The organism is Spirillospora sp. CA-108201 (assembly GCF_050936235.1).
Lineage (GTDB): Bacteria > Actinomycetota > Actinomycetes > Streptosporangiales > Streptosporangiaceae > Spirillospora.
Genome location: NZ_JBNJNE010000001.1, coordinates 8765567 through 8820126 on the forward strand (window position 1 = coordinate 8765567; position 54560 = coordinate 8820126).

56 protein-coding genes, 1 tRNA gene and 1 pseudogene (1 of these 58 cut by a window edge) are annotated in these 54560 nt (G+C 72.7%); 38 read left to right on the forward strand and 20 right to left on the reverse strand.

Features of this window, described 5'->3' with window-relative positions; translation table 11 throughout:
• Positions 1–1014 carry the 5' portion of an SUKH-4 family immunity protein gene (locus ACQEU6_RS41910; RefSeq protein WP_499339317.1) on the reverse strand. It extends 21 nt beyond the left edge of the window, so 1014 of the gene's 1035 nt are visible here — the first part of the coding sequence; its start codon is at positions 1012–1014; its stop codon lies beyond the left edge, outside the window.
• Positions 1015–1197: 183 nt separating this feature from the next.
• Between ACQEU6_RS41910 and ACQEU6_RS41915 the strand changes: the two genes are divergently transcribed.
• The 4 genes from ACQEU6_RS41915 (at position 1198) to ACQEU6_RS41930 (ending at position 6746) form a co-directional block, all read left to right on the forward strand.
• On the forward strand, positions 1198–2148 hold the full coding sequence (locus ACQEU6_RS41915) for an alpha/beta fold hydrolase (protein ID WP_499339318.1): 951 nt from the start codon (positions 1198–1200) through the stop codon (positions 2146–2148).
• A gap of 90 nt (positions 2149–2238) precedes the next feature.
• A complete protein-coding gene (locus tag ACQEU6_RS41920) occupies positions 2239–4188 on the forward strand; it encodes a WD40 repeat domain-containing serine/threonine protein kinase (protein ID WP_499339319.1) in 1950 nt (649 codons plus the stop codon).
• Positions 4188–5999: a WD40 repeat domain-containing serine/threonine protein kinase gene (locus tag ACQEU6_RS41925; protein WP_499339320.1), complete on the forward strand. Its 1812-nt coding sequence runs from the start codon at positions 4188–4190 to the stop codon at positions 5997–5999. Before ACQEU6_RS41920 ends, ACQEU6_RS41925 begins: the two co-directional genes overlap by 1 nt.
• A 39-nt stretch (positions 6000–6038) precedes the next feature.
• Complete coding sequence (locus ACQEU6_RS41930; protein ID WP_499339321.1) at positions 6039–6746, forward strand: helix-turn-helix transcriptional regulator; 708 nt, start codon at positions 6039–6041, stop codon at positions 6744–6746.
• 80 nt (positions 6747–6826) lie between these two features.
• On the opposite strand, the gene ACQEU6_RS41935 is transcribed toward ACQEU6_RS41930, so the two are convergent.
• The gene (locus ACQEU6_RS41935) at positions 6827–7096 is read right to left on the reverse strand and encodes a hypothetical protein (RefSeq protein WP_499339323.1); all 270 of its coding nucleotides are present in this window, start codon (positions 7094–7096) and stop codon (positions 6827–6829) included.
• A gap of 22 nt (positions 7097–7118) precedes the next feature.
• Positions 7119–7877 (reverse strand): L,D-transpeptidase, encoded by a 759-nt coding sequence (locus tag ACQEU6_RS41940; protein ID WP_499339324.1) that lies wholly within the window; start codon positions 7875–7877, stop codon positions 7119–7121.
• A gap of 93 nt (positions 7878–7970) precedes the next feature.
• On the opposite strand from ACQEU6_RS41940, the gene ACQEU6_RS41945 reads away from it, so the two are divergent.
• The 5 genes from ACQEU6_RS41945 (at position 7971) to ACQEU6_RS41965 (ending at position 13730) form a co-directional block, all read left to right on the forward strand.
• The gene (locus ACQEU6_RS41945; RefSeq protein ID WP_499339325.1) at positions 7971–8660 is read left to right on the forward strand and encodes a response regulator transcription factor; all 690 of its coding nucleotides are present in this window, start codon (positions 7971–7973) and stop codon (positions 8658–8660) included.
• A gap of 381 nt (positions 8661–9041) precedes the next feature.
• Positions 9042–10670, forward strand: coding sequence for a sensor histidine kinase (locus tag ACQEU6_RS41950; RefSeq protein ID WP_499339326.1), 1629 nt, complete (start codon positions 9042–9044; stop codon positions 10668–10670).
• A gap of 127 nt (positions 10671–10797) precedes the next feature.
• The gene (locus ACQEU6_RS41955) at positions 10798–11355 is read left to right on the forward strand and encodes an RNA polymerase sigma factor (protein ID WP_499339328.1); all 558 of its coding nucleotides are present in this window, start codon (positions 10798–10800) and stop codon (positions 11353–11355) included.
• Positions 11352–12488 (forward strand): hypothetical protein, encoded by a 1137-nt coding sequence (locus ACQEU6_RS41960; protein WP_499339329.1) that lies wholly within the window; start codon positions 11352–11354, stop codon positions 12486–12488. Before ACQEU6_RS41955 ends, ACQEU6_RS41960 begins: the two co-directional genes overlap by 4 nt.
• A gap of 189 nt (positions 12489–12677) precedes the next feature.
• On the forward strand, positions 12678–13730 hold the full coding sequence (locus ACQEU6_RS41965) for a DMT family transporter (RefSeq protein WP_499339330.1): 1053 nt from the start codon (positions 12678–12680) through the stop codon (positions 13728–13730).
• Positions 13731–13878: 148 nt separating this feature from the next.
• On the opposite strand, the gene ACQEU6_RS41970 is transcribed toward ACQEU6_RS41965, so the two are convergent.
• Together ACQEU6_RS41970 and ACQEU6_RS41975 are read right to left on the reverse strand one after the other, a co-directional pair.
• Positions 13879–16179, reverse strand: a complete 2301-nt coding sequence (locus ACQEU6_RS41970) for an ABC transporter permease (protein ID WP_499339332.1) — start codon at positions 16177–16179, stop codon at positions 13879–13881.
• Complete coding sequence (locus tag ACQEU6_RS41975) at positions 16176–16850, reverse strand: ABC transporter ATP-binding protein (RefSeq protein WP_499339334.1); 675 nt, start codon at positions 16848–16850, stop codon at positions 16176–16178. The genes ACQEU6_RS41970 and ACQEU6_RS41975 overlap by 4 nt, the downstream gene beginning before the upstream one ends.
• Before the next feature lie 138 nt (positions 16851–16988).
• On the opposite strand from ACQEU6_RS41975, the gene ACQEU6_RS41980 reads away from it, so the two are divergent.
• Complete coding sequence (locus ACQEU6_RS41980; RefSeq protein WP_499339336.1) at positions 16989–17765, forward strand: sensor histidine kinase; 777 nt, start codon at positions 16989–16991, stop codon at positions 17763–17765.
• Complete coding sequence (locus ACQEU6_RS41985; RefSeq protein WP_499339337.1) at positions 17762–18409, forward strand: response regulator; 648 nt, start codon at positions 17762–17764, stop codon at positions 18407–18409. The genes ACQEU6_RS41980 and ACQEU6_RS41985 overlap by 4 nt, the downstream gene beginning before the upstream one ends.
• 664 nt (positions 18410–19073) lie before the next feature.
• Here ACQEU6_RS41985 and ACQEU6_RS41990 read toward each other — a convergent pair.
• Both ACQEU6_RS41990 and ACQEU6_RS41995 read right to left on the reverse strand, forming a co-directional pair.
• Positions 19074–19217 (reverse strand): hypothetical protein, encoded by a 144-nt coding sequence (locus tag ACQEU6_RS41990; protein ID WP_499339339.1) that lies wholly within the window; start codon positions 19215–19217, stop codon positions 19074–19076.
• Positions 19218–19798: 581 nt separating this feature from the next.
• Positions 19799–20410: a TetR family transcriptional regulator gene (locus ACQEU6_RS41995; protein ID WP_499339340.1), complete on the reverse strand. Its 612-nt coding sequence runs from the start codon at positions 20408–20410 to the stop codon at positions 19799–19801.
• Between the two features lie 92 nt (positions 20411–20502).
• Between ACQEU6_RS41995 and ACQEU6_RS42000 the strand changes: the two genes are divergently transcribed.
• Positions 20503–21435, forward strand: a complete 933-nt coding sequence (locus ACQEU6_RS42000) for a zinc-binding dehydrogenase (RefSeq protein ID WP_499339342.1) — start codon at positions 20503–20505, stop codon at positions 21433–21435.
• A gap of 304 nt (positions 21436–21739) precedes the next feature.
• Here the strand turns inward: ACQEU6_RS42000 and ACQEU6_RS42005 are convergent, their stop codons facing one another.
• On the reverse strand, positions 21740–21943 hold the full coding sequence (locus ACQEU6_RS42005) for a DUF397 domain-containing protein (RefSeq protein WP_499339344.1): 204 nt from the start codon (positions 21941–21943) through the stop codon (positions 21740–21742).
• Complete coding sequence (locus ACQEU6_RS42010; protein ID WP_499339345.1) at positions 21940–22794, reverse strand: helix-turn-helix domain-containing protein; 855 nt, start codon at positions 22792–22794, stop codon at positions 21940–21942. The genes ACQEU6_RS42005 and ACQEU6_RS42010 overlap by 4 nt, the downstream gene beginning before the upstream one ends.
• A gap of 234 nt (positions 22795–23028) precedes the next feature.
• Here ACQEU6_RS42010 and ACQEU6_RS42015 point away from each other — a divergent pair, with 234 nt between their 5' ends.
• Positions 23029–23505, forward strand: coding sequence for an ATP-binding protein (locus tag ACQEU6_RS42015; RefSeq protein WP_499339346.1), 477 nt, complete (start codon positions 23029–23031; stop codon positions 23503–23505).
• A complete protein-coding gene (locus ACQEU6_RS42020; RefSeq protein WP_499339347.1) occupies positions 23502–23876 on the forward strand; it encodes a VOC family protein in 375 nt (124 codons plus the stop codon). Before ACQEU6_RS42015 ends, ACQEU6_RS42020 begins: the two co-directional genes overlap by 4 nt.
• A 91-nt stretch (positions 23877–23967) precedes the next feature.
• Here ACQEU6_RS42020 and aceE read toward each other — a convergent pair whose 3' ends face one another.
• Complete coding sequence (gene aceE, locus ACQEU6_RS42025) at positions 23968–26757, reverse strand: pyruvate dehydrogenase (acetyl-transferring), homodimeric type (protein WP_499339348.1); 2790 nt, start codon at positions 26755–26757, stop codon at positions 23968–23970.
• 319 nt (positions 26758–27076) lie between these two features.
• Between aceE and ACQEU6_RS42030 the strand changes: the two genes are divergently transcribed.
• From ACQEU6_RS42030 to ACQEU6_RS42055, 6 genes are all read left to right on the forward strand, one after another.
• Positions 27077–27274, forward strand: a complete 198-nt coding sequence (locus tag ACQEU6_RS42030; RefSeq protein ID WP_499339349.1) for a DUF1918 domain-containing protein — start codon at positions 27077–27079, stop codon at positions 27272–27274.
• A 109-nt stretch (positions 27275–27383) separates the two neighbouring features.
• A complete protein-coding gene (locus ACQEU6_RS42035) occupies positions 27384–27791 on the forward strand; it encodes a YjbQ family protein (protein ID WP_499339351.1) in 408 nt (135 codons plus the stop codon).
• 283 nt (positions 27792–28074) lie between these two features.
• On the forward strand, positions 28075–28503 hold the full coding sequence (locus ACQEU6_RS42040; RefSeq protein WP_499339352.1) for a DUF3052 domain-containing protein: 429 nt from the start codon (positions 28075–28077) through the stop codon (positions 28501–28503).
• A gap of 19 nt (positions 28504–28522) precedes the next feature.
• On the forward strand, positions 28523–28990 hold the full coding sequence (locus ACQEU6_RS42045) for a peroxiredoxin (protein ID WP_499339354.1): 468 nt from the start codon (positions 28523–28525) through the stop codon (positions 28988–28990).
• An 81-nt stretch (positions 28991–29071) separates the two neighbouring features.
• A complete protein-coding gene (locus ACQEU6_RS42050) occupies positions 29072–29422 on the forward strand; it encodes a hypothetical protein (RefSeq protein WP_499339356.1) in 351 nt (116 codons plus the stop codon).
• Positions 29423–29541: 119 nt separating this feature from the next.
• On the forward strand, positions 29542–30600 hold the full coding sequence (locus tag ACQEU6_RS42055; RefSeq protein WP_499339358.1) for a potassium channel family protein: 1059 nt from the start codon (positions 29542–29544) through the stop codon (positions 30598–30600).
• Positions 30601–30881: 281 nt separating this feature from the next.
• Here ACQEU6_RS42055 and ACQEU6_RS42060 read toward each other — a convergent pair whose 3' ends face one another.
• Complete coding sequence (locus tag ACQEU6_RS42060; RefSeq protein ID WP_499340522.1) at positions 30882–31832, reverse strand: phosphoribulokinase; 951 nt, start codon at positions 31830–31832, stop codon at positions 30882–30884.
• A gap of 179 nt (positions 31833–32011) precedes the next feature.
• Between ACQEU6_RS42060 and ACQEU6_RS42065 the strand changes: the two genes are divergently transcribed.
• From ACQEU6_RS42065 to ACQEU6_RS42090, 6 genes and pseudogenes are all read left to right on the forward strand, one after another.
• A complete protein-coding gene (locus ACQEU6_RS42065) occupies positions 32012–32668 on the forward strand; it encodes a response regulator (protein WP_179847252.1) in 657 nt (218 codons plus the stop codon).
• A complete protein-coding gene (locus ACQEU6_RS42070) occupies positions 32665–33810 on the forward strand; it encodes a sensor histidine kinase (protein WP_499339360.1) in 1146 nt (381 codons plus the stop codon). Before ACQEU6_RS42065 ends, ACQEU6_RS42070 begins: the two co-directional genes overlap by 4 nt.
• A gap of 141 nt (positions 33811–33951) precedes the next feature.
• Positions 33952–34230, forward strand: a pseudogene (locus tag ACQEU6_RS42075) (carbohydrate ABC transporter permease); the annotation flags it as partial.
• Between the two features lie 223 nt (positions 34231–34453).
• A complete protein-coding gene (locus ACQEU6_RS42080; protein ID WP_499339361.1) occupies positions 34454–34666 on the forward strand; it encodes a family 4 glycosyl hydrolase in 213 nt (70 codons plus the stop codon).
• Between the two features lie 159 nt (positions 34667–34825).
• Positions 34826–35530, forward strand: a complete 705-nt coding sequence (locus tag ACQEU6_RS42085; RefSeq protein WP_499339363.1) for a fumarylacetoacetate hydrolase family protein — start codon at positions 34826–34828, stop codon at positions 35528–35530.
• Complete coding sequence (locus ACQEU6_RS42090) at positions 35518–36894, forward strand: FAD-binding oxidoreductase (RefSeq protein WP_499339364.1); 1377 nt, start codon at positions 35518–35520, stop codon at positions 36892–36894. Before ACQEU6_RS42085 ends, ACQEU6_RS42090 begins: the two co-directional genes overlap by 13 nt.
• Before the next feature lie 6 nt (positions 36895–36900).
• Here the strand turns inward: ACQEU6_RS42090 and ACQEU6_RS42095 are convergent, their stop codons facing one another.
• A complete protein-coding gene (locus tag ACQEU6_RS42095; RefSeq protein ID WP_499339365.1) occupies positions 36901–38079 on the reverse strand; it encodes a saccharopine dehydrogenase family protein in 1179 nt (392 codons plus the stop codon).
• 215 nt (positions 38080–38294) lie between these two features.
• Between ACQEU6_RS42095 and ACQEU6_RS42100 the strand changes: the two genes are divergently transcribed.
• The gene (locus ACQEU6_RS42100; RefSeq protein ID WP_499339366.1) at positions 38295–38471 is read left to right on the forward strand and encodes a hypothetical protein; all 177 of its coding nucleotides are present in this window, start codon (positions 38295–38297) and stop codon (positions 38469–38471) included.
• Here the strand turns inward: ACQEU6_RS42100 and ACQEU6_RS42105 are convergent.
• Positions 38428–39354: a LysR substrate-binding domain-containing protein gene (locus ACQEU6_RS42105; protein ID WP_499339367.1), complete on the reverse strand. Its 927-nt coding sequence runs from the start codon at positions 39352–39354 to the stop codon at positions 38428–38430. The genes ACQEU6_RS42100 and ACQEU6_RS42105 overlap by 44 nt on opposite strands.
• A gap of 211 nt (positions 39355–39565) precedes the next feature.
• Between ACQEU6_RS42105 and ACQEU6_RS42110 the strand changes: the two genes are divergently transcribed.
• The 8 genes from ACQEU6_RS42110 to ACQEU6_RS42145 all read left to right on the forward strand — a co-directional run bounded on the left by ACQEU6_RS42110 (position 39566) and on the right by ACQEU6_RS42145 (position 45520).
• A complete protein-coding gene (locus tag ACQEU6_RS42110) occupies positions 39566–40999 on the forward strand; it encodes a form I ribulose bisphosphate carboxylase large subunit (RefSeq protein WP_499339369.1) in 1434 nt (477 codons plus the stop codon).
• A 1-nt stretch (position 41000) separates the two neighbouring features.
• Positions 41001–41429, forward strand: coding sequence for a ribulose bisphosphate carboxylase small subunit (locus tag ACQEU6_RS42115; RefSeq protein WP_499339371.1), 429 nt, complete (start codon positions 41001–41003; stop codon positions 41427–41429).
• Entirely contained in the window at positions 41426–42409 is a 984-nt protein-coding gene (cbbX, locus tag ACQEU6_RS42120) for a CbbX protein (protein WP_499339372.1), read from the forward strand. The genes ACQEU6_RS42115 and cbbX overlap by 4 nt, the downstream gene beginning before the upstream one ends.
• A gap of 116 nt (positions 42410–42525) precedes the next feature.
• Positions 42526–43434 carry a proteasome assembly chaperone family protein gene (locus tag ACQEU6_RS42125; protein ID WP_499339374.1) on the forward strand — a complete coding sequence of 303 codons (909 nt, stop codon included), beginning with the start codon at positions 42526–42528 and terminating at the stop codon, positions 43432–43434.
• 64 nt (positions 43435–43498) lie between these two features.
• Positions 43499–43918, forward strand: a complete 420-nt coding sequence (locus ACQEU6_RS42130; protein WP_499339375.1) for a CBS domain-containing protein — start codon at positions 43499–43501, stop codon at positions 43916–43918.
• Positions 43915–44550, forward strand: a complete 636-nt coding sequence (locus ACQEU6_RS42135; protein WP_499339376.1) for a dienelactone hydrolase family protein — start codon at positions 43915–43917, stop codon at positions 44548–44550. The genes ACQEU6_RS42130 and ACQEU6_RS42135 overlap by 4 nt, the downstream gene beginning before the upstream one ends.
• 98 nt (positions 44551–44648) lie before the next feature.
• Complete coding sequence (locus tag ACQEU6_RS42140; protein ID WP_499339377.1) at positions 44649–45335, forward strand: nuclear transport factor 2 family protein; 687 nt, start codon at positions 44649–44651, stop codon at positions 45333–45335.
• A 110-nt stretch (positions 45336–45445) separates the two neighbouring features.
• Positions 45446–45520 (forward strand) — tRNA-Val (locus ACQEU6_RS42145).
• A gap of 342 nt (positions 45521–45862) precedes the next feature.
• Here the strand turns inward: ACQEU6_RS42145 and ACQEU6_RS42150 are convergent.
• Positions 45863–46825, reverse strand: a complete 963-nt coding sequence (locus ACQEU6_RS42150) for a lipase family alpha/beta hydrolase (RefSeq protein ID WP_499339378.1) — start codon at positions 46823–46825, stop codon at positions 45863–45865.
• A 455-nt stretch (positions 46826–47280) separates the two neighbouring features.
• Here ACQEU6_RS42150 and ACQEU6_RS42155 point away from each other — a divergent pair, with 455 nt between their 5' ends.
• Positions 47281–47457: a hypothetical protein gene (locus ACQEU6_RS42155; protein WP_499339380.1), complete on the forward strand. Its 177-nt coding sequence runs from the start codon at positions 47281–47283 to the stop codon at positions 47455–47457.
• A gap of 211 nt (positions 47458–47668) precedes the next feature.
• On the opposite strand, the gene ACQEU6_RS42160 is transcribed toward ACQEU6_RS42155, so the two are convergent.
• Entirely contained in the window at positions 47669–48055 is a 387-nt protein-coding gene (locus ACQEU6_RS42160; protein ID WP_499339382.1) for a VOC family protein, read from the reverse strand.
• 45 nt (positions 48056–48100) lie between these two features.
• Entirely contained in the window at positions 48101–48523 is a 423-nt protein-coding gene (locus tag ACQEU6_RS42165; protein WP_499339383.1) for a hypothetical protein, read from the reverse strand.
• Between the two features lie 180 nt (positions 48524–48703).
• Here ACQEU6_RS42165 and ACQEU6_RS42170 point away from each other — a divergent pair, with 180 nt between their 5' ends.
• Complete coding sequence (locus ACQEU6_RS42170; RefSeq protein WP_499339385.1) at positions 48704–49105, forward strand: hypothetical protein; 402 nt, start codon at positions 48704–48706, stop codon at positions 49103–49105.
• Positions 49106–49473: 368 nt separating this feature from the next.
• Here the strand turns inward: ACQEU6_RS42170 and ACQEU6_RS42175 are convergent, their stop codons facing one another.
• The 3 genes from ACQEU6_RS42175 to ACQEU6_RS42185 all read right to left on the reverse strand — a co-directional run bounded on the left by ACQEU6_RS42175 (position 49474) and on the right by ACQEU6_RS42185 (position 52350).
• Positions 49474–50058 carry a DUF1877 family protein gene (locus ACQEU6_RS42175; RefSeq protein ID WP_499339386.1) on the reverse strand — a complete coding sequence of 195 codons (585 nt, stop codon included), beginning with the start codon at positions 50056–50058 and terminating at the stop codon, positions 49474–49476.
• Positions 50059–50169: 111 nt separating this feature from the next.
• Entirely contained in the window at positions 50170–50889 is a 720-nt protein-coding gene (locus ACQEU6_RS42180; protein WP_499339387.1) for a DUF899 domain-containing protein, read from the reverse strand.
• Between the two features lie 81 nt (positions 50890–50970).
• Positions 50971–52350, reverse strand: coding sequence for an alpha/beta hydrolase family protein (locus ACQEU6_RS42185; RefSeq protein WP_499339388.1), 1380 nt, complete (start codon positions 52348–52350; stop codon positions 50971–50973).
• 76 nt (positions 52351–52426) lie between these two features.
• On the opposite strand from ACQEU6_RS42185, the gene ACQEU6_RS42190 reads away from it, so the two are divergent.
• A complete protein-coding gene (locus ACQEU6_RS42190) occupies positions 52427–53377 on the forward strand; it encodes an ArsR/SmtB family transcription factor (protein WP_499339389.1) in 951 nt (316 codons plus the stop codon).
• A 48-nt stretch (positions 53378–53425) separates the two neighbouring features.
• Here ACQEU6_RS42190 and ACQEU6_RS42195 read toward each other — a convergent pair whose 3' ends face one another.
• Complete coding sequence (locus ACQEU6_RS42195; protein WP_499339391.1) at positions 53426–54478, reverse strand: right-handed parallel beta-helix repeat-containing protein; 1053 nt, start codon at positions 54476–54478, stop codon at positions 53426–53428.
• Between the last annotated feature and the right edge of the window lie 82 nt (positions 54479–54560).

Sequence of the window (54560 nt, forward strand, 5' to 3'; positions counted from 1 at the left end):
CTGCTCGACGACGAGGGGCCACCAGCGGTCCTCCCCGTGGAAGGCGTCCGGGTCGACGGAGGCGAGCTGCGCCTGGATCCGCTCGACGATTTCCCCGGCCCCGTGAGCGTCCCTGCCCCGCATGCGCCGCCGTCCGTGCGACAGCAGCGTCAGCGAGCGTGCGAACTCCCCCGGGCCGCTGTTGACGAACCGTTTCGTCCCCAGGACGGGGTCCACCGCCCACACCCCGCCCAGCACGTGCGGGGGTCCGGAGATCAGCAGGCCGATCATGCAGTGGCCGTCCCCGCCGATGCTCACGAGCGAGGCGAGCTCGTGCAGTGCGCCTTCGGAGAGCGGGCTGCGGCGGATGCCGAGCTGCTCCGGCATGGGCCGGGCCGTCCACGCCTGGAAGATGTGCGGGAGCTGCGCGGGGAGCCCGGCCGCCTCCAGCACGGCCGCCTGTGCGGGTGGCACCCCGATCCGCTGCAGGTCGCCGGCCTGGTAGCGGCGTACCTGCGCGGGGCCGAACGCCGATGCCAGCACCTGCGCGAGCTGCGCGGGATCCAGCGGCGGCGCCGGCGGCGCGCCGGCGGGCGGCGGGACAGGCGACGCCCCGGGCGGCGCGGGCTGGCCCATCATCCGGGCCAGCGCCGCCGCCTGCTCCGCGTTGGCCGCGACCGCGGCGGCCCGTTCTCGTGCGGTGGCGCCGTAGGGCCGCCCGAACGAGATCTCGGCGTGCGGGAAGGCGAAGTCGCGCAGGAGCGGGTCGCAGTAGCACCCGGGAAGGCGGCACGGCTCGATCTCGGAGAAGGCCGACGTCACGTTCTCCGCGGGGATCCCGAGCCGCTGGAGCTCCTCCCACGCCTGCCAGAAGGGACTCGGGAGCCCGGGCCCGGAGATCTTGGAGAGATAGACCTCCTCGCCCTGCGCGTCCCGGTAGTCGAGGGTGAGGGTGTTGCCCGCGCCCACCGCCGGAAGGTGCCCGGGCGTCGGGCCCGCCTGTGCCTGCCCGCCCGTGTGGCTGCCGTCGTACATCCGTGCTCCGCTCCTCGCCGGTGTGCGGGGTCGTCCGCGTGTTCGACCCGGCTGAGCAGTGTCGCAGGTGCGGGCGCAGGTGCTGGACCGTTCCAGTCGATTTCGCGTTTTTTGTGATCAAGAATGCCGTCCGGTGCGGGATAGCGTTGGACGGACCGGCCCGCGCCACCCGAAGGGCTCCAGATGACCGAGATCAGGCACCGCTTCGTCCGGTCGGACAGCGGGCTGCGCATGCACGTCGCCGAGGCGGGAGAAGGCCCCCTCGTGCTCCTCCTGCACGGCTTCCCCGAATGCTGGTACTCCTGGCGGCACCAGCTCACCGCGCTGGCCGAGGCCGGGTTCCACGCCGTCGCGCCCGACCAGCGCGGCTACGCCCGCACGGGCGGCCCCGCCGAGACCGGCCGGTACACGATCCTGCACCTGGCCGCGGACGCGGTCGGGCTCATCGGCCCGCTCGGCGCGGACCGCGCCGCCGTCGTCGGCCACGACTGGGGCGCCCCCGTCGCGTGGGCCGTCGCCCAGATGCGCCCCGACAAGGTGCGCGGCGTGGTCGGCATGTCGGTGCCGCACCGCCCGCGCGGCAGCAGGCCGCCGGTGGAGTCCATGCGCCGCCTGTTCGGCGACGGCTTCTACATGGTGCACTTCCAGCAGCCGGACGTCCCGGAGGCCGAACTCGACCGCGACCGGGCCGCCACGTTCCGCCGCATGCTGTACGGGGTGTCGGGCGACGGCCCGTGCCCGCCGCTGGTCGCCCCGGAGGGCGGCGGCTTCCTCGACGGCCTCCCGGACCCCGAGGAGCTGCCCGGCTGGCTCACCGCCGAGGACATCGCCGCCTACGTCGAGGAGTACGCGGAGAGCGGCTTCACCGGCCCGGTCAACTGGTACCGCAACCTCGACCGCAACTGGGAGCTCACCGCCGCCTGGCACCGCGCCCCCATCGGCCCGCCCGCCCTCTACATCGCGGGCGACCGCGATCTCGTGGCGGTCGGAGCCCGCGACGCCGTCGCCTCCATGGGCGACTTCGTCCCGAACCTGCGCGACACCCTCTGGCTGTCCGGATGCGGCCACTGGACGCAGCAGGAACGTCCCGCCGAGGTCAACGACGCCGTGATCGGCTTCCTCCGCGCCCTCTAGGCGCGCGAGGACCGTCATCCCCGAGGGGCGACCGCGGGGAACGGCAGTATCGATCCCGACATCACGGCCGAGTGGACCCGGGAGTCCCGTTTGGAAGCGCTGCGCGACGGCGATCCCCGCCGGATCGGCCCGTACCGGTTGGAGGGCCGGCTGGGCGCCGGGGGCATGGGCGAGGTGTTCCTCGGCGTGTCGGCGGGCGGCCGGCGGGTCGCGGTGAAGGTCGTGCGCGCCGAGCATCTCGACCGTCCGGAGTTCCGGGTGCGGTTCGCCCGCGAGGTGGAGGCGGCGCGGAAGGTGGGCGGGTTCTACACCGCGCAGGTGGTGGACGCCGATCCGGAGGCGGACGAGCCGTGGATGGCGACCGCCTACATCCCCGGCCCGTCCCTGCGGGATGTCGCCCCGCTGCCCTCCGCCGAGGTGGACCGGCTCGGCGCGGCGCTGGCCGAGGGACTGGCGGCGATTCACGCGTGCGGGCTGGTGCACCGCGACCTCAAGCCCGGCAACGTCATCATGTCGCCGGACGGCCCGCGCATCATCGACTTCGGCATCGCCCGCGCCGTCGGCGCCGGATCGCTCACCGCGGACGGCGCGGTCCTCGGAACCTACGCCTACATGGCGCCCGAGCAGGTGCGGGGCGAGCCGTCCGGGCCGACCACCGACGTGTTCGCGCTGGGCTGCGTGCTCGTCTTCGCCGCGCGGGGGCGCAGCCCGTTCGACGCCGCGACGATCCCCGCCATCGTGCACCGCGTCCTCAACGAGCGGCCCGACCTGGACGGGCTGGCGGAGCCGCTGCGCCCGCTCGTGACGGCCTGCCTGGCCAAGGACCCGGCCGGACGGCCGGCCACCGGCCGGATCCTCGCCCACCTCGCCGACCCGGACGCCGCACCGGTGGCCGCCCCTGCCGCACGCCCGGCGGTCCCGGACGCCGACCCGACGGCGGAGCGCGGCACGACGCCGTTCACCCGCGTGGCGGACACCGTCCGCCCCGCGGCCGGGATCCGGCGCCGGACGGTGCTCGTCGGCGCGGCGGGGGCGACGGCGGCTGCCGTGGGCGTGCCGGCCTTCCTGCTCGCCCGGGGCGGAGGGCGGCCTCGGGGGTCGGCGTCCGTGCCGGCCGGCGACGCGATGCTGCCGCCCGCCGCAACGCTCGCCAAGGAAGGGCGACCGGTGGAGGACGTGGTGTTCAGTCCGGACGGCCGGATCCTGGCCTCCGGCGGGACGCTGGGCGAGACCGTGTACCTGTGGGACCACGCCGCAGGCCACGTCCTTCACGAGTTGCGCGCTCCCGCCGGCGTGGCCGCCATGGCGTTCAGCCCGGACGGAGGACTGCTGGCCACCGGCCACACGAACGCCACCGTCCGCCTGTGGGACGTCGAGTCGGCGGACACGCGACCGCCCCGGCCGCTGCGGACGCTCCGCGCCGGGGGAGGCGGCGTCAACGCTCTCGCGTTCAGCCCGGACGGCCGGACCCTCGCCGGGCCGGACCGGCTCTGGGACACCGCGACCGGAGGCGTTCTGGCCGACGTCTCCGGCGCCGGCGGCGTGAACGCCGTGGTCTTCAGCCGGGACGGCCGCCGGGTCATCGCCGGGATGGACGGTTTCCAGGGCCGCGACGAGCCGGGTTCGGTGCGGGTGTGGGACGTCCGCACCCGCAGCCCGATCGCCCACGTCGCCGACCAGGGGAGGAAGACGAGTTCGCTGGCCCTCACCCCGGACGGCCGAACCCTGGTCACCGCCGGGGGCGGCGCCACGATCCGGTTGTGGGACGCCGCCCGGCTCCGCATCACCGGTGCCCTCGCCTCCGGCGATGGCGGAGACGTCACCGAGGCGGCCGTCGGCACGGACGGCGCGGTGCTGGCCGCCGTCGGCACCGACCTCACCGTCCGGCTGTGGGACCTGGCGGCCCGCCGGGTGGCCGCCACGCTGGCCGGGACCGGCGGACCGATCAGGGGACTCGCGCTCTCCCCGGACGGCCGGACGGTGGCGGGCGGCAGCGAGCGCCGCGGGCAGACCGCCGTGAACCTGTGGAGGCTGCGCTGATGGGCCCGCTGCGCGACGGCGATCCCCGCCGGATCGGCCCGTACCGGTTGGAGGGGCGGCTGGGCGCCGGGGGCATGGGCGAGGTGTTCCTCGGTGTGTCGGCGGGCGGCCGGCGGGTCGCGGTGAAGGTCGTGCGCGCCGAGCATCTCGACCGTCCGGAGTTCCGGGTGCGGTTCGCCCGCGAGGTGGAGGCGGCGCGGAAGGTGGGAGGGTTCTACACCGCCCAGGTGGTGGACGCCGATCCGGAGGCGGACGAACCGTGGATGGCGACCGCCTACATCCCCGGCCCGTCCCTGCGCGAGGCCGCGCCCCTGGACGTGACCGGGGTCCGCGCGCTCGGCGCGGCGCTGGCGGAGGGGCTTGCGGCGATTCACGCGTGCGGGCTGGTGCACCGCGACCTCAAGCCCGGCAACGTCATCATGTCGCCGGACGGCCCCCGCATCATCGACTTCGGCATCGCCCGCAGGGCCGACGCCACCGCGCTGACGTCCACCGGCGCGGTCGTCGGCACGTACGCGTTCATGTCGCCCGAGCAGGTCCGCGCGGACACGGCGGGCCCCGCGTCGGACGTGTTCTCCCTCGGCTGCGTCCTGGCCTTCGCCGCGACCGGGCGCGGGCCGTTCGACGCCGCCGACGTGCCGGGGATCGTCCACCGGATCGTCAGCGCCGAGCCGGACCTGACCGGGGTGCCCGCCGAGCTGCTGCCCGCGATCGCGGCGTGCCTGGCCAAGGAACCGGCGCGGCGGCCGTCGCCCGGCGAGGCGGCCCGGCTGCTCGCGTCGCCGCCCGCCGGGACGGGACGCCGCGCCGTCCTGGCCGGCGGAGCGGCGGTGGGCGCCGCGGCCGTCTTCGGTGTGCCCGCGCTGCTGTGGCGGTGGTCCGGCGACGCCGCGGGAGAGGGCGCCACGCCGCTGAGGAGCCCCCGGCCGGTCGTGCTCGCCGGCGGACCGGTCGCGACGTTCCGGCTCGCGTTCACCCCCGACTCGGCGACGCTGGTGTGCGCGGGAGAAGGGCAGACCTGGCGGTGGAGCGTCGCGACAGGCCGGGGGACCCCGCACGAGCTGGGCGACGAGGGCGCCGACCAGCTCACGGCCCTGAGCGGCGACGGCCGCCTGCTGGCGACGTTGCGCGGGACGGGCCCGATCCAGCTCTGGGACGCGGCCACCGCCGCCCGCCTCCGGACGATCATGCCCGAGGGCAGGACGTTCACCAAGGCGTTCAGCGCCGACGGCCGGAGGCTGGCCACCGTCGGCGCCAACGGCATCGAACTCTGGGACACCGCGACCGGGCTCCGCACCGGCGTGTTCGCGCCACGGAGCGATGGCACCCTTCTGCTGGAGTTCGACGCGACCGGCGAACGGATCGCCGTCGTCGGGAGCCGCGGCCGCGTCCAGATCCACGACCTGCGGGCGCGCCGGGACATCGTGAACGCCGTGCGCGAGCCCGTCAACGTGGTGTTCGCGTTCGCCCCGGACGGGCGGACCGCCGCGACCGACGCCGTGGACGCGACGGGCCGCGCCGCGTGGACGGTCCGGATCCTGGACCTGCGAGCCGGGACGCGGCGCCGGGATCTGCGAGGCCACGAGGGGGCCGTGCAGGCACTGGCGTTCAGCCCTGACGGCCGCGTCCTCGCCGGCGCGGCCGCGGACGGGACGATCCGGCTGTGGGACACCCGCACCGGCGATCGCTTCGCGACGCTGGAGTGGGAGAAGTCGGACGGGACGGCCCTGGCGTTCAGCCCGGACGGCCGCCTGCTGGCCGCCGGAGCGGGAAGCTACAACGGAAAGGTGCGCCTCTGGCGCTTCTCGTAGCGCCCCAGAACTGTCGGAGCCGGCGCGTACGGTCGGCGCGTGAACCGCACCGACCGCTTGTACGCCCTCGTGGAGGAGCTGCGCGCGTGCGCGCCGCGCCGGGTCAGCGCGCGGGAGCTGGCCGCGCGGTACGAGGTGAGCGTCCGCACGATCGAGCGCGACATCGGCGCCCTCCAGCAGGCCGGGGTGCCGATCTTCGCGGACGTGGGCCGGGCCGGCGGCTACACCCTCGACAAGAGCCGCACGCTGCCGCCGCTGAACTTCACCCCCGCCGAGGCCGTCGCCCTCGCGATCACCCTGTCCCGGGCCGGCGGCTCCCCGTACTCCCGGGCCGCCCGTACCGCCCTCCACAAGATCGTCGCCGCGATGTCGGCCGCCGACAGCGCCTCGGCCCGCGAACTGGCCCAGCGCGTCCGCTTCCTGACCCCCGCCGAGGGCGACGACCCGGCCTCCGTCCCGGCCGTGCTGGAGGAGGCCATCCGGACCCGCCGGGTGGTCCGCCTCACCTACGTCGACCGGACGGGCGCCGAGACCGAGCGCGACGTGGAGCCCGTCACGTTCACGGCCTCCGGCCACGGCTGGTACCTGACCGCCTGGTGCCGCATGCGTGACGGCTCCCGCGTCTTCCGCACCGACCGCGTCCGCCGCGCCGCCCTCCTGGAGGAGACCGCCCCCGACCGCCCGGTGGAGGCCATGCACGACGACATCCCGTCCGACTACACCGTCCGCCCGCTGGAGTTCATCTGAGGCCCCCGGCACGGGGCCGTCGCGCCGCCTCTACGGCGGCAGGCCCGCACGCCGGGAGACGTGCGGGCCTGCGGTCGGAGTCAGCCGGTGTAGTTCGGCATCTTGGGGATGGCCTTGCCGGGGGGCTGGGGCGTCGGCGCCGCGGTGGGCGTCTGCGGGTCGCCGGGGCGGGCGGTCGGGGTCGGCTCCACGGGACGGGTGGTCGGGTTGCCGGGCGGGGAGCTCGGGGTGGGGGTGGCCGCCGGGCTGGTCGGCTTGGGGGTGGCGGTGGTGGCCTCGGCGGCGGCCATGCCGGTACCGGCCAGGCCGACGCCCAGCGCGACGGCCGCGATGAGGGACTTCAGGCGCATCGATGTTCCCTTCGGTGGTGTTTCATTTCTTGACGACGACAGGCGTGCCGATCGCCAGGTTCTTGGCCATCCAGGTGATGTCGTCGTTGCCGACCCGCACGCAGCCGTGGCTGGCCTTGCCGCCCAGCGCCGACGCCTTGTTCGTGCCGTGCACGGCGAGCTGCCCGGGGCCGCCGGCGAACGTCCTCAGCGTCGGCGAGAAACCGCTCAGCCCGAAGGCGTACGCGCCGTAGTCGCCGTCGGGGTTCGGCGGTCTGACCAGCTCGGTGAAGTAGAAGCGGCCGGCCGGGGTCGGGGTGCCGCCCTCACCGGTGGCGACCTTGCCGGTGCGCAGCACCGTGTCGCCGTCGTAGACGGTGAAGGTGAACGCCTTCGGGTCGATCTCCACGCGGTGGGGCGTCGACGACAGTTCGACGTCGGACGCCTTGACCCACCCGGTGCTGCCGTTCGGACGGATCGGCAGCAGCACCCTGAGCCAGTCGCCGTCCTTGGCGTCGACGAGGAAGACCCGGGTGGCGCCCATCTCGTTGGGGCTGGACAGCGTCTTCCAGGCCGCCCCGTCACCCTTCCGCCTGTGCACGGCGATCTGGCGGCCGCGCACGGTCGCTATCTCGGCACCGCCCTGCCGCCCGGACCGCTGCGGCTCGGCGGCGGCCGCCGGCCGGTCCGCGCCGGGCGTGCCGTCCCCTGATCTGCCGTCGTCCGACGAGCCGCAGCCGGCCAGCACGGCGATCATGCCGGCGGCGAGCAGGGCGCCGGTGTGGATCTTGACTTGGCGCATGCCGCGAGATGCTGGCCGAGGAGTGTGAAGAACCTGTGAGGCCGATGTGATGATCCCGTGGTGCCGGGGACGGCTTGGCTACGCTCAGGGGCCATGTGCGCGAATGTCCTGGTCGCGGAGGACGACACCAAACAGGCGGAGTTGCTGCGCCGCTACCTCCTGCGCGAGGGGCACTCCGTGGTCGTCGTCCACGACGGGCGGGCCGCGATCGACGAGGCCCGCGCGCGACGCCCCGACCTCGTCCTGCTGGACGTGATGATGCCGGGGATCGACGGCCTCGACGTGTGCCGCGGGCTGCGCGCCGAGTCCGACGTCCCGGTGCTCATGCTCACGGCCCGCTCGACGGAGGACGACCTGCTGCGCGGCCTCGACCTCGGCGCCGACGACTACGTCACCAAGCCGTACAGCCCGCGCGAGCTGATGGCCCGGGTGCGCACGCTGCTGCGGCGGACCGGGCGGGGGAGCGGCGAGCTGGTGTACCGGGTCGGCGGCATCACGGTGGACCCCGAACGGCACACGGTCCTCGCGGACGGGCGCGAGGTCGACTGCACGCCCGCGGAGTTCCGCATCCTGGAGGCGCTGGCCGCGCGGCCGGACCGGGTCCTCACCCGGGCGCAGCTCCTGGAGCACCTGCACGGCTTCGACCGCTTCATCACCGAGCGCACGGTCGACGTGCACGTGAAGAACCTGCGCAAGAAGATCGAGCCGCGACCGGGGCGGCCGGTCCGGCTGTGCACCGTGTACGGCGTCGGGTACAAGCTGGTCGGCGACCGTGCGCCATAGCCTGCTCGTACGCCTGGTCGCCAGCTCGGTGCTGATCGCGGCGTGCTCGATCACGGCGACCGCGTGGCTGGCGGCGCGCAGCACGTCCGGCGAGATCCGGGATCGGCAGGGCCGGACGTTCGCCCGCGACGCCAGGATCAACGACGCGCTGCTCGGCTACGCGGCGAGCCACCCGCGCTGGGACGGCGTCGGGGGGACCGTGCGCGGGCTGGCCCGGCAGAGCGGCCAGCGGGTCGCGCTGGCGACCGAGGGCGGCACCCGGATCGCGGACTCGGCGGCCGGCCGGCCGCCGCTGCCGGCGCGCCCTCGGCCGTCGTCGACCCGCTCGCCGTCGACGTCTCGCTGGGGCCCGGTGCGGCCACCGACCGGATCGACGCGCGCGTGGCCGGGCCGTTCCGGCTGCCGGATCCCGAACGGGCACGGCTGCGCCGGGACGTCGACGCGCAGGCGGCGTGCCTGCGCCGCGAGGGCCAGCGCGCCACGGTCGTCGTCGGCCCCGGCGGCCGCCCGTACCTTCGCCGCGAGGGCGGTCCGACCAGCCCGGCACCGGCCACGAGCCCTCCGGGCGCCCCCGTCGGCGCGCCTTCCGGAGGCGGCGCCTCCCCGGCGCGAGCGGCGCTCGCACGAGCGGCCGGCGGCGGAGCGGTCCGCCTCGCCGCCGTCGCCACGACGCCGTCGGCCGCGGTCACCCCGACGCCGACGCCTTCCTCGCCGACCGAGCCGGCGGCGACGCCGCGGCAGCCGGGGAACGGGCCGGGCGTGCAGCCCGGTCGGCCCGGCGTGCCGACCGGCGCGCCCGGCACGAGGCCGGCGGCCACTCCCACCCCGACGCCGGAGCCCGCGGCGCGGCCCGCGCCGTGCTCGCCCGACGCGCCCGGACCGACCGCCACCGAGAGGCGCGCGCTCACCCAGCTCGCCGCCCTGGTCCGGCAGTGCCGCGGAGGCCGGGTCGACGTGTGGCTGGACGAGACCGGCACGCCGGCCGCTCCGGCGTCGGCCGCCGAGTGCCTGGCCACCGCGCGCCGCACCCAGCTGAAGCCGTACGTCGCGCCGGCCGCGCTGCTCTACATCGGCTCGTCGCAGGACCGGGCGCCGGCCATCGACCCGTACGGCATCGCGGGGGTCACCGCGGTGATCCTCGTCCTGGCGGTCGGGGTCAGCGTCCTCGTCGCCACCCGGCTGGCGCGGCCGGTGCGGGCGGTCACCGCGGCGGCCCGGCTGATGCGCGCCGGCGACGGCTCGGCGCGGGTCACGGTGCGCGCCAAGGGCGAGGTCGGCGAGCTGGGCGACGCGTTCAACGAGATGTCCGAGCACCTGGACCGCATGGAGCGGCAGCGCAAGGCGATGGTCAGCGACGTGTCGCACGAGCTGCGCACGCCGCTGAGCAACATCCGAGGCTGGCTGGAGGCCGCCCAGGACGGTGTGGCCGACCTGGGCCCGGTGCTGACCGCCTCGCTGGTCGAGGAGGCCACGCTGCTGCAGCACATCGTCGACGACCTCCAGCAGCTCGCGCTCGCCGACGTCGGCAAGCTGCGGCTGCACCCCGAGGCGCTCGACGTGGCCGACCTGGTCGAGCAGATCGCGACCGTCTACCGGGCCGCGGCCGAGGCCGCCGAGCTGACGCTGACCGCCGAGGTGACCGGACGGCCGCACCTGGACGCCGATCCGGTGCGGCTGCGGCAGGCGGTCGGCAACCTGCTCGCCAACGCGGTCCGCTACACCCCGGCCGGCGGCCGGGTGGGCCTGCGCGCGCACGCCGACGGTGACGACGTGCTGATCGAGGTCGCCGACACCGGGCCGGGCATACCGCCCGAGCACCTGCCGCACGTCTTCGACCGGTTCTGGCGGGCCGAGAAGTCGCGCAGCCGCCAGACCGGCGGCAGCGGACTGGGCCTGGCCATCGTGCGGCAACTGGCCGAGGCGCACGGCGGATCCGCGGCGGTGCGCAGCGAACCGGGCCAAGGCGCGACGTTCGTCCTGCGCCTGCCGGGCTCACCGGACCACGCCTAGGCACTCTCCGCCGTGGACGGTCAGCCTTGCCGGGGCGCGATCGTCGAAGGATTTCCGGCCGTCGTGTAATCCGCCGGGGGCTTCTCGGACTTCTCGGCGTACCGGCTCCGAGAAGAGAGGAGGTGGCGTGGACGAGCAAGAGGCCCGATTCACCCGCCTCTACGAGACGTACTACCGCAACGTCTTCGCCTACGTCGTGCTGCGGGCCGCGCCTCAGGCCGCCGAGGACCTGACGGGCGAGGTGTTCACCGTCGCGTGGCGGAAGATCGACGAGATCCCCGACCAGGCGCTGCCGTGGCTGCTGGGCGTGGCGAGGAACCTGGTCCGCCAGTCGCACGGCGCGGCGGGCCGGGCGCGCGGACTGGTCGACCGGCTGGCCGGTCTCACCACCGACGCCGACCTGCACGCCTGGGACGTCGCCGACCGCCTCATAGCCCGCGACCAGGCGCTGGCCGCCCTGCGGGCCCTGTCCGCCAAGGAGGCCGAAGCGGTCACCCTGACCGCCTGGCACGGGCTCGACCCCGCGGAGGCGGCCCGCGTCGCGGGCTGCTCCCGCACCGCCTTCGTCGTCCGGCTGCACCGGGGGCGCCGCCGGCTGGCCAAGGCGATCGAGGCGTCCCGGGAAAGCACCGCGCGAGCGCACGGACGCGCCCCGCGCCCACGAGTCATCCAGGAGAAGCAATGAAGCAGGACGAACTCGACAACCTGATCGTCGCCCTGAAGCCCGCGGCGGTCGCCGAACTCGCCGACGACGCCTACGCGCGTCGTCCCGACGCGGCGCGGGTCCGCGCGAGCGCCGGAGCCTCGACCGTGAACGGTCGCGTGGTCCCGGCGCGGCGGCCGGTCCGGCGGCTGGGCCTCGCCGCCGCCGGGGTGACCGCGGTGGCGGCGGCCGCGGCGGGGCTGGCCGTCGCCCTCCCGTCGGACGGCCCCGGCGATGGCCCCGGCGCCGGGCGTGACGGCACACTCGACACCCGCACGTTCCTGCTGGCCAGCGCGAACACGGCCGCCAAGCAGCCCGCCACCAGCGGGGCCTGCTGGTACAAGCGGACCCGCATGTGGCAGGACATCCTGCCCTTCAAGCCCGGCCCGGGCGTGCCGACGCCCAAGGGCGAGCCCCAGAAATTCCAGGCGCGGACCGCGAGCAGCGTCGAGGACTGGGCGTGCGCTCAGAGCGGGACCGGCATGCGTCTCGGCACCAACGGACCGCTGGACATCAAGGTCACCTTCCCCACGGGGAAGGACGAGGCCGCATGGAAGGCGGCGGGCTCGCCCCCGCTCGAGGTCAACGACGGCACGACCGTCTCGCAGCCGCGCATGGTCACCTACCGCAAGGGCTCGCACCTGGTGAACCCCTCCATCGGGTCCCACGAGATCGAGTGGAAGACGATCGCGAAGCTGCCGGCGACTGACGGCGCCCTGGAGAGCCACCTGCGCAAGCTGTGGCAGCAGGACCGCCGGGGCGGTGCGCACGGCTACACCGCCCCGGCCGATTTCGGGGAGTACGTCTTCGTCAGCGCCTGGGACCTGTTCATGGCCCCGACCACCCCCGGCACCCGGGCGGCCCTCTACCGGATCCTGGCGCGCACTCCGTCCGTGCGCGTCACCGGGCAGATCAAGGACCGGCTCGGCAGGCCCGGCGTGGCCATCACCGCCAGGGGCACCAGCGTGCGGCTGGTCGTGGACCGCAAGAGCGCCCAGCTCCTCGACTTCGAGGACCGGTCCTCCGCCGTCCCCGGCAAGCCGGCCGGCAGTGAGTACCTGGCCTTCGAGAGCCAGGGCTGGGTGAACAAGATCGGAGCCGTCCCCGCCCCCTGACCGCCGACGACCACGGGGACGCCGCACACCCGCGGCGTCCCTCGTCGCGTTGGACCCGGATCGGCGGCGGGACCACGGTCCGGCGGTGGCAACGGTGGTGCGCTGGACGTGATGTCCGGGACGGTCTCCTTCGCCTGGCCGAAGCGGTCAGGTACCGGCGAACAGCCGGTCGGAACGAAGGAGATTCTGATGGGCAAAGTGAGGGGAGCGCTCGTCCAAGCGCTCTCCCTGACTCTCGTATCGGCCGGCGCGGCGAACGCGACGCGCCTCTACCCCGAGCACTCACCGGCCCCGGTGGGTGCACTGATCACGGTCCTCGGGGCCGTCTTCTACAGCCTGGCTTCACGTCTTCCCTTCGGCCGGGCCGCAACACCGGCCGCCAAGGTCAGGTGGGGCCGACCCCAGTGGAGGTGGGGGCTCATCCTGATCGTGCCCAGCGCCTTTCAGGGGCAGGTCCACCAGGCCGCGCTGGAGCGTGTGGAGATCGGTACCTTCGTGGCGATCCTGACGCTCGGGCTGCTCGGCCTGTCGACGTGGCGGCTGGTCTCTTCCGCGCACGGGGCGGACCGGGGACGCAACGCCCTGTGGTTCGTGATCGGCCTGGTCGGTGTCACCATGCTGACCAGGCCCTTCGCCGGCGAGGCCGAAGTCTGGGGCCTGGTCCTGGCGGGTCTGGCCGCCGTCATGGGCGTCAACGGCACGGTCGCCACGGGAAGGCTGACCGAGCTGGGCACCTACTGGCGGGTCGTCGAGATCAACTGCTGGTCGGGCGTCTTCCTGGTCGGGGTGCCGGTCCTCATCTGGACCGACGACCACTGGATGACCTGGCCGGTGCTGTCGACCGTGGCGGTCACGTCGCTGCTGAACACGGCCTCCAACATGTTGGGCATCCGCGCCTGGAAGCTCGCCCGATCCGATGACGGGCTGATCAGCACGGTCAAGTGCCTCAACCCGGTGCTCGCGTGCCTCGTCGGAGTGATCGTCGGGACCGGAGGGCCGCCGGGGCTCTACGGATGGATCGGCGCCGTGGTGCTGGTGGGGGCATCCCTCGCCGCTCTCCGGGCCTTCCACCGGCAGAGCGAACACGTCGGGCCTCAGGCCGCCGGGGAGGGGGGCTGGAAGCCGCGGCTTCCCGTCCCCGCCTTGAACGGCGAGGCACGGAGCGGCATCCCGCCCTCCGGCTTCCGGTTGAGCACGTGGAAGCCGGATGACTCCGTCCGATGGAAGTACGACATGGCCTGACGGTCTCACCGCCGTCCGGCTGGAACGATCCGCGACCCTCCGGGGGCGCGGACGGCGTCACGCCCAGGCGTGACGCCGCACCGTTGACGGTGGAAGCGGGCCCGCCCCGCTTCCACCGTCTTTCCCGGGGCCGCTCCGGATGGGCCGGTCACTCCGAGCGAAGGGCCGCCGCCGTCTTGATCCGGGACGCACGGCCGGCCGGGACCAGGGCGCCGAGCAGGGCGATCGCGATGCCCGCCAGGACGGACAGGAGCATCAGCGGCCAGGGGAAGATCTCCAGGAGGCCGTAGGGGAGGACGAGGCCGCCCGTGTCGGCCATGGCCGGCAGCACCACATGGTGGGCGGCCAGGCCCAGCGGCAGTCCGATGAGTCCGCCGACCAGGCCGAGGACGGCCATGGAGGCGAGCACGACCGTCAGGACCTGCCGCGGTGTCGCGCCCAGCGACTTCAGGACGCCGAAGTCGCGCGCCCGGTCCTGGGTGTTGAGGATCACCGTGTTGAACACCCCGAGCCCGGCGACCGTCGTCAGCCCCAGGGTCAGCAGGGTGAGGAGCCCGAGGAGGATCACCTGGCCGGATTCGATGCCGTCGGCGGCCGGCTCGGCCGGGATCCCGTCCGCCCTGAGCGCGGCGGCGTAGTCCTCCGGGGAGGTGCCGGGGGTGAGGGCGACCTCCAGGAGAGAGGTCACCCTGCCGGTGCGCGGGCCGGAGGATTCCGGGGACGCCGCCGGCTTCTCGCGGTTGAGGAGCGAGGTGAGGGACGCCCAGTCCGTGAGGATGGTGTCACCGCCGTCGACGAGCGCCGTCCCGACGATCCGCAGTGCGGTCCTCCTGCCGTTCGCGGTCACGACGACGGTGTCGCCGATCTTCCTGCCGCCGGTCTTCAGGAACGGGTCGCCCACGACGGCCTCACCCGGCCCGCCGAGCCAGCGGCCGTGCACCATCCGGTAGCCGTGCCGGTCGGTGGTGTCCCCCTGGTAGGCCTTGACCTGCACCGGCCGGTCGAACCCGGGAATGTGGACCTGCTCGAAGTTCGTGACCGCGACCTCGGCGGTGCCGGGCCGCCCTGCCAGCGAGATCGGCCGGCCGCCGTCGACGGGGACCACGACCTGGACGGTCTCGGTGAGTTCCGAGTCGGCGCTGTAGGCGCTGATGGACCGGTCGAGGCCGGTGGCGAACGTCACCGCCGCCACTCCGAACGCGACGGCGGTGACGGTCAGCGCGGTGCGGCCCGGCCGGGCGAACGGCAGGCCCAGGCCCAGGCTGACCGGGCGCGGCAGCCGGGTCCGGGCCAGCGCCCGCTGCACCTGCAGGGCCCGGCCCCGCCGCGCCGCGGCGCCCGCGCTGACCGCGACCGCCGTCGGGATCCGCCCGGCCCGGACGGCCGGCACCAGCGCGGTGACGACGGCGACCGCGAGCACGCCCGTGAAGGCCAGGACGTCGACCCCGGGCGAGACGCCGCTGGCGGTCGGCAGGTCGAACGAGTCGCCCAGCGTGGTGGTGACCGTCCCCGCCAGGACGTTGCCCGCGGCGATTCCGATCAGGCTCCCCAGCACCCCGGGTATCGCGATCATCACGAGGTAGACGCCGGTGACCTGGGCGGGGGTGAAGCCGAGGGACTTCAGGACGCCGATGTGCCGGAACCCCGACACGACGGCGCCGCTGACCACGTTGGCGATGACGAGCACCGCGACGAGCAGCCCGGCGATCCCGAACGCGATCAGGAACGGGATGACGGTCGTTCCGGCCTCGGTGGCCTGCTGCCGGGAGACGAGATAGCTCTGGCTCGCGGTCGCCGGCAGCCCGGTGGTGATCGCGGCGGCCGGGGCGGCCGGGTCGGCGAGCCGGTAGAGCATCTGCAGGCCGTCCGGGGCGGTCAGCTGCCCGGGCGCCACCCACGCCTGGGAGGATCGCGTGATCGACCGGCCGATGCCGACGATGGTGAAGGCCCGACCGTCGCCGAGAGTCACCTTTCTCCCGATCGGGTCGAACGGGAACCGCGCGTAGTCGGTACCCAGCACGATCTCGCCTGGGGCGGTGGCCCAGCGGCCGCTCCGGAGCGCCAGCCGGTCGACCGGGTCGTCGCCGCGGACGGTCCGCTCGGTGACCGTGAAGGGGCCGGGCGGAAGCAGCCCCGGACGCGACCGGTCGGTCTCCTCCGGGATGTTGACGACCTGCGAGCGGTACGGGCCGCCCGCCGCCGTCACGCCCGGCCGGGACGCCGACGCGGCGACCTGCGCGGCCGTCGCCTTCGCGGGGTCGTAGGAGACCGTCAGGTGTGCGCCGTGCTGCCGCGCGAACGCCTTGTCGTACGGGCCGTCCACGGTGGCGAGCAGGCCCAGCGCGAGCACGACCGTCCCGGTCGACACCAGCAGCACCAGCGTGATGATGGTCGTCTGCAGCTTGCGCCGCCGCACCGCGAACCGCGCGGCCTGCCACACCGCCCTCACCGGGTCACCTCGGTGGCCACGCGGCCGTCCTCGAACGCGACGACCCGGTCGGCGACCCGGGTGGCCAGCCGCTCGTCGTGGGTGACGATGAGCAGGGTCTGGCCGATCTGGTTGAGGTCCAGCAGCAGGTCCATGACCTGTTCGCCGGCCCGCGAGTCGAGCGCGCCGGTCGGCTCGTCGGCCAGCAGCAGGGCGGGCCGGTTCATCAGCGCGCGGGCGACGCCGACCCGCTGCCGCTCCCCGCCCGACAGCACCACCGGGTAGGCGTTGCGGCGATCGGCGATGCCCAGCTCTTCGAGCAGCTCCATCGCGCGGGCCTGCGCCTGCTTGCGCGCGGTGCCGAGCAGCTGGGCGGCGAGCATCACGTTCTCCAGCACCGGCAGGTCGTCGAGCAGGTTGAAGAACTGGAAGACCATGCCGATGCGGCGGCGCCGGTACCGGGCCAGTTCGGCCTCGCCCATGCCCGTGATGTCCTCGCCGCGCACCACCACCGTGCCCGAGGTGGGCCGGTCCAGGCCGGCGATCATGTTGAGGAGGGTCGACTTGCCCGACCCCGAGGGGCCCATCACCGCGACGGCCTGACCGGCCTGGATGTCGAGGCTCACCCCGGCGAGCGCGGCGGTCTCGCCGTACTCCTTGCGTACGTCCATCAGCTGGACCATCAGCTCCATGGCGGTGACGGTACGAGCCGCGCCCCCGCCCGCGCGTCGGATCCTGGGTGTAAGTCCGGGGCCGGGTCATCCGAGGGATGTACGGCCGTGAACCGCCAGAATGATGCGCTCCGTCCGGTCGGGCGGCAGGATGGGCGGATGCTGCCCGCGTGGCTCGTGCCCCTCCTCGCCGCGGTCCCGTGCACCTGGGCTCTGTGGGAGCGGCGCAGGCGCCGCGCCGAGCTCGGGGCGCGGACCTGGCTGCTGGAACGCGAACGCGAGGCCGCCGCGGGCCGGGCCGTCGAGGAGGAGCGGGCCCGGGTGGCCCGGGACCTGCACGACATCGTCAGCCACAGCGTCAGCGTCATGGTCGTGCAGGCGGGCGCGGCCCGGCACGGTGTCGACGGCGAGGCCGAGGACGCGCTTCTCGCCGTCGAGCGGACCGGCCGGGAGGCGATGACCGAGCTGCGGCACCTGCTCGGTGTGCTCGCGCCCGCCCCGGACGGCGACGGCGAGGCGTTCGCCCCGCAGCCGTCGCTGGCGCACCTCGGGACCCTGGTCGACCGGATCGCGTTCGCGGGCCTGCCCGTCGATGTGCGGGTGACCGGCGAACCGTGCCCGCTGCCGGCCGGGATCGACGCGACCGGATACCGCGTCGTCCAGGAGGCGCTCACCAACGCGCTGAAACACGGCACCTCCGGGGCGACGGCGGAGGTGACGGTGACCTATGGGAGACGGAACCTGCGCCTGGAGGTGCTCAACACCGGCCCGAGCGTCCTCACCGGGACCGGCCCCGCCCCGCCCGAGGGCGGCGGCGGCCGGGGACTGGCCGGGCTGCGCGAACGGGTCGCGGTGTACGGCGGCGACCTCGACGCGCGGCGGCGGCTGGGCGGCGGCTACCGGGTGCGGGCGCGGATCCCCCTGGAGCGGCCGTGACGCGGGTGCTGATCGCCGACGACCAGACGCTCGTGCGCGGCGGGTTCCGGATGATCCTCAGCCGGGCCGGGATCGAGGTGGTCGGCGAGGCCGCCGACGGGCTGGAGGCGGTGGCCGCCGCGCGGCGGCTGCGGCCGGACGTGGTGCTGATGGACATCCGGATGCCGGGGATGGACGGCCTGGAGGCCACCCGCCGGGTCCTCGCCTACGACCCGGCGTGCCGGGTGCTGATCCTGACGACGTTCGACCTCGACCGGTACGTGTACTCCGCGCTGGCCGCCGGCGCCAGCGGGTTCCTCCTGAAGGACGTCACCCCCGAACACCTCGTGGCGTCGGTACAGCTGGTCGAGACCGGGGACGCGCTGCTGGCCCCCTCCATCACCCGCCGCCTGGTCGAGCGGTTCGCCCGTCCCGCCCCGGCGCCCCAGGGCCTGGACGTCCTGACCCCGCGCGAGAAAGAGGTGCTCCGCCTGGTGGGCGGCGGCCTGTCCAACACCGAACTGGCCGCCCACCTCCACCTGAGCGAGGCAACGGTCAAAACCCACGTGACCCGCATCTTCGCCAAACTAGGTCTAAGAGACCGAGCCCAGGCCGTAGTGGTCGCCTACGAGTCAGGCCTGGTAATCCCCAGCACCCCGGACTGACCGACCACCCGCAGCCCCCGATCAGCCCCAAAGCCTGCTGCGGGCGGCGGGTGTTCCCCGACCTTGTCGATCGTGGAGGAGAACACCGCCTTCGGCATGTCCCGCGAGCGGCGGGCGAACTCGATCTGCGCCGGCGTGGCGCCGCGGGCCTCGCTGGTACGGCAGTCGTAGGCCGACCGGTGACGCTGCGGTCCAGTTAAAAGCTGAAGAGGAGACGTCTGGATGGCTGCTTCGCGAGCCGCCCTCACGCGCGACGACCTGAGGCTGAAGGTCGTCGTCCAGCGTGTGCAACTCGGTGGCACGGATTTCCGGGTGGTCCGACCGGCCAGACCGTTGAAAAACGGGGCGCTCTACAAGGCCCGACATTGGTACGAGATGTATGTGGACCGGAGATGATCAGGCGAAGGACTCCCCGCAGGTCATCGCCCCGACCAGGCCCGGTCTTCAACAGATCACGATCTCGGACTGCAGTACTGGGCGGCAAAGAGCGGCGGGAGGGGAATCCCTCCCGCCGCCGGTGGAAACACCTAGGCCCGGGGGCTTAGGCCGTCATCGGCGAGGAGCTGTGCGCTCCCCGCCAGCGGTCATTCGTCGTCGTCCGAGCTGCTGCCGCAGATCGGACAGTTGTACCGTTCGCAGTCGCAGTCAGCTATGGGTCACGCCCCTACTGCTTGTCCGACTGGCTCTGCTGGTCCTGGGGACCGGAACGGTAGGCGTCGCTCGATTCCTCTTCGTCGATGCCAACCGTCTTGTTCGCCTCAGACTGGTGGGCCTTGCCCTCGGCCCACTTGTCTCGCTTGTCAGCCATCGGTTGCGCCTTTCCTTTGGTGTACGGCTCCCTTGTGGATGCCGCCTCGTAAAGAACAGTGCCGAGATCTTGGTCCTGGCAACTCGCGTCCCAGGGACCGGCGCGCTAGAAAGCCGATCAGGAGCCCGTGAGCCGCTACGAGACCGTTAGGTCTAGCGGAGACGTCCGCCAGACGCCCCCGGGACCGGCGCGCGGCCCGTCCAGGCCGGGCGTGCGGCCTGGAGCCCGGCCCCGGCCCGGCCGCCCGCACGCCGCTGGCCCCCTCCATCACCCGCCGCCTCGTCGAGCGATTCGCCCGACATGCCCCGCAGCCCCAGGGCCTGGACGTCCTGACCCCGCGCGAGAAGGAGTGGGCCGCTTGGTAGGCGGCCTGCCCAATTCAGCAGTGCGGCGGAGCCGCCAACGCACATTCGGGCCTGCTCTGCTGGTCGGACCGGGGCTGGTCGGTCGCCGTCAGCGCATCGCCCTCCCTGCTTGACACGGGGTCAGGAGAGGTACCTGCCGGTGGCATCCGGACCCGTGACGCCGGATGATCGACTGCTCGACATGGCCGTCGATTCTCGAAGTGTCGAGGCCGACGGTCAGATCTCTGCGTTCAGGCCGTCGTTCATGGAGTCGAAGGCGCCGCGGACGCATCGGGGCAGCCCTGCCGGATCGCAGTCGGGAAGCCACTGGTCGTAGGCGCAGCGCCATGCGGCGACGCAGAACTCCAGCGCGAGCCGCTGCTGGAGGGTGTCCGGGGTGGCGAGCCGCTGCTTGATCTCGCTCTGTATCTCATCGCAGTGCCGCAGGGAGTACCCGTTCAGGGATGGTGACTCCTCGATCAGTTTCAAGGTGGCCGCGAAGCGCGGATGCCAGGTGGCTCCCATGCGGTCGAGGGCGACCAGCATCGTGTCGCGGAACACCTCGACCAGGCGCCCTGACTGCTCGCGCTCGTCCAGGGCCGCCAGGAACGTGCTCCACAGTTCCTTGACGGCGGTGAGTGCCACGTCCTCCTTCGAGCGGTAGTTGCGGAAGAAGGTCCGGCGCGACACCTCCACCCGTTCCAGCAGTGCGTCCAGCGGCGTGCTGTCGAATCCCCGCTCCGCGAAGAGCGTCACGGCAGTGTCGGCCAGCGCCTGACGTGTGCGCAGCTTCTTGCGCTCCCTCAGGGAGGCGGGCTGGTCAGGGGATGGCTGGTGGGCGGTCGACACCCGGCCAGCATAACCGGACCGCGCCAGTAGAGCATGTGCTACGTTGGCGCAAATGCCACACTGAGGCACTTTCTTCTGGAGGGGACAGACCTGTGCGTGCTCTCGTCGTCGACCACGGCGCCCCGGCGCACCTCACCCTGACCGACGTCCCCGACCCGATGCCCGCGCCCGGCGAGGCGCTGGTGCGGGTCGAAGCGGTCTCGCTCAACTACGGAGAGGTGAGCGCCGCCGCCGACCCCGAGGCGCCGGAGGGCACGGTGATCGGCTGGGACGCGGCCGGTACCGTGGTCCGGGCCGCAGCCGACGGAACGAGCCCCGCGGCCGGAACCCGTGTCGTCACCGTGGGGGTGACCGGCTGGGCGCAACTGCGCGCCGTGCCGGCCGCCCGCCTCGGCGTCGTTCCTGACGATGCGGATCTCGGCGCCGTCAGCACCGTCCCGGTCGCCGGGCTGACCGCGCTTCACGTCCTGCGCCGCATGGGCCAGCTGGTGGGCCGCCGGGTCATGGTCACCGGTGCGTCCGGCGGGGTCGGCCGCTACGCGGTCCAGCTCGCCGCCCGCGCCGGGGCCGAGGTGGTGGCGATCAGCCGGAACCCGTCCCAGGCGGACGAACTGCGCGCCCTGGGGGCGCACCAGGTCCACACCGATCCCGCCGCGGTCGAGCAGCCGGTGTTCGGCGTGCTGGACAACGTCGGCGGCCGGCATCTGGTGGACGCCTTCAACGCCATGGAGGCCCACGGCACGCTGGTGAACGTGGGGAGGTCGTCGGGCGCCGACTCCGTCCTCCCCCCGGAGTCACTGCTGGCTGCCGATGGACGGCACGATCGCTCCATCCGAACCTTCTACCTGTACGGAGAGCCGGACGCGGACTTCTCCGCGGACCTGAGATGGCTGGCCGCCGAGGTCGCCGCCGGCCGCCTTGACCCCGGGATCACCTGGCGCGGTCCGTGGACCCGTTACGCCGAGGCGGCACAGACCCTGCTCGACGGCCGCCTGCATGGCAAAGCGGTCCTCGACATCGCCTGACGCGAAGGAGACGCGGCGCGCCGCCAGTTCGCGGATCACCTTGATCAGGCGGCGGACCAGGCGGGTGCCTGCTTCCAGTCGATGGCGCTTGTGGTCGTCGTCGGCAGTGCAGCAGATGACCGACACAGGTTCCGCCGCCAAGCGGTCTGGCGTTCTCAGCGTTATAGCGCGCACGAGCCGCCTGGGCGTCACGCGTGAGGGCCTGCTAGAAGTCGTCGCCGAAGCCGTCCTCGCGTATGCCGGCGGCGATCAGTCAGGGAATGCTCGTATCGGGCCAGACGGCACCGCGCCACCGCTGGACCGGTCAGGCGTCGGGCTGTGATGCCAGCTGGGCCAGGAGGCTGGTGAAGTGTTGGCGGGTGAGGGTGAGGTGTCCGGCGGCGGGGTTCTTGCTGTCGCGGATGCCGATGTGGCCCGTCAGTTCAGCGACCTCTACGCATTCATTCTCGTGAGCGCCGCTATGGGTGCTCTTGCGCCACCGGGCCGGGGTCGATTCGGGGGTGTTCATGGTCGTGACGCTATCTCGTGGATGAGCTTTAGCGAAGCGGTCCTACTTAGGGCCGCTGAGAGCAGCCGTTCGAAGATCTCCTCATGGGCTGCGACCTCGTTCTCGTCCTCTACGAAGACGCTTTTGGTGAGCTGATCGCCCACGCACACAGTGAGCCGTCCCGGTGGGCGCAGCGAGAGGAGGTGGAACGGCGTGATCAGCCCGAGGTACTCGCTCGCCGTGCTGGGCAGTATGCGGAGTTCGACGTGATCAAGCCGAGCGGTTCCAGCCAGCCTCTGAACCTGCGCATGCATGATGGCGGCATCGCCACCGACCCGATTGTGAAGTACGGCCTCCGCGATGATCGGCACGTAACGGGGTGGGTCACGGCGGCTCAGTACCCGCTGGCGGGATATTCGAAAGTCGACCAGCGGCTTGATCTTGCGTGGGTGTCTGGCGTTTCCCAGCGCGATGATCTTTCGGGCGTAGTCGGGAATCTGGAGGAGCCCGGGGACGATATTGGACTGGAAGGTCCGAATCTCGGCGGAGTCCTCCTCCAGACTGGCCAGGTCGAGTGCGGCGGCAGAGATCCTGTCCTCGTATGCCCGCTCCCATGTGCCGGGTTTGTGGGTGGCGAGGTGGAGGAGGGATTCGCGGAGGGGGCCGTCTTCGATCTCGTAGAGGTCGAGTAAGTCGCTGAGTTCGTCGGGGGAGATGGCCTGGAGGCCGTTCTCGACCATGCTCATCCAGCCCTGCGAGCGGCCGAAGCGGCGGGCCGCGGTGGCGACGGTCAGGTTGTGGTGGTCGCGGGCTTTGCGGAGCGCCGAGCCGATCCGGCGCTGGCGAACGGTGGGGGCGTTCCCGGAAGGCATCTCTCAAGAGTGTCACCGAACGTGGCGACTTGCTCACGAAATGGTGGCGGATTGAACGTTCAGTCGGAGAACGTTCAGGCCGCAGGACACGAGGGCTTCGGCGGGTGAGTGTGGCGGGCGACTCCGAATCGAAGGGAGGCGCACGATGAGAGTGCCCGAGACGAGAAGGACCCTGCCAAGACGGAAGGCACAGCCCACCTCGGCCCGGCGTGGGGTGTCGTGGGTGGCGGGGTGATGAGCGGCGAACTGGTCGTGCTCGGCGTGGTGACGCTGCCGGGCGTCCATCCGTCGGTCCGGAACGCGCGGCGGTTCCTGCGGGACATGCTGCCGCCGGGCCATCCCGGGCTGGACGATCTGACGACGGTCGGGAGCGAGACCGTCTGCAACGCCATCAGCCACACGGCCTCGGGCGACGGCGGATGGGTGACGGTCAGCCTGCTGGCGGGGGAGGGCGTCCACCGCCTGGAGGTCGCCGACGACGGGGCGGACGGCCGGCGTCCCCGCGTCAGGGCGGAGGACGGCTCCGAGAGCGGGCGCGGGATGCGGGTCGTCGAAGCCCTCTCGGATCGTTGGGGATACCGGACGGACGGCGACCGCACGGTCGTGTGGGCGGAGTTCCGCTTCGAGAACTCGTCCGGAAACTCCGACAGGGGGCTGTCGCGGACCTCTTCCACGCTGGTGGCAGCAGCGTTCGAAAGAGGAGATCCATGACTGTTCCCGCGTTCGACACCGTCACGTGGTTCCAGGTCGGCACCGATGCGCCGGAGGAGGCCCGCCGCTTCTACGGCGAGATGTTCGGCTGGGAGTTCGCGCTCGACCCCGACGGCGACGGCTACGACCTGGTCAGCTACCCGGGCGCCGACATGCCGTCCGGCGGCATCTCCCACGAGCCGGACGCGTCCCGCAACCACGCGATGTTCCTGGTGCTCGTCGAGGACGTCGAGGCCGCCTGCGACCAGACCGTGAAGTCCGGCGGCAAGGTCGCCATGCCGCCCCTGGCCACGGGCAACGGCCTCAAGTTCGCCTACTTGCAGGACCCGTCCGGCAACACCTTCGGCGTCTTCACGCCCGCGCCGTCCTGACGCCGGACGAGGCGGGGCCCCGGGGAATCAGACCCCGGGGCCCTTGCGCGCGACCCGGTGATCGCGGCCTACACCTCCGCGATCACCTTGCTCAGGCGTCGCCGCCGGTGTTGCTCTCGGCGCTGCCGACGCCGCCGGCGAAGACGTCGCTGACCTCGGAGTCCAGCCGGTAGCGCCGGATCGCCTCGGCCAATGTCTCCGGCTTGACCTCGCCGTGGCGGGCGAGGCGGGTGAGCACCGCGAGGACGATCGACGCGGCGTCCACGTTGAAGAAGCGGCGGGCGGCGGCGCGGGTGTCGGAGAACCCGAACCCGTCCGTGCCGAGCGAGGTGTAGTCGCCGTGGACCCACGGCGCGATCTGGTCGGGTACGGCGCGCATGTAGTCCGACACCGCGACGATCGGCCCGGCGACGTTGTCGAGGACCCGGCTGACGTACGGGACGCGCTGCTCGGCGTCGGGGTTCAGCAGGTTCCAGTCGTCGCACTCGCGGGCCTCGCGGGCCAGCTCGTTCCACGACGTGGCCGACCACACGTCCGCGGCGACGCCCCAGTCCTCGGCGAGCAGCCGCTGTGCTTCGAGGGCCCACCGGCCGCCGACGCCGGAGGCGAGGATCTGCGCCCGGGGCGCCTCGCCGTTCCCCGAGGAGACCTCTGGGGCGGCCTTGTGCCGGTACAGGCCCTTGAGGAGCCCGTCGACGTCGAGGTTCTCGGGCTCGGCGGGCTGCTGGTACGGCTCGTTGTAGACGGTGAGGTAGTAGAAGACGTCCTCGCCGTTCGGGTGCTCCTCGGACGACCCGTACATGCGGTGCAGCGCGTCCTTGACGATGTGGGCCAGCTCGAAGGCCCACGTCGGGTCGTAGTGGACGCACGCGGGGTTGGACGCCGCGAGCAGCGGGGAGTGGCCGTCGGCGTGCTGGAGGCCCTCACCGGTGAGCGTGGTGCGGCCGGCGGTGGCGCCGAGCAGGAACCCGCGGCCCATCTGGTCGCCGAGCGCCCACATCTGGTCGCCGGTCCGCTGGAACCCGAACATCGAGTAGAAGATGTAGACGGGGATCATGTGCTCGCCGTGCGTGGCGTAGGCGGTGGCGGCCGCGATGGTGGACGCCATCGAGCCCGCCTCGCTGATGCCCTCGTGGAGCATCTGGCCGCTTTCGGCCTCCTTGTAGGAGAGCAGCAGCTTGCGGTCCACGGCGTCGTAGGTCTGCCCGTGCGGCGAGTAGATCTTGGACGTGGGGAACAGCGAGTCCATGCCGAACGTGCGGTACTCGTCCGGGGCGATCGGGACGAACCGGGCGCCGATGTTCTCGTCCTTGATCAGGTCCTTGAGCAGCCGGACGAACGCCATGGTCGTCGCGATGTTCTGCTTGCCGGACCCCTTCTTCAGCTCGCTGTAGACGGGGTCGCCGGGCAGCTTGAGCGTCTTGGCCCGCACGACCCGCTTCGGCAGGAACCCGCCGAGCGCGGCGCGCCGCTCGCGCATGTACTGGATCTCTTCGGAGTCCTCGCCCGGGTGGTAGTAGGGCGGCAGCGGCGCCTCCAGGGCCGAGTCGGGGATGTCCAGGTAGAGGCGGTCCCGGAACTCCTTCAGCTCGGCCTTGGTGAGCTTCTTCATCTGGTGGGTGGCGTTGCGGGCCTCGAAGTCCGAGCCGAGCGTCCAGCCCTTGATGGTGTGCGCGAGGATCACGGTCGGCTGCCCGACGTGCTCGCGGGCGGACTTGAACGCCGCGTACACCTTGCGGTAGTCGTGCCCGCCGCGCGACAGCTTGCGCAGGTCGTCGTCCGGCAGATGCTGGACGATCTTGCGCAGCCGCGGGTCGTCGCCGAAGAACTTCTCCCGGATGTACTCGCCGGACTCGACGGAGAACGTCTGGAACTGGCCGTCGGGCGTCGTGTTCATCTGGTTGACCAGGACGCCGTCGACGTCCTGCGCGAGCAGCGGGTCCCAGTCGCGGCCCCAGATGACCTTGATGACGTTCCAGCCGGCGCCGCGGAAGAACGACTCCAGCTCCTGGATGATCTTCCCGTTGCCGCGCACCGGGCCGTCGAGCTGCTGGAGGTTGCAGTTGACGACGAAGGTGAGGTTGTCGAGCTCCTCGCGGGCGGCGAGGCCGATCGCGCCGAGCGACTCCGGCTCGCCCATCTCGCCGTCGCCGAGGAAGGCCCACACGTGCGAGCGGGACGTGTCTTTGATCTTGCGGTTGTACAGGTACCGGTTGAACCGGGCCTGGTACACCGAGTCGATCGCGGTCAGGCCCATGGAGACCGTGGGGAACTCCCAGAAGTCCGGCATGAGCCGCGGGTGCGGATAGGACGACAGGCCGCCGCCGGGGTGCGAGTGCTCCTGCCGGAACCCGTCGAGCTTCTCCTCGGGCAGCCGTCCTTCGAGGAACGCGCGCGCGTAGATGCCGGGCGCCGCGTGGCCCTGGATGAAGACCTGGTCGCCGGACTCGCCGTGGTCCTTGCCGCGGAAGAAGTGGTTGAACCCGACCTCGTAGAGGGAGGCGGCGGAGGCGTAGGTGGCGATGTGGCCGCCGACGCCGAGCGCGGGGCGGTTCGCCCGCGACACCATGATCGCGGCGTTCCACCGGATGTAGGCGCGGATGCGCCGTTCGACGTGCTCGTCGCCGGGGAACCAGGGCTCGGACTCCGGCGGGATCGTGTTGATGAAGTCGGTGCTGCGCAGGCCGGGCACCCCGACCTGGAGTTCGCGCGCCCTTTCCAGGAGCCGCAGCATCACGTAGCGCGCCCTGCCGCGTCCCTCGGTCTTGATGACCGTGTCCAGCGACTCCAGCCACTCCCGGGTCTCGTCCGGGTTGATGTCGGGCAGCTGGCTCGGCAGGCCGTCGCTGATGATCGAAAAGCGTTGACGTCCGGAAGCCACGGGGTCCCCTCTGTCCTTACCGTCTGTGCTGGTCAGACCTGGGCCGCCGCGCGGGAGGCCGCCGGTCCCGGCAGACTGTTCGTCGCCATGGTTCGTGATCCATCGTCGCCGGTTATCACGGCTAACGCATCTCTACCAACCAGTAACCATCCTCCCCGGTCAGGGCGGGAACCGACCCGGCGGAACCACCTTTTTCACTCGGCCGTGAGATTCCCTCAGGCGGAGTGCGGGCAACGTAGGAGGCGGGGAGTGAACGAGCGCTCACACGCCCGGCGCGGACCGTCCCCGGCGGCGGGCGGGTGAGCTTGGGGGTGGAACGATGAACGGAAAGATCGGAGACCGGCTGCACGTCCACGGCAACGTGGTGGGGCAGCCCGACCGCACCGGCGAGATCATCGAGGTGCGGGGCCCGGACGGCGGCCCGCCCTTCCTGGTCCGCTTCGACGACGGCCACCAGGGGCTGGTGTACCCGGGGCCGGACGCGGTCATCGAGCCGCGCGCGAAGGCGTCCCGCTAGCCGTGCGGCTCCGTCCGGGGCTCCGCGCGGGGATCGCGCCGCGGGTCCGGCCGGGGATCCGGCCTGGCGCGGATGCGTCCTGGGGCGCGGATGGGGTAGACACGGGATCATGGAGAGCACCGTGGTCCGGGTGGCCACCGGTACCGGCGAGGCCGTGCACGACCTCACCGCGGAATGCGAGCGCTTCGCCGCGTCGGCGGGCGGCGACGGGCTGCTGCACGTCTTCGTCCCGCACGCCACCGCCGGCGTGGCGATCATCGAGCTGGGCTCCGGCAGCGACGACGACCTGCTCGCGGCCCTCGGGGACCTGCTGCCCGCGGACGACCGCTGGCGGCACGCCCACGGATCGCGCGGGCACGGGCGGTCCCACGTGATGCCCGCGCTCGTCCCGCCGTTCGCGACCCTGCCGGTCGTGGGCGGGCGGCTCGCGCTGGGGACCTGGCAGTCGGTGGCCCTGGTCGATCTCAACGTTGACAACCCTGACAGGCAGGTGCGGTTGTCCTTTCTCAAAGGATGAGTAGCGTGGACCGGGGGACGCCGGGGACCGTCCTCCCCGGGGGCGCGGGAATGAGCAGCGTGAACCCTCGGGGGAGTCACCCTGGGTGGGCGCCCTGTGACGGGGATCTTCGTAATCGGGCCAATGGGGCCACCAAAAGCCGGGAAGACACTTGCGCAAGGGGCCCTTACTTGTGTGGACTGTCCCGCAAACACCGCACAGGTGCGGACGGGCAACCCGTCCCGGGGGGCCGAGAGCCATACGGGCACGGACCGTGCGGACTGACGACAATGGGAGGACTTTCGTGAGCGCGACCGCGGGTCAGGCGCAGTCTGAGCGCAGCCTGGCCGAACGGCTCGGCCTGAAGGCCGGCCAGGTGGTGCAGGAGATCGGCTACGACGAGGACGTCGACGAGGAGCTCCGCCGCTCCGTCGAGGAGCTCACGGGGAACGAGCTGGTCGACGAGGACTACGAGGACGTGGTCGACATCGTGCTGCTGTGGTGGCGCGAGGAGGACGGTGACCTGTTCGAGGGCCTGACCGACGCCATGATCCCGCTCGCCGGCGGCGGCAACATCTGGCTGCTGACACCGAAGGCGGGCCGCGACGGGCACGTCGAGCCGAGCGACATCGGCGAGGCGGCGCAGACCGCCGGCCTGTCGCAGACCAGCAGCGTCAGCGCCGCCAAGGAGTGGTCGGGCACGCGGCTGGTCGCGCCCAAGGGCCACAAGTAGAGCCGGGGCTGGAGACGATTTGTCGGTCAACGTAGGCGACGCCGCGCCGGACTTCGAGCTGAAGGACCAGCACGGCGCCCCGGTGAGGCTGTCGGACTTCCGCGGCGGCGGGAACGTCGTGCTGGTGTTCTACCCGCTGGCGTTCAGCGGCGTCTGCACGGGGGAGCTGTGCGCGCTGCGCGACGAGCTGTCCGGTCTCGTCGCCGGGGCCGGCGCCGACGTGCAGGTGCTCGCGATCTCGGTCGACTCGATGTTCGCGCTGCGGGCCTGGTCGGACCAGGAGGGCTTCGGCTTCCCGCTGCTGGCCGACTTCTGGCCGCACGGCGGGACGGCGCAGCGCTACGGCGTGTTCGACGAGGCCAAGGGCGTGGCGCTGCGCGGCACCTTCATCATCGACACCGAGGGCGTCGTCCGCTGGAAGGTCGTGAACGCGATCCCGGACGCACGCGACATCGACGAGTACCGCAAGGCGCTCGCCGGGCTCTGAGCGAAACGGACCGGTTCCGGCCCCTCCCGCGGCCCTGCCGTCCGGGTGGCCGGAACCGGCCCCCGCACCTCTGGAGGTGTGATGCCCTGCTTCCGCTGCGGGGCGCGGCAGACCGACCCCGTGCGCGGCGCGAGCCCGTGGAAGCGCGGGGTCCGGGCGGACCGGCAGGTCCTGATCTGCCCCCGGTGCCAGGCCGTCCACGACTGGGCGGACGCCCTGGACCGCTGCTCGGAGTGCGGCTCGGCCGCGCTGGTCTGCCGGCTCGGCGAAGTGGAGTGCCGCGACTGCGGCCACACCCGTGACGCCGTCCGGGACGAACCGGGCGCGGCCGACCTCGTGCACTCGGGCGCCCAGCCGCCTCCCGCCGACGGCGCCCTCTCCGAGGAGGTCGCGGCGGCGCTGTCGCGCGTCCTGAAACGGGGCCCCGCCTGACGGCCGGGCCGCCCGCGGGGGCCGCCGTCCCCGGACGGGTGACCTGACCTGGCCGGACCCGCCCTCGATCGGGCATTTCGGGCTTGACGCGGTATTTTGCCCGGTGCCACGCTTCGCGGATGCCGATCGTGCTGATGCGCCTGGTGCACCGGATCACCGGGCGGACGTGGCGCGCGCCCGCGCTCGTCCTCCTCACGGCCTTCGCGGTGGGCTGGCTGCTCATCGCGGTGTTCGAGGAACCGGGCGCCGACATCAAGAAGCCCCACGAGTACATCTGGTACTTCCTGGTCAGCGGCACGACCACCGGCTACGGCGATCTGTCCCCGACCACGGTCGGCGGCCGGATCGGCGGCGTGCTCATCATGATCGCCGGGCTCACCGCCGGGCTGGTGATGTTCGCCGAGCTGACGCTCTGGATGGGGAGGGGACGCATGATGAGGGCCAACGGCCAGGCGCGGCTGCACCGGCGGCGGCACATCGTGATCGTCGGCTACGAGCGGGACGGGCTGGTCGCCATCATCCGGCAGCTGCGCGCCGACCCGCAGTTCGCGAAGACGCCGGTCGTGACCGTCTTCTGGCCGGGCGAGCTCGCCGGGGAGAACCCGGATCCGGAGCTGTACGACGTCGTCGTGTTCGACGACACCGCCTTCGAGCGGGCGTGCCTGGAGCACGCGCGGACGGTCCTGGTGGTCGGCCGCAGCGACGACGAGACGGTGCGGGTGATGCTGACCGTCGAGGCCTACATGCGCCGCAACGGCGACCCGGCCGTCCACCTGCTGGCCGGGGTGCGCGACGGCGGACGGCGTGCCGAGATCACCGAGGCCCTCCGGCTGGTCGGCGAGAACATCGAGCCCGTCGACATCGACGACCCCGCGGTGACCGCGGTCGCGATCCGCAACCCGGGCATCGCCGCGATCTACCACAACCTCGCCAGCACGCTCGACAGCGACGGCACCCTCTACCGCGTGGACATCCCCGAGGACGCCGGCGAGTGGGCCCGCCTCGACGTGGCGATCTCCCTGCTGCGCCAGGGGAGCACGCTTCTCGCGGTGGGCGACTCGCACCGCCCGGACGCCCGGTTCCGCCTGGCGCCCGCCCCCGGCGAGAGGGTCCGCGGCGGCCAGTCGCTGGCGGTCGTCGCCACCCACCGCCCCGAGATCCCCTGGCACGAGCTGTAGGGGCCGGGAGGGCGCCCCTCGCGCCCGCTGAGGGCGCCCTCCCGGCGGCCGCGGGCGCGCGGCCCGGGGCACAGGTCCAGGCCCCGGGGCCTCCCCGCGCACCCGCGGAGTCAAAGCATGTCGCTAGGCGTGTCTCTTGTGGGGGGCGACCCCCCACACCCCCCGTTCGCTCCGCTCATGCGTGTCTCTTGTGGGGGGGCGACCCCCCACACCCCCCCGTTCGCTCCGCTCATGCGTGTCTCTTGTGGGGGGCGACCCCCCACACCCCCCGTTCGCTCCGCTCATGCGGCTTGGCGCTGGTCGGCGTCGAGCAGGTGGTAGAGCAGCAGCAACTGGGTGATGGCGAGCGGGTCGCTGGCGCCGGTGCCGCCGATGCGGCCGAGGGCGTCGCGGTCGGGCAGCGTGGTCCCGGCGCGGGGGCCGAGGCGCTCCCAGATGGCCTTCTTGACGACCTGCGACTCCTCGGGCGAGACGTATCCGTGGACGTGGAGCGCGTCCACGGGGCGGCCGTCGGTGTCGCGGTGGAGACGCAGGTGCATGGCGGTCCCGGTGTCGCCGGGGCCGCTCTCCAGGACGTCGGCGAGCTCCGGATGGTCGATGGTCGGGCGCAGCAGCAGCTCGGCCGACAGCGGGGTGCCGGGCGGGTCGAGGCGGCCGGCGACGGGCGCGAACCGCACGACGATGTCGGCGTGCTTGCGCTGCGGGCGGATGTAGGCGGCGCTCTCCGGCTCGCGGCGCTCCAGCTCCGCCGTCACCTGCTCGGGGCTGTAGCCGCGCTTGTCGCAGTCGCGCCTGACCTTCCAGGATTGGCGCAGCGGCTCGGGCGGGTCGAGGTAGACGGTGATGTCGAAGCAGGCCCGCGCGAGCCGGGTGTGGAGGGGGAGCAGCCCCTCGACGATCACGAAGTCGCGCGGCTCGACCAGTTCCGGCCGGACGAGCTCGCCGGTCGCGTGGTCGTAGACGGGTTTCAGGATCGGCTCGCCCATCGACAGCAGCTGGAGGTGCTGCTCCATGATGTCGATGTGGTTGCAGTCGGGGTGCAGCGCCGTGAACGGCTTCCCGGCCCGCTCGGCGCGGTCGTAGCGGTGGTAGTCGTCCACGCAGACCGCCGTCATCCGGTCCGCCCCCAGGCACCGCACAAGCCCCCTGGTCAGGGTGGTCTTGCCCGCCGCGCTGTCCCCCGCGATGGCGAGCATGACGGGGCGGCGGCCCGACCCGCGCGCCCGGAGCATATGCACGATCCGATGGGGCACTGACTCCTCCGTCCTGCGGAATTCGGTTTTCGCTGTGCAGCGTAGGCCGGTCCGGGCGACGGCTCGTCCCCCAATCAGGGGAGAGCGGGGGTGAACCCGCGGGAGGCCTTTCCCGGCGGGGGCTACTGGTGAGTAGCCTCGGTTGTTATCGTGCCGGGATGGGTGTCCCCGTACGCGTCGTCCTGGTCGACGACCACGAGATGATCCTCGCCGGGCTGACCGCGATGCTCGCCGGGTTCTCCGGCCGGGTGCGCGTCGTCGGCCAGGCCGGGACCGGGGACGAGGCGGCCCGGCTGGTCACCGCGCTGCGCCCGGACGTCGTCCTGCTGGACGTGCGGCTCGGCCCCGAGAGCGGCCTCGACCTGTGCCGCCTGATCACCGGGCGCGTCCCGGAGGCCCGCGTAGTGTTCCTGTCGGTGTACGACGACGAGCAGTACGTCTTCGAGGCGCTGCGCGCGGGGGCGGGCGGCTACCTGCTCAAGCGGGTCGACGGGCCGGAGCTGGTCCGGCGGCTGGAGGAGGTGGCGCAGGGCGAGACGGTCGTCGACCCCACGCTCGCCGGGCGGATGGCGGTGACCGCGGCCCGGCTCACCCGCGGCGAGTTCTGGCCGGGCGCCAACCGCGGCCTCACCCAGCGCGAGAGCGAGGTGCTGTCGCTGCTGGTGGGCGGCCTGTCGAACAAGGCGATCGCCGCGCGGCTCGTCCTCAGCGAGGAGACGGTCAAGAGCCACCTGCGCGCCCTGTACCGCAAGCTGGAGGTGGCCGACCGCTCGGCGGCGATCGCCGTCGCGCTCCGCGAGGGGCTGTTCCGGTGACCGGCGCGATGCCGCTCGAACTGCTCGCCGGGCGCGGGACGGACCTGCTCGTGCGCGTCGCCGGCGTGGCCTGCTCCGACCGCGAGCTGCCGCTCATGGCCGAGAAGCTGGCCGAGCTGGTCGTGCGGTCCGCGCGGGCGCTGACGTTCTGCGACGTGTACGTCCTGGACGACGAGGAGCGCGTCCTGGAATGGCGGGGCGCGCCCGTCCCGCTGGGGGAGGGCGAGGCGGGCCGGGCCGCCGCGCACGGCCGCGCCCGCCCGCACCCGGACGGGCGGGGCGCCGCGATCCCCGTGCACGGCGACGGGATCGTGATCGCCGTCGTGGACGTCCGGTCCGCCGGGCCGTGCCCGCCGGAGGACCTCGCGCTCGCCACCGCGCTCGCCGGGCTGTTCGCGCCGGTGCTGTCGTCGTGCCGGCGGCTGCGGACGGCGCGCGAGCGCGAGCACGCCGCCGAGCGGTTCGCCGAGCGGGCCGTGGAGGCGCAGGAGACCGAGCGGTCGCGGCTGAGCCGGGAGATCCACGACGGCATCGCCCAGCGGCTCGCCAGCCTCGGCTTCCACCTGTCGGCCGCCGAGCGGGCGCTGCCCGAGCACCATCCCGAGGGGCTGGCGCAGATCATGATGGCGCGGCGGCTGTGCGAGCTGGCCGCCGCCGAGACCCGCGCGGCGATCGGGGGGCTGCGCCCGCCCGTCCTGGACGACCTCGGCCTGTCGGCGGCGCTCGCGACCCTGGCCCGCGAGGCCGGGGACGGTTCCGGCGCTCCCGGCGCGCTCGACGTGACGGTGACCGTCGAGGGCGAGCTGGAGGACGAGCTGCCCGACCACGTGCAGACCGCGCTGTACCGGATCGCGCAGGAGGCGGTCGGCAACAGCCTGCGGCACGCGTCGGCGAACCGCGTCGACCTGCTCCTGGAGCACTCCAGCGACCGGGTCCGGCTGGAGGTGGCCGACGACGGGTCCGGCTTCTCGATGCGGGACGTCCTCGCGCGGGGCGGCCGGGGCCGCCGCCCCGACTCCTACGGGCTGCGCGGCATGCGCGAGCGCGCCGAGCTGCTCGGCGGGCGGGTCGCGGTGACGAGCCGGCCCGGCGTCGGCACGACCGTCGAGGCGGTCATCCCCATCCCCGGCCGCCGGCCCTGAACCGGCCGGTCCCGGACCGGTGGAGCCTTGACCTGCGCGGGCACCCGCTGCCAGCTGAACGAGCCCATCCGGGGCATCGGGTTCTACCGCGCCTGCCTCCTCGTGCCGTTCGTGGCCTCGGCCGCCGCCGAGGGACTGCTGATGGCCTTCGTGTTCGACAAGGACTTCGGCGTGGTGAACGGCCTGCTCGCGCGGACCGGGCTGCCCGCGCAGGGCTTCCTGGACGACCCGTCCCAGGCGATGCTCGTCATCACCGGCATCTTCGTCCGGACCCGGTTCGGCTTCAACGTCGTGATCTACCTCGCCGCGCTGCAGGAGATCCCGAAGGAGGTCATGGAGGCCGCGTCCATCGACGGCGCGGGCCCGTGGCGGACGTTCCGGCACATCGTCGTCCCGTCGGTGCGGTCGATCTCGCTGTTCCTCGCCGTCTGGGGCCTCATCGACTGCCTCCAGTTCAGCTCCTTGCCGTTGACGGTCGCGGTCTGCCGGGCGTTGGGCCAGAAGTCGTTCCAGCCGGTCTTGGGGCCGCCCACGTACTTCTTCAGGTCGGGCACCTTCGGGCTGCGCCCGAGCGCGGCCCCCACGACCGGTACATGTAGGCGATGTCGGGAAGCGGCGAACCCGGCCGTGACCTTGGGACGCGATGCCGCCGCAGCTCGCCGCGCTCAACCGGACGTTCCTCAACGTCGGCGAGCTGACCGTCCGGGCCGCGCTGGAGGGGCGGCGCGACCACGTCCGCCACGCGGCCATGCTCGACCCGAACGCCGCGGCGACCCTGACCCTCGCGCAGATCCACGACCTCGTCGAGGACATGATCGAGGCGCACGGGGACGCGCTGCCCGAAGGGATCCGCTAGCCCGATGGAGCTGAGCGAGTACCGGCCCCGGCCGCGCCTGCGCGTGCCGGGGTCGCGCGTTCCCCGCGCCGCGTTCCCGGCGGTCGACGCCCACAACCACCTCGGCTTGCTTGTCTGTATTGCGGAATGCTGTTCCGTATTGTGGAAATGGAGAATGGTGTGCGGCTTCTGACCTTTCGTGGCGAGGGTGGTACCCGGGCGGGGCGGCTGGACGGGGACGTCGTCACTCCGCTCGACGCGCCGGACGTGGGGGCGCTGCTCGGGGCCGGGCCCGGCTGGCGCGAGCGGGCCGCGTCCGCCGCCGGGCGGCCCGTCCCGCTCGCGGACCTGGACCTCGCCCCGGTGGTCCCGCGTCCCAGCAAGATCATCTGCGTGGGGCTGAACTACACGCCGCACATCGCCGAGACCGGGCTCGGCACCCCCGAGTACCCGACGCTCTTCGCCAAGTTCGCGCGTTCGCTGGTCGGGCCGTCCGACCCGATCGTGCTGCCCGCCGCGTCGGCGGCGATGGACTGCCGCACCACCCAGTGGCTCCAGGGCAAGACGTTCGACTCCACGACGCCCCTCGGGCCCGCGCTGGTGACCGGCGACGAGGTGGGCGACGCCGCCGACCTGGAGGTGACCTGCGCCGTGGACGGCGAGGTCATGCAGCGCGGCCGGACGTCCACCATGCTGTTCCCGCCGGACGAGATCGTCGCCTACGCCAGCGGCATCGTGACGCTCGACCCCGGCGACGTGCTGCTCACCGGAACGCCCGCCGGGATCGGCGACAGCCGCGTCCCGCCGGTGCGGCTGCGTGCAGGGCAGGTCGTCACGACCGGGATCGAGGGACTCGGCGTCCTGCGCAACCGGTGCTCGAAGTGACGGCCGGCCGGGACCCCGCCGAGGCGTTGCGCGCCCTCCTCCCCGAAGGGCGCGTCCTCTCCGACCCGGACGCGATGGACGCCTACACGCGGGACCAGACCTACGCGGTCCCCGGCGCGCCCCTCGCGGTCGTCCGCGCCCGCGACACCGCCGACGTGGCCGCGACCATGGCGTGGGCCCGGCAGGAGCGGGTCCCGGTCGTCCCGCGCGGCGCGGGCACCGGGCTCGCCGGGGGCGCCACCGCCGTGGACGGCTGCGTCGTGCTGTCGCTGGCCGGGATGACCGCGATCCGGGAGATCTCCCCGCTCGACCACGTCGCCGTCGTCGAGCCGGGCGTGATCACCGCGGACCTCGACCGCGCGGCCCGCGCCCGCGGCCTGATGTACGCGCCGGACCCCTCCAGCCACGAGATCTCCACGATCGGCGGGAACCTCGCCACCAACGCGGGCGGGCTGCGCTGCGTGAAGTACGGGGTGACCCGCCACTCCACGCTCGGGCTGGAGGTCGTCCTCGCGGGCGGCACGGTGATCCGGACCGGCGGGCGGACGGTCAAGGGCGTCACCGGCTACGACCTCACCGGGCTGTTCGTCGGGTCCGAGGGCACCCTCGGGGTGATCACCGCGGCGACCGTCCGGCTGTTCCCGGCGCCCCCGCGCCCGCCCGAGACCGTGCTCGCGACCTTCCCGTCCCTGGCGGCGGCCGGTGCGGCGGCCGCCGCGATCATGGGCGCCGGGCTGCGTCCCAGCCTGCTGGAACTGGTCGACCGGGCCACGCTCCGCGCGATCGACGAGTGGCGCCGCATCGACCTCGACCCCGGCGCCGCCGCGGTGGTCATCGCGCAGACCGACGGGCCGGAGTGCCCGGCGGGCGCGCTGGTCCGCGAGTGCGAGAGGGCCGGGGCCTCGTTCGCCGCCGCGTCCACCGACGAGGCGGAGGCCGACGCGCTGCTGGAGGTGCGCCGGCTGGCCTACCCCGCCGCCGAGAGGCTCGGCAAGTGCCTCGTCGAGGACGTGTGCGTCCCGCGCTCGCGGCTCCCGGAGATGGTGGAGCGCGTCGAGCGGGCGGCGGAGCGGCACGGCGTCCAGATCTTCACGGTCGCGCACGCCGGGGACGGCAACCTGCACCCGCTGTTCGTCTTCGACCGCGACCTCCCCGGCCCCCCGCCGCCCGTCCTGGCGGCGGCCGGCGAGGTGTTCTCCGCCGCGATCGACCTCGGCGGCACCCTCACCGGCGAGCACGGCGTCGGCGTCCTGAAGAGGCCGTGGCTGGACGGCGAGATGGGGCCGGACCTCCGCGACGTCCACCGGCGGATCAAGCGGGCCCTCGACCCGGACGGCGTGCTGAACCCCGGGAAGGCGATCTGACCGGCGTCAGCCCGCGTCGAGGACCCGGAAGGCGATCCCGGCCTTGACGAGCCGTTCGACGAGCGCGTCGCCCATCGCGGCGGCCGTCGTGACCTGCCCGGACGTCGCGGGCAGATCGTCGTGGGCGAGGCACAGCGCCGACTCGGCGAGCATCTTCGCCGTCTCGGTGTATCCGGGGTCGCCGCCCGCGACCTCGGTCACGACGCGCCTGCCGCCGCCCTCCCCGACGAACTTCACGCTGAACCAGTTGCGGGCGCGCCGCTCCTCGGACGGCCCGTCGCCGGACGCGCGGAGCCGCAGCAGGAGGCTGCGGGTCGGGGGAAGCGTGGCGAGGGCGAGCAGGGCGCCGGAGCCCGCCGCCATCCCCGCCGCGGTGGCGAGCCGCTTGACCGCGACGTAGGAGCCGTAGGAGAAGTCGGGCCCGTACCGGTCGAGCGCCGCGGCCGACCGCACCACGATCTGCGGGTCGATGGTGGGCATCGGGAGCGTCCACCCGCCTGCGACGCGGGCCTTCGGCGCCGGGCGGCGCGAGATCCGCACGGTGCGCCCGGCGGGACGGTCCTCCACCTTGCGGCGCTCGCGCTCGGCGCGCATCATGCCGGCGGTGTCGCCGAAGATGCCGACGACCGAGTGCAGGGTGCCGCCGGAGGCGTCCCCGCGCACCCGCAGGAACCCCTCGACGTGCAGGGGGACGCCCTCGGGGAGCTGCTTGACCGTGAAGTAGGCGCCGAGGTCCTGCGGGATCGAATCGAACCCGCAGGCGTGCACGATCCGGGCCCCGCTGCGCACCGCGGCGTCGTGGTACTTCACGTACATCCGGTCCACGAAGGTGGGCTCGCCGGTGAGGTCGACGTAGTCCGTGCCGGCGCGCGCGCACGCCGCCACCAGGGGTTCGCCGTGCTGCACGTAGGGGCCGACCGTCGTGATGACGACCCGCGCCGACTTCGCGATCTCCTCGATCGACGCCGCGTCCGTGGTGTCGGCGTGCAGCAGCGGCAGCCCGGCGCACGCCGGGTCCAGCTCCGCCAGCCGGTCGCGGACGGCCGCGAGCTTCGCCTGGTTGCGTCCCGCCAGCGCCCAGCGCGTGCCGGGACCGGCGTGCCGGGCGAGGTACTCGGCGGTGAGGGCGCCGGTGAAGCCGGTGGCGCCGAACAGGACGACGTCGTACGGGCGGTCGGCGGTCATGGAGGCCCCTTTCGCGGATCCGAACACGATTCTGTCGCGTTCGCGGCGTTCCATGCGCGACGGCCCGCCGATGTGAGCGACCGCACTCCAGGAGACCCGGTACAGGAGAGAGGCGCGCGGTGCGCGGCTCGTGAGGGGGCGCGGGCTGCCGGGAATGCGGGTCGTCCGGGGGCGGGCTCCTCTAGGGTTGCTGCGGTGATGCGGATGGTGAGGGTGTGACCGGGCTCGCCGTGGTGATGGACGTCGTCGCCGCGGGCTTCCTCATGAGCTTCGTGGTCCTGCTGACGCGCCGGAGCGGCGCCCCGTCCGGCGAGGGCGGGCGGTCCGTCGCGATGATCCTGATCGCGGTCAGCCTGGGTCTGCTGTCGGTGTCGCTGTGGAGCATTCCGTAGCCGTCGTGGAACCCGCCGCGGCGGGCCGCCAGCCGGGCGCGTCCAGCAGGTGCCGGACGAACAGCAGCGTCGTCGCGGTCGGCGCCGCGCCCGCCACCGCGTGCCACGGCCGGTCCAGCGGCATCCCGGGCGCCTCGACCACCACGAGCCGCCCCGCGTCCAGCTCCGCGCCGACGGCGTCCCGCGAGACCAGCGCCACGCCGAGCCCCGCCGCCGCGCCCGCGATCACCGCGCCGTTCGAGCCGAGCACCAGCCGCGGCGGCGCCGCCTCCCGCTCGGCCAGATAGGCGTCCGCGCTCGCCCGCGTCCCCGACCCGGGCTCGCGCATCACCCACGGCGTGCGGGCCAGGGCGAACCCGGCCGCGAGATCCGGCGCGCCCACCACGACCAGCTCGTTCGGCCTCCTGGCCAGCACCGTCGCCGCGACGCCGGCGGGCGGGCGGCCCGCCAGCACGAGGTCGGCCTCGTGGGCGGCGAGGCTGCTCCACACCTGGCGGCGCGGCCCCACCTCCAGGGCCAGCTCCACGTCCGGCCAGCGCGCCCGGAACGAGGCCAGGAGCGCGGGGAGGATCTGGTCGGCGGCCGTCGTCACCGCCGCCAGCCGCAGCGGTCCGCGCCCCGGGTCCGCCGCGCCGCGCGCCGCCGCCCGGCCCTCCTCCAGCAGCCCGAGCACCTGCCGCGCGTACCCGGCGTAGACCGCGCCCGCGCCGGTCAGCCGGACGCCGCGCCCCTCCCGCGAGACGAGGGGGACGCCGAGCTCCCGCGCCAGCGCCGCGACCGCCGCCGACACCGCCGACTCGGTCACGTACAGCCGCCGCGCCGCCGACCGCACGGACCCGGTGTCGGCGACCGCGACGAGCGCCCGCAGCCGCGCCTCCGTCACGTCCCGCCTCCTCGTTCAAGCAAATGCTTGACGGTCACCGTAGAACACTTGATGGACATCGCAAGTATCGGGAGGCGATTCTCGGACCCGTCACGGTTCCACGCGGCCGGGACGCGGCGCTCCACCCCCGAACCCCTGGGACATGCCGTCCTCCACCGGGGCGGCGCGCCGCGTCCCGCCACATCCAGGCTTCGGCTGAAGGAGAGCGGCGATGAGCGCGGGCAGATGGTCGGCGGGCGTGATCCCCTACGCGGAGATGGGCTACTGGCGCCCGGACTACGAGCCGAAGGACAGCGACATCCTCGCCGCCTTCCGCATCACGCCCCAGCAGGGCGTGCCGCCGGAGGAGGCCGGCGCGGCCGTCGCGGGCGAGTCGTCCACCGCGACCTGGACGGTCGTGTGGACCGACCGGCTCACGTCCTACGAGAACTACCAGGGCAAGTGCTACAAGGTGGAGCCCGTCCCCGGGCAGGGCGACCAGTTCATCGCCTACATCGCCTACGACCTCGACCTGTTCGAGGAGGGCTCGATCGCGAACCTGACGTCGTCCATCACCGGCAACGTCTTCGGGTTCAAGGCGCTGAAGGCCCTGCGCCTGGAGGACATGCGGATCCCGGCCCACTACGTGAAGACGTTCCAGGGCCCGGCGCACGGCATCGTCATGGAACGCGAGTACCTCGGCAAGTTCGGCCGGCCGCTGCTGGGCGCGACCGTCAAGCCGAAGCTCGGCCTGTCGGCCCGCAACTACGGGCGCGTCGTCTACGAGGCCCTCCGCGGCGGCCTCGACTTCACCAAGGACGACGAGAACATCAACTCCCAGCCGTTCATGCGCTGGCGCGACCGCTTCCTGTACTGCATGGAGGGCGTCAACCGGGCGCAGGCCGCGACGGGCGAGGTCAAGGGCCACTACCTCAACGTCACCGCCGCGACGATGGAGGATATGTACGAGCGCGCCGAGTTCGCCAAGGAGCTGGGCAGCGTCATCGTGATGATCGACCTCACCACCGGCTACACGGCGATCCAGTCGATGGCCAGGTGGGCGCGCAGGAACGGCGTGATCCTGCACCTGCACCGCGCCGGCCACTCCACCTACACGCGGCAGAAGACCCACGGCGTGAACTTCCGCGTCATCGCCAAGTGGATGCGCCTCGCGGGCGTCGACCACATCCACGCCGGGACGGTCGTCGGCAAGCTCGAAGGCGACCCGAACAGCGTCCGCGGCTACTACGACACCCTCCGCCTCGACCGCGTGGAGGCCGACCCGGTGAAGGGCCTGTACTTCGACCAGGAGTGGGCGTCGATGCCGGGCACGATGCCCGTCGCGTCCGGCGGCATCCACGCCGGGCAGATGCACCAGCTCCTGCACTACCTGGGCGAGGACTCCATCCTGCAGTTCGGCGGCGGGACGATCGGCCACCCGATGGGCATCGCCGCCGGGGCCGCCGCCAACCGCGTCGCGCTGGAAGCGATGATCAAGGCGCGCAACGAGGGCCGCGACCACCTCGCCGAGGGCCCGGACATCCTGCGCGCCGCCGCCAAGCACAGCCGCGAGCTGGACGTCGCCCTGTCCACCTGGGGCGACATCACCTTCACCTACGAGTCCACCGACACCCCCGACGCCGTCGAAACCCCCGTGAGCGTGTGACATGCGGATCACCCAAGGCACCTTCTCCTTCCTGCCGGACCTCACCGACGAGGACATCGCCAAGCAGGTCGCCTACGTCCTGGACCAGGGCTGGCCCTGCTCGGTCGAGTTCACCGACGACCCGCACCCGCGCAACTCCTACTGGGAGATGTGGGGCCTGCCGATGTTCGACCTCACCGACCCGGCCGGCGTCCTGTACGAGGTCAACGAGTGCCGCAGGGCCTACCCGGGCCACTACGTGCGCCTCACCGCCTACGACGCCCGCTACGGGCGGCAGACGACGGCGCTGTCGTTCATCGTCCAGCGCCCGGCCGAGGAACCCGGCTTCCGGCTCGACCGCACGGAGACCGCCGACCGGCGCGTCCGCCACACGATGCACCCCTACGCCCTCGACCGTCCCGAGGGCGATCGCTACGGGGCGGGACGTTGAGCGAACGCCCTGACCCGGGGACGCGCCAGAGCTTCGGAATGCGCCAGAACGGCTCCGCGGTGGCGGACCCGGCGGAACCCGCCGCCGCGGAGCCGCTCCCGGCCGACGCCCGCGTCGACCTCGCCAGGGAGCGCGCCGACTCCCAGGTCGACACCGTCCTCACCGCACTGGACGCCGAGCTGGTCGGCCTCGCCCCCGTCAAGACCCGCATCCGGGAGATCGCCGCGCTGCTGCTCGTCGACCGCGTCCGCGCCCGGTTCGGCATCGACTCGGGACGCCCCAACCTGCACATGTGCTTCACCGGCAGCCCCGGGACGGGCAAGACGTCCGTCGCCGTCCGGCTCGCCGAACTCCTGCACCGCCTCGGCCACGTCCGCCGCGGCCACCTGGTCTCCGTCACCCGCGACGACCTCGTGGGCCAGTACGTCGGCCACACCGCGCCCAAGACCAAGGAGGTCCTGAAACGCGCCATGGGCGGCGTCCTGTTCATCGACGAGGCCTACTACCTGTACCGGGCCGAGAACGAGCGCGACTACGGGCAGGAGGCCATCGAGATCCTCCTCCAGGTCATGGAGAACCAGCGCGACGACCTGGTGGTCGTCCTCGCCGGCTACAAGGACCGCATGGACTCCTTCTTCACGTCCAACCCCGGCATGAGCTCCCGCATCGCCCACCACATCGACTTCCCCGACTACGAGCCCGGCGAGCTGGAGGCCATCGGCCGCCTGATGACCGGCCGCGAGGGCTACACCCTCGCCCCCGAGACCGAGCCGGTCTTCCGCGACTACCTGGCCCGCCGCCGCGCCCAGCCCCGCTTCGCCAACGCCCGCTCCGTCCGCAACGCGATAGAACGCGCCCGCCTGCGCCACGCCAACCGCCTCCTCGCCCACCCGGGCGAGGTGGACCGCGAGGCCCTCACCACCCTCCGCCCCGAAGACTTCCTGACCAGCCGAGTCTTCACAGACCCCCGCCCGGCCTGACGTCGGCCCCACCTGTCCGCCGCTCCCGGTGCGGCCGGCGCCGGGGCCCGAGGCCCGGCACCCGCCGCACCGCAGTGGATACTCTTGGGCTGAGGACATACGAGGTGGGGGAGAAGTTGCTTAACCCAGAGGATCTGTACGAGCTCGACTCCGACCTGCCGGACATGACGGGTCCGGTGCTGCTGCACAGCCTGGACGGCTTCGTGGACGCGGGGACGACCGGGCAGCTCGTGCGGGAGCACCTCCTGGAGACGCTGGAGCACCGGGTCATCGCCCGCTTCGACGTCGACTCCCTGATCGACTACCGGGCGCGCCGCCCGCCGATGACGTTCGACCGCGACCACTGGGCCACCTACGAGGCGCCCGAGCTGGTCGTCCGGCTGCTGCACGACGAGGCCGGCAGCCCGTTCCTGATGCTGTCCGGCCCGGAGCCCGACCGGCTGTGGGAGGGCTTCACCGCGTCCGTCCTGCACCTGGTGGAGCGGCTCGGCGTCGGGCTGACCGTCGGCTTCCACGGCATCCCGATGGGCGTCCCGCACACCCGCCCGGTCGGCACCACCTCGCACGCGACCCGGCCCGAGCTGATCACCCGCAACTCGTGGTTCGACAAGGTGCAGGTGCCGGGCAGCGCCGCGGGGCTGCTGGAGCTGCGGCTCGGCGAGGCGGGCCACGACGCCGTCGGGTTCGCGGTGCACGTCCCGCACTACCTGGCGCAGTCGGCCTACCCGGCCGCGGCGGTCGCCGCGATGGAGTCCGTGATCTCCGCGACGGGGCTGGTGCTGCCGGTCGACCGGCTGCGGGAGGCGGCCGCCGCCACCGACGCCGACATCGCCGAGCAGGTCGAGGGCAACGACGAGGTCGAGAAGGTCGTGCGGGCGCTGGAGCAGCAGTACGACGCGTTCGCGGGCGCCGCCGAGCGCGACAACCTCCTCGCCGAGTCGCAGGACATGCCGACCGCCGACGAGCTCGGCGCGCAGTTCGAGCGTTTCCTCGCCGAGCAGGAGGGCCCGGACTCGCCCGCGTAGGCGGGTCCCGTCCAGACATATCCCGTTCGCCGCTGGGTACGCGAGCCCCAGAGGGAGGTCTCGCATGGGCCAGAAGGTGAACGAAGTGATGACGCCCGCTCCCGTCGTGGTGTCCCCGGACACGAACCTGGTCGAGGTCGGCGACCTCATGCGCCGGCACGGCATCGGCGACGTCCTGGTGGTCCACGAGGGGCGGCTCCGCGGCCTGGTCACCGACCGCGACATCGTCGTCCGCGCCGTGGCCGAGCACCGGGACATGTCCCGCACGGCCGTCGCCGACATCTGCAGCACCAACATGATCACGGTCGGGCCCGGGGCGGACGCCGAGGAGGCCGTGCGGCTGATGCGGGCGCACACCGTCCGGCGGCTCCCGGTCGTGGACGGCGACCGCCCGATCGGGATGGTGTCCATCGGCGACCTCGCCGTCCAGCGCGACGAGCGCTCGGCCCTCGCCGACATCAGCGCGGAGCCGCCCAACACATGATCACGCTGCGGCTGCCGGACGCCGAGCTGACCGGCGACCTGGACATACCGGACGGCGCGCGGGGCGTCGTCCTTTTCGCGCACGGCAGCGGCAGCTCGCGGCACAGCCCCCGCAACCGCGCGGTCGCCGCCGGCCTGAACGCCGCCGGGATCGGGACGCTCCTCATCGACCTCCTCACCGGCCCCGAGGAGGAGGCCGACCGGGTCACCGCGGCCCTCCGCTTCGACATCGACCTGCTCACCCGCCGGCTCGTCCACGCGGCCGACGACCTCGTCGAAGGGCTCGAATCCGCCCCGCACACCGCCGGCCTGCCCATCGGCCTGTTCGGGGCGAGCACCGGAGCGGCCGCCGCGCTCGGCGCCGCCGCGGCCCGTCCCCGGATCGCCGCGGTCGTCTCCCGCGGCGGGCGCCCCGACCTGGCGGGCCCGGCGCTCGCGGCGGTCCGGGCCCCCGTCCTGCTGATCGTCGGCGGGCGCGACACCGAGGTCCTGGAGCTGAACGAGCGGGCGCACCGGAGCCTCGCGACCTCCGAAGTGCACGTGATCTCCGGCGCGGGCCACCTGTTCGAGGAGCCCGGAGCGCTGGAAGAGGTCACCGCCCAAGCCGCCGACTGGTTCACCCGGCACCTGTGATGCGCGACGTCATCGTCGTGGGAGCGGGCTCGGCGGCCGCGAACCACCTCGCCCGCTCGGGGCCTGGACGCCCTCGGCGTCGACCTCACCGGCCCGGGTTGGTTCCCGAACAGAGGCATCCGCCTCATCGGCGCCGGCCGCCGCCCCACTACCTGCCGGGCGTCCTCCTGGCGGGCGGCTCCGGCGGCACGGTCAACCCGTCCAGCGGGGAGGGCATCGGCTACGCCCTGGAGGCGGGCCGCCTCGCCGCCGAGGGTGATCACGCTGGCGTCGCGACCCGCCACGGCCTCGCCCACCCGTCTCACCCCGGCGCCCTGACCGTGCCGCGACAAGCAATGTCCGGGCAGAGCATGGGACGCTGGACTTGCTCCTTGACACCGGGAGGACAGCACATGAGCGAGGCGTACGACATCGTCGAGGCCCACTACGCGGCCTCTGAACGCGGCGACCTGGCAGGCATGGTCGAGAATTTCGCCGACAGCATCGCGTGGACCGAGATGGCCGGATTCCCCTATGCGGGCACCTATGTGGGGACGGACGCCATCAAGGCCGGCGTGTTCGGGCGCCTCGGCGCGGACTGGAAGGGCTTCCGCGCCGACCCCGACGAACTGGTCGACGGCGGCGACGGAACGGTGGTGGCCATCGGCCACTACTCGGGCACCCACCGCGCGACCGGCAAGGGCATGCGCGTCAGGTTCGTCCACGTATGGCGCGTGGAGGACGGCAAGATCGCCGGCTTCGAGCAGTTCACCGACACCCACCTCTTCCGCGAGTCCATGACCTGAGCGCCCCCGTCCGGGCCGCCCGGCCCGGACGGGACCTGGATCCACCTCCGAACCCGAACCCGCCGCTTCGCGATCGCCCCCAGGAACCAGGTACGCTTTCCCGGCAACGCGGGCGCGTAGCTCAGGGGTAGAGCACTCGCCTTACAAGCGAGTGGCCGCAGGTTCGAAACCTGCCGCGCCCACCAGTCAGAAGACCCCGTTTCCAAGATCGGAAACGGGGTCTCGTGCCGTTGGCCCACGATCGCGAGCGATCCGGCCGCCCTCTCGTCGTCGTTCGGGTCGATGTTGTTGATCTTGTCTTCCATCGCCCGGCGATCGTCCGGTTACCGCCCGTTGATCTGTGCTGGTAGATCAGCGCGGTCAGGACGCCGTCACGGCCCATCTGCTCCATGAGGTCGTGGAGGGATGCGTCGGATTCGGCCGTGAACGTCTTGCCGGTCTGGCGGAGGTCGTGGGAGTGCAGGTCGGGCATGCCCGGCTTGGTCACCTGCTTACTGCACTTGGCCGCGCGGGCGGTGCGCTTCAGGTCACCACTTGTCGGACCAGTAGATGGCGTCCATGGCCACGCGGATGGGCGGTGCGCCGTTCCGGATGTGCTTCCAACCGGCGTCGTTGAGGCTGTAGTTCAGCCGGTAGTGGCCGGAGACCCTGGTGCGCAGGTCGCTGTGCCGGAGGCCGGCGATGGGGGCGTAGCGCACCCGGTGCTGGGCTCCGATGAGTGCGGCCGCGGCGCTGGAGGAGTTGACCGCCTCGTCCCTGTCGGTGGCGACCAGCGTCCAGTCGGTGCCGCCGTCGGCCTGGGGCAACTTCGGGCCGAGCCAGTTCAGGAACGAGTCCGTCCCGCTCATCTCCCGGCACTGCTTGTCGGACGAGCAGAGCGTCGGCACGATGGCGCCCTGGTGCGGTGTGCCGAGCGTGACCACGTCCTGGATCAGCAGCTCGGGCGGCCAGCCCGGCTCGTGGCGCGCGTAGCCGGCGATCGCCGCGCGGGCGACCAGGCCGCCCATGGAGTGGGCGACGATGTCGACGGGCTGACCCTTGGACGAGTAGTTCTTGTAGATGTCCTGGGCGAGTTTCTTGCCGAGATACTTGATGGAAGTGTCAGTCGACCCCTTGGCGATTCGCACACAGTTCTTCGGATTGTCGGTCGAGTAGTAGCCGACCCTGTGGAACTTGCCCGTCCAGCCCCAGCCGCGCATCGCGCGCACCGCGCTGCTCCACTTGCTGGCGCATCCGGTGTCGGTGACCTTCTGCCGGTATCCCTTGATGAGGTAGACGGGGGTGTTCGCCGAGTCTCCGCCGACGTTGGTGGCGCCGGCCGCGATCTGCGCGGTGGTCAGGCTCTTGGCCCCCTGTTCGGTCTTGGTGCTTCCGGCGCTCAACTTGAACTCCCCGTCGGGCATCGCGCCGTAGGTCACCAGTCCCAGGCCGGTCGTCATCGCGAGGCCGGCGGCGGCGAAGGCGGCCTTTCTGCGGACGGTGATAGCCATGGTTCATCTCCCCTTCGGTAAGTGGTGGAGAAGTTATCGAAGGAGCATCGCGGGAGGTCAGGGCTGTAAGGCCTCAATGCGTTGGGGAAATTTTGGGGTCCTAGGGCTCTAGTGGGATGGAGCGATGAACCCGGTATCGGGGTGGCGTCCGATTCGCCGGAACAGTAATGACCGGAGAAACGCCGACGAAGCAGGTTGTAGGGTATTCGCGGGTGCTGATCAACGGTACTCGATGGCCGTCACTGGATCTGAGGGGCTTGGGTGCGACGGGGGGCAGGTCTGCCGACCGGGGGAGCCGGCGGCGGGGCGAGGTGAGGGACTGCCGTTCGGCAGGCAGGGCCGCGCGGGACCGGCCTTGCGCACCAAGATCAACGTCGGACGGTCTTGAGTAGTTCCGGCCAGGCCGGAGCCACCCGCAGCTTTGCGGGTCTGGAGATGAGAGAGGTGAAGCTGAAATGCGTGATGGAAACAGCATCCCCGGTCACGTCCGCGATTCTTCTGTGGTCTTCGACGGTTCTGAGGACTACATCGAAGATGCCGACCTGGCCAGCGCCGGTGACGGCGCCGGTGAGGACCCAGAGGTGTCCATAGGGCTGCAGGGTGAGGCCCAGCGCCTCATCAACAGCCAGTAACTCCCACTGCTGTGTCCCTCGCGGGGGACGCGGCGGATCGGTTGATCTACCCGGCACCGAGCCGGTCAGTCGACGAATCAGTCGTTGGCCCCCGCGTGGCGCGGGGGCCAACCTTCTTGTTCGACATCGTTTGGAAACGGCCGGACTGTGACCGGCAGACTTTTGGCGCCCGGTCCCGACCTCTCGCCGAAGGGCGCGGCCCGGTTGGTCGTCAGGACGGGCCGGACGGGGCCCGGCTCAGATCCACGACGCAGAAGATGTTGCCGTCCGGGTCGGCGAGGACGACGAAGTCCGGGTTCGGCGGGTACAGGTCCCAGTCGACCCTGACGGCTCCCAACTCGACGAGACGCTCGACCTCGGCGGTCTGCTCCTCTGTGGTGTCCGTCAACAGGTCGAGGTGGAGACGCGGATGCGGTTCGGCAGGCGAGCTGCTGCGCATCAGCGCGAGCGCCTGGCCCGAACCGTCCGCATGTTCCAGTGTTCGCCAACCCGGGCTCTCCCACCCGGATGTGGGCACCAGGTTCAGCGCGGAGGTCCAGAAGGACACGGCGCGGGGAAGGTCGGTCACACCGATCACGGGGAAGCCGAGTCTGAGCACGATCCCGAGTCTAGGCAGCGCCTCCCCGCTTCGCGCACGCTCGACCTACTCGGCGCCGCCGTACGAGTCGTACTGGAGGAATTCGCCGAACCCGTCCGCGAGCCACCGGGGAGTCCCCCACCTGCCGCCGTGCTCCAGCGAACCCTCGTAGTCGATGTCCAGGCTGCTGCCCTTCCTGTCCTCCATCATCCCGAGTCGCCGGTTCCTGCTGTACAGGAAGAGCGCGACGCTGGCGTGAGGGCTCCCGTCCTGGAGGAGGTCGCTCCCCAGTACTCCTTCCCAGCACAATTGGAAGCCGTTGCCTTGCGGGGGTGAGCTGCGAATATTCACGCAGAACACCAAACTCTCGTCGTCCAGGAAACAGTTGTCCAAAGGCCCTGCAAGCTCAACGGGCTCCTGCAGCAACGCGCTCAGTTCCGCGACGAGTCGATTGATCACGCCCAGGCGGGGATCCACTCTTCCGGTCACCCGGTACGCCTCCCGAACCGTTGGTGAAGGTGATGCTTCCGACCCGAGCGTAGGGCCGTCGCGCCCGGCATGCAGGGCACGCCAGGTGAGTGTCCGAGTTGTTAGGCGGACGGGCCGCAGGACGGTACTTCCCAGACGCTCGTGAACAGCGCGAGCGCCTACGCAAAGGAGATCCGTCCCATGAAGCGTCGCTTGATCGTTACCGGTACCGTCCTCGGCGTCATCGCCGGCGCTGCCCTCGGCGGCGTGCTCGGTGGTGTCCTCGGCGGCGGTTCGGCCGGTGTCGTCGCCGGTGTCGTCGCCGCCTTCGTCGGCGGCTTCGTCGCCGACACGACCGTCGACCACGAGTTGCACGACGTCATCGACGGCGTCGCCAGAGAATCCGCCTACATCGTCGGCTGGGTGATCAGCGGCGCCATCGCCGTGGTCGTCGGCGGCCTCCTGACCTGCGCCATGGGCGGCGTCGGCGGCTTCCTCGGCGGAGTCGTCGGCGGCCTCTTCGGCGGCTTCGTGGGCGGTGGCGCCGGTGGCTACCTCGTCAGTGGCGTCGTCCACGGCGCCGTCCGCCTGCGGCGGCGCTAGCTCGCCCGCGGGGCTGCTCGCGCCCTGCGGGTGTGCGACCGGGGACGGCTCACCAGGCCGGTCCCGACATTTACTGGTCCCGTGGCTGAAGCCACGGGACCAGAACCTTTTGGGGCAAGGTATTACCGCGTTTTCCAGAGTCGACGCCGGTCGCGGGTACGCAGGGCAGTAAGAAGCTTCGGGTGTATTTCGATATGAACTGCAAGGGGAGCTATCAGGTCGTCCGGCCCGGCGTTTCGGTCAAGGAGTTCCGCCGGGGCGGGAGCAGGCGGAGCTACAAGGCTTCATAGGCCTGCCTGGAAGAACGACGTCGTCGCGCGGTGGGACGGCATGCCTGCCTCGACGGGGCACCGCCCCGGGGAACCGGACTAGACGATCTCCTTGATGACGGCGTTGCCGGCGGTGGCGGCGCGAGTGTAGAAGTCGCGGACGGTGGTGAAGGTGTTCGCGAGGACGCCGTGTTCGATCATGTCCCACGCTTCGCCGCTCAGCAGCCGCCCCCAGCCTTCGAATGAGTAGGGCTGGGTCTCCTTCAGATATGCGTGACGCTCGCGGATGAGGGCGTCGCGGTCCAGGCCGCGCAGGAAAGCGTCCGCGGCGCGTACCTGGTCGGGGCGCAGGAGGCGCGGGACGTGCAGGAGGGAGCCTTCGCCGGTCTCGTTCATGACGAGCCCGCCCATCACCGCGTCGCAGGCGGGCGGGTCTCCGGAGACCCGCCCGTAGTCCTCGTTGGGGTGGCCGGTCAGCAGGACGTGCAGGGCGTCCCAGGCTCTGTGCGTGTCGATCTCCTCAAGCTTGCACAGGGAGCCGGACGGGTCGTATCCGAGATCGACGGGCAGGTCGTCCCAGACGTCCCGCAGCCGTCGGAGGCCCGCGTGCAGGCCGTGCGGGTGGTCGAGCAACGCCGCGACCTCGGCGCCGTCGTACCTGGCCAGCCACATCCAGTAACCCATAGCCCTCCGGCTTCTCCTCGCCGTCCGCGCCGGCCAGTCTCACACGCCGGGACCCTCCCCGCCGGCCGGCGGGGAAACGCGGGCGTGGCCCGCCGGCCGCGACGGTGCGGGTCAGGTGTTGGGGCCGTACTGGGCGGCGATGTCCTCGGCGCTCTGCCAGCGGGAGTACGTGGGGGACTGCGGCCAGCCTTCGGGGACGTCCTGCCATTCTTCCTGGCGGCCGTAGGGGAGCAGGTCGATCAGCGGGAAGGTGTGGCTGAGGTTCTCGGTGCCTCGGCCCGTGGTGTGCCAGGTGCGGTAGACGGTGTCGCCGTCGCGCAGGAAGACGTTGACCGCGAAGCCGCCGCCGGGAGGGGCGCCGACGTCGGCGCCGAAGGGGCTGTCCGCGGTGGAGTACCAGGTCATCTCGTTGCCGACGCGGTGCCGGTAGGCCAGGGCTTCGCCGATCGGGCCCTGGGTGACGATGACGAACCGGGCGTCGTGGGCGTCCAGGAACCCCAGCCGGGTGTACTGGGACGTGAAGCCCGTGCAGCCCGGGCACTGCCACTCCTCGCCGGGGGACCACATGTGGCTGTAGACGATCAGCTGGGACCGGCCGTCGAAGACCTCGGCCAGGCTGACCGGGCCCTCCTCGCCTTCGAGGGTGTAGGCGGGCATCTCGACCATCGGCAGGCGGCGGCGCTGGGCGGCGATCGCGTCGAGTTCGCGGGTCGCGGCCTTCTCGCGTGCGCGGAGCTCGTCGAGGTGGCGTTGCCAGGTCCCGGTGTCGACGACGGGTGGTAGCGCCTTGGCGGCCATGGGCTCCTCCAGGGTTCGCAGGGTCTTTCCCATGTGGACTCCGCTCGGTCGCCGAACTCATCGCAGAGGCCATGGTTCGCCCCCGCGGACCATGGCCTCTGTGGACGGAGCCCGTTACGGGCGCAGGTAGTGGCCTGGGCGGTAGGGGGTGAAGGACGGGGTCGTGGGCTGAAGGCCGGGCGCGGGGTCCGTGTCGAACACCGTCTGGGTGTCCGGGGCGAGCGCGGCGGCGAAGCGGTTGAGGGTCGCCGGTCGCGTGTCCGGCCAGTGGGCGGTGTTCATGCGGGTGAGGAGCGCCTGCAGTGCCGCGATCTCTTCGGAGGCGGTGAAGGAGCAGTGGTAGCCGCGGTCGACGTAGAGCTGCCTCAGGTTCGCCGGGTCGCGCACCTGGGCGGCGTACCGGCGCTGGTTCTCCGGCGGGACGTTGCCGTCGCCCGTGGAGTGGAGGGTGACGACGGGCCGGGTCGTCCGGCCGGTGGGGGTTCCGTAGCGGTCGAGGTAGCGGACGGCGGCGGGGTCCGCCTTGACGCGCGGTGCGGCGTTCAGGCGCTTGAGATCGTCGCGGAGGCTCAGGCCGGCTTCGCGGTAGGCGAGCTTCACCAGGGCCTTCTGGCTGGAGCGGGCGAAGAGCGTCCGGTAGTCGACGCCGGTGTTCCAGGACGGGTTCCCTCCCGCGAGCTTCTCGATGTCGGTGCGGTTGGCTCCCCAGAAGGCGCCCCGGTCGTAGGCGGCGTAGTAGACCTGCTGCTCCACCCGGCCGGCGACCGTGTCCGGTGCGGGGGCCCGTGACGTGTAGCGGCCGGGGATGTCGGCGAGGGCGGCGGCGAGGGCGAGGCGGGCGCGGCCGCCGGGGTCGCCCAGGGCGGTTCCGAGGGCGCGCCGGGCGCCCGAGGTGTTGGCCTGCGGGTCCTTGACGCGCACCAGCTCCAGGTCGGGCGCCAGAAGTGTCTTGATCGCGAAGTTGGTGTCGAGGGCGCTGTTGAAGTGGCCGGTCGTGCCGCCGAGCACCCCGCAGAGGGAGGCCACGCCGGCGAAGCGGCCGGGATCGCGTTCCGCCAGGAGCACCGCGGTCAGCCCGCCGGCGGACGAGCCCGCCGAGACGGTGCGGCGGGGCCTCCCGACGTTGGCGGTGAACCAGTCGAGCAGGTCGGTCTGGTCCTTCAGCCCGGACTCGACCACCCCCCAGCCGCGCGACACGCGGAACTGCGAGGCGGCCAGCGCGTACCCGTGGTCGAGCAGCCACCGCCTGGTGGCCGGGTGGTTCGTCAGCGAGATCTCCGCAGGCGCCGGGGACTCCAGGCTGTACGCGCCGTGGCTCCACAGCAGGAGTGTCCCGTTCCAGCGGGCGGGGACCTCGACGCGGTAGGGGACTCCGTCGATGTCGCCCTCGCGGAGGCTCGCGCCGTCGTCGGCGCGGACGGGGAGGGCGACCGCGGTGAGCGCGGCGAGCACCGTCAGCGGAACGGTGCGGCAGAACAGGCGGAGTCGTTTCATGCCCCGCACCTTCCAGCACAGGTCACGCTGGGTGCAATGATTTCGGATATAGGTTAAATGTCGTACCTTCGACCCCATGCTCCGGCTCTGGCTCGACTACGAGGACCTCACCCGGATCCGCATCACCCCCGGCCTCTCGCCGCTCGCCCAGACCGTTCTCGCCGCGCAGGCCCTGCGCGGCGTCGGGCCGGAGCCGATCCCCGGCGCCTGGCGGTCGCGGACGCGCGCCGCGCTCACCGGCCCGTCCCGGCTCCTGCTCGACCTGGCGCCGCCCGAGCGCTGGGTCCCCGACTTCCTGACGCCGTTCACGCCGGCGCCGGGGTTCGAGCCGGAGCTCGACGCCGTCGCCTCGACGCCCGTCCGGCGGATCCGCGACGAACTGGAGCGCGCCTACGGTCCGCGCCCGCCGGTTCCATGGCTGCCGCGCCTCGCCGGCGGCGACGGGGAGACCATGCGGAAGCTCGTCCGCGGGCTCCGCGACTTCCACCGGGCCGCGCTGGCGGACGCGTGGTCCGGCCTCGGCGACCACCTGTGCGCCGAGGCGTCCGGGCACGCCCGGACGATGGCCCGGGACGGGATCGGCGGCCTGCTCGGGGGCCTGCATCCCGCCGTCCGCTGGTCGGCTCCGGTCCTGGAGATCGAGACGTTGCGCGACGGAGACGTCCGCCTCGGCGGGCGGGGGCTGCTGGTGATGCCGTCGGTGTTCGTCACCGGACCGCGCGTGCTGGTCGCCGGCGAGGGCCCGGCGACCGTCGTGGTCCCCTCGTCCCGGCCGCTGAGCGGGACGGGCGACACCCTGCCGCAGGTGTTCGGCCGGACCCGGGCCGCCGTGATCCGGCTGGTCGGCGCGGACGGCGAGCTCACGACCGGGACGCTGGCGGCCCGGCTCGGCGTCAGCGCGGCGTCCGCCTCCCAGCACGCCACCGCCCTGCGCGGCGCGGGCCTGCTCACCAGCGAGCGCCGGGGCAAGACGGTGCACCACGCGCTGACGCCGCTCGGGGAGCGGTTCCTGCGCGGCGGGGAATGAGGAGGCCCCGCTCCCGGACGCGGGAGCGGGGTCCTCACGGTGCGTCCGTCAGCAGAGACCGCGCGGGTCCGAGGTCCGGCACTTGTTGTCGATGAAGCGGTTCGTCCTGCTGCCGCTCCTGTCGACCAGGTCGAACGGAGCGTTGCCCTTGGCCAGGTTGTCCTTGACAAGGTTGTGGCGGGCGGGCGCGCCCTTCGGGCTCGGGAAGAGGACGATGCCGCCGGAGTAGGGCAGCGTGCCCCGGTTCCGGAGCACGGCGTTCTTCTCGATCGTGTTGTGGTCGCCGCCGAAGACGAGGATGCCGGTGCCGCCGAGCGGCGGGACGTCCTCGTGCTGCCGGCAGGTGCGGTTGTTCTTCGAGACCTTGTTCTTCCAGAGCTTGGTGTCGCCCTGGCCGCCCTTCTGGTCGTCGTTGACGAGCGCGGCTCCGGTGCAGTTGCCGACGAGCTCGTTCTCCCAGGCCTTGACGTGGCGGGCGTGCCGGACCAGCAGGCCGATCGCGTTGCCCGAGGCATGGTTGTAGGCGACGACGGTGCCGCGCGCGTCCTTGATGTCACCGACGTAGAAGCCCGCGTCGGCGGAGTTGTCGATGGCGCGGTTCTTGACGAAGCGGCCGCGGGTCGAGTTGAACTCGGTGATGCCGTACTCGCCGTTCTTCTTCGCGAGGACGCGTTCGACGGTGAGGCGGTCGGTGTACTTGCCGTACACGCCGCTCTCCTTGAAGCCCCGGACGCTCAGGTTCTCGATCGTCACGCCCCTGACCGGGTGCCTGGGGCGGCCGATCACGCAGATGCCGCTGCCCGCGGCCCCGGCCTTGGCGCAGTGGTCCTTGCGCCCCGGGCGGAGCACGGTCCTGTCGCCCTCCCCCTGGATGGTCAGGCGCTTGCGGACGAGGACGCCGCCGTCGTAGGCCCCGGCCTTGAGCCGGATGACGTCGCCGGGCCGTGCGCGGTCCACGGCTTTCTGGATCGAGTGACCCGGCCACACGACGTGGATCCGCCTGCCCTTGCCGCCGTCGGCCGCGTGCCCGGCCGGCGCGAAGGATGCCAGCCCCGTCAGCGCGACGGCCGTGCCGAGCGAGGCCGCGAGAGTCCGCCTCATCCTTTTCCCCCGTTCTGTACTCCATGGTGAGGACGCGCCGGCGTGACGCGTCCTCGCTCATCTTGAACAGAAGAGATGGCGC

Bases quoted from the DNA above. Each gene is read 5' to 3' on its own strand.
- ACQEU6_RS41915 (WP_499339318.1), top strand. From the start codon at position 1,198: ATGACCGAGATCAGGCACCGCTTCGTCCGGTCGGACAGCGGGCTGCGC.
- ACQEU6_RS41925 (WP_499339320.1), top strand. From the start codon at position 4,188: ATGGGCCCGCTGCGCGACGGCGATCCCCGCCGGATCGGCCCGTACCGG.
- ACQEU6_RS41935 (WP_499339323.1), bottom strand. From the start codon at position 7,096: ATGCGCCTGAAGTCCCTCATCGCGGCCGTCGCGCTGGGCGTCGGCCTG.
- ACQEU6_RS41940 (WP_499339324.1), bottom strand. From the start codon at position 7,877: ATGCGCCAAGTCAAGATCCACACCGGCGCCCTGCTCGCCGCCGGCATG.
- ACQEU6_RS41945 (WP_499339325.1), top strand. From the start codon at position 7,971: ATGTGCGCGAATGTCCTGGTCGCGGAGGACGACACCAAACAGGCGGAG.
- ACQEU6_RS41960 (WP_499339329.1), top strand. From the start codon at position 11,352: ATGAAGCAGGACGAACTCGACAACCTGATCGTCGCCCTGAAGCCCGCG.
- ACQEU6_RS41965 (WP_499339330.1), top strand. From the start codon at position 12,678: ATGGGCAAAGTGAGGGGAGCGCTCGTCCAAGCGCTCTCCCTGACTCTC.
- ACQEU6_RS41975 (WP_499339334.1), bottom strand. From the start codon at position 16,850: ATGGAGCTGATGGTCCAGCTGATGGACGTACGCAAGGAGTACGGCGAG.
- ACQEU6_RS41980 (WP_499339336.1), top strand. From the start codon at position 16,989: ATGCTGCCCGCGTGGCTCGTGCCCCTCCTCGCCGCGGTCCCGTGCACC.
- ACQEU6_RS41990 (WP_499339339.1), bottom strand. From the start codon at position 19,217: ATGGCTGACAAGCGAGACAAGTGGGCCGAGGGCAAGGCCCACCAGTCT.
- ACQEU6_RS42005 (WP_499339344.1), bottom strand. From the start codon at position 21,943: ATGAACACCCCCGAATCGACCCCGGCCCGGTGGCGCAAGAGCACCCAT.
- ACQEU6_RS42010 (WP_499339345.1), bottom strand. From the start codon at position 22,794: ATGCCTTCCGGGAACGCCCCCACCGTTCGCCAGCGCCGGATCGGCTCG.
- ACQEU6_RS42015 (WP_499339346.1), top strand. From the start codon at position 23,029: ATGAGCGGCGAACTGGTCGTGCTCGGCGTGGTGACGCTGCCGGGCGTC.
- ACQEU6_RS42020 (WP_499339347.1), top strand. From the start codon at position 23,502: ATGACTGTTCCCGCGTTCGACACCGTCACGTGGTTCCAGGTCGGCACC.
- ACQEU6_RS42030 (WP_499339349.1), top strand. From the start codon at position 27,077: ATGAACGGAAAGATCGGAGACCGGCTGCACGTCCACGGCAACGTGGTG.
- ACQEU6_RS42035 (WP_499339351.1), top strand. From the start codon at position 27,384: ATGGAGAGCACCGTGGTCCGGGTGGCCACCGGTACCGGCGAGGCCGTG.
- ACQEU6_RS42050 (WP_499339356.1), top strand. From the start codon at position 29,072: ATGCCCTGCTTCCGCTGCGGGGCGCGGCAGACCGACCCCGTGCGCGGC.
- ACQEU6_RS42055 (WP_499339358.1), top strand. From the start codon at position 29,542: ATGCCGATCGTGCTGATGCGCCTGGTGCACCGGATCACCGGGCGGACG.
- ACQEU6_RS42060 (WP_499340522.1), bottom strand. From the start codon at position 31,832: ATGCTCCGGGCGCGCGGGTCGGGCCGCCGCCCCGTCATGCTCGCCATC.
- ACQEU6_RS42065 (WP_179847252.1), top strand. From the start codon at position 32,012: ATGGGTGTCCCCGTACGCGTCGTCCTGGTCGACGACCACGAGATGATC.
- ACQEU6_RS42080 (WP_499339361.1), top strand. From the start codon at position 34,454: ATGCCGCCGCAGCTCGCCGCGCTCAACCGGACGTTCCTCAACGTCGGC.
- ACQEU6_RS42095 (WP_499339365.1), bottom strand. From the start codon at position 38,079: ATGACCGCCGACCGCCCGTACGACGTCGTCCTGTTCGGCGCCACCGGC.
- ACQEU6_RS42110 (WP_499339369.1), top strand. From the start codon at position 39,566: ATGAGCGCGGGCAGATGGTCGGCGGGCGTGATCCCCTACGCGGAGATG.
- ACQEU6_RS42115 (WP_499339371.1), top strand. From the start codon at position 41,001: ATGCGGATCACCCAAGGCACCTTCTCCTTCCTGCCGGACCTCACCGAC.
- ACQEU6_RS42130 (WP_499339375.1), top strand. From the start codon at position 43,499: ATGGGCCAGAAGGTGAACGAAGTGATGACGCCCGCTCCCGTCGTGGTG.
- ACQEU6_RS42135 (WP_499339376.1), top strand. From the start codon at position 43,915: ATGATCACGCTGCGGCTGCCGGACGCCGAGCTGACCGGCGACCTGGAC.
- ACQEU6_RS42150 (WP_499339378.1), bottom strand. From the start codon at position 46,825: ATGGCTATCACCGTCCGCAGAAAGGCCGCCTTCGCCGCCGCCGGCCTC.
- ACQEU6_RS42155 (WP_499339380.1), top strand. From the start codon at position 47,281: ATGCGTGATGGAAACAGCATCCCCGGTCACGTCCGCGATTCTTCTGTG.
- ACQEU6_RS42170 (WP_499339385.1), top strand. From the start codon at position 48,704: ATGAAGCGTCGCTTGATCGTTACCGGTACCGTCCTCGGCGTCATCGCC.
- ACQEU6_RS42175 (WP_499339386.1), bottom strand. From the start codon at position 50,058: ATGGGTTACTGGATGTGGCTGGCCAGGTACGACGGCGCCGAGGTCGCG.
- ACQEU6_RS42180 (WP_499339387.1), bottom strand. From the start codon at position 50,889: ATGGGAAAGACCCTGCGAACCCTGGAGGAGCCCATGGCCGCCAAGGCG.
- ACQEU6_RS42185 (WP_499339388.1), bottom strand. From the start codon at position 52,350: ATGAAACGACTCCGCCTGTTCTGCCGCACCGTTCCGCTGACGGTGCTC.
- ACQEU6_RS42190 (WP_499339389.1), top strand. From the start codon at position 52,427: ATGCTCCGGCTCTGGCTCGACTACGAGGACCTCACCCGGATCCGCATC.
- ACQEU6_RS42195 (WP_499339391.1), bottom strand. From the start codon at position 54,478: ATGAGGCGGACTCTCGCGGCCTCGCTCGGCACGGCCGTCGCGCTGACG.